Source organism: Solibacillus sp. iso_87, from assembly GCF_056173085.1.
Window position 1 is genome coordinate 2,798,224 of record NZ_CM149656.1, and the last position, 57,671, is coordinate 2,855,894.

The 57,671-nt window shown below is 38.0% G+C and carries 51 protein-coding genes (1 of these 51 running past the window's edge); 12 read left to right on the forward strand and 39 right to left on the reverse strand.

Annotation, left to right across the window (positions count from 1 at the left end; genetic code table 11):
- Positions 1-381: 381 nt before the first annotated feature.
- From dnaI to AC0VXV_RS14340, 12 genes are all read right to left on the reverse strand, one after another.
- A complete protein-coding gene (gene dnaI, locus AC0VXV_RS14285; RefSeq protein ID WP_475528883.1) occupies positions 382-1,341 on the reverse strand; it encodes a primosomal protein DnaI in 960 nt (319 codons plus the stop codon).
- Positions 1,334-4,075 (reverse strand): DnaD domain protein, encoded by a 2,742-nt coding sequence (locus AC0VXV_RS14290; protein ID WP_475528884.1) that lies wholly within the window; start codon positions 4,073-4,075, stop codon positions 1,334-1,336. Before AC0VXV_RS14290 ends, dnaI begins: the two co-directional genes overlap by 8 nt.
- A 22-nt stretch (positions 4,076-4,097) precedes the next feature.
- Complete coding sequence (gene nrdR, locus AC0VXV_RS14295; protein ID WP_079528369.1) at positions 4,098-4,565, reverse strand: transcriptional regulator NrdR; 468 nt, start codon at positions 4,563-4,565, stop codon at positions 4,098-4,100.
- Positions 4,566-4,814: 249 nt separating this feature from the next.
- The gene (locus AC0VXV_RS14300; RefSeq protein WP_475528886.1) at positions 4,815-5,834 is read right to left on the reverse strand and encodes a glyceraldehyde-3-phosphate dehydrogenase; all 1,020 of its coding nucleotides are present in this window, start codon (positions 5,832-5,834) and stop codon (positions 4,815-4,817) included.
- A 183-nt stretch (positions 5,835-6,017) separates the two neighbouring features.
- Complete coding sequence (gene coaE / locus AC0VXV_RS14305; RefSeq protein WP_475528887.1) at positions 6,018-6,614, reverse strand: dephospho-CoA kinase; 597 nt, start codon at positions 6,612-6,614, stop codon at positions 6,018-6,020.
- A gap of 12 nt (positions 6,615-6,626) precedes the next feature.
- Positions 6,627-7,499: a bifunctional DNA-formamidopyrimidine glycosylase/DNA-(apurinic or apyrimidinic site) lyase gene (gene mutM, locus AC0VXV_RS14310; RefSeq protein ID WP_475528889.1), complete on the reverse strand. Its 873-nt coding sequence runs from the start codon at positions 7,497-7,499 to the stop codon at positions 6,627-6,629.
- 12 nt (positions 7,500-7,511) lie between these two features.
- Positions 7,512-10,142, reverse strand: coding sequence for a DNA polymerase I (gene polA / locus AC0VXV_RS14315; protein ID WP_475528890.1), 2,631 nt, complete (start codon positions 10,140-10,142; stop codon positions 7,512-7,514).
- A gap of 282 nt (positions 10,143-10,424) precedes the next feature.
- The gene (locus AC0VXV_RS14320) at positions 10,425-10,862 is read right to left on the reverse strand and encodes a DNA polymerase I (protein WP_475528892.1); all 438 of its coding nucleotides are present in this window, start codon (positions 10,860-10,862) and stop codon (positions 10,425-10,427) included.
- 167 nt (positions 10,863-11,029) lie between these two features.
- Positions 11,030-12,103: a protease modulator HflC gene (gene hflC, locus AC0VXV_RS14325; protein ID WP_475528894.1), complete on the reverse strand. Its 1,074-nt coding sequence runs from the start codon at positions 12,101-12,103 to the stop codon at positions 11,030-11,032.
- Positions 12,100-13,071: an FtsH protease activity modulator HflK gene (gene hflK, locus AC0VXV_RS14330; RefSeq protein WP_079528392.1), complete on the reverse strand. Its 972-nt coding sequence runs from the start codon at positions 13,069-13,071 to the stop codon at positions 12,100-12,102. Before hflK ends, hflC begins: the two co-directional genes overlap by 4 nt.
- A gap of 267 nt (positions 13,072-13,338) precedes the next feature.
- Positions 13,339-14,877 carry a two-component system histidine kinase PnpS gene (gene pnpS, locus AC0VXV_RS14335; RefSeq protein WP_475528895.1) on the reverse strand — a complete coding sequence of 513 codons (1,539 nt, stop codon included), beginning with the start codon at positions 14,875-14,877 and terminating at the stop codon, positions 13,339-13,341.
- The gene (locus AC0VXV_RS14340) at positions 14,877-15,587 is read right to left on the reverse strand and encodes a response regulator transcription factor (protein ID WP_475528896.1); all 711 of its coding nucleotides are present in this window, start codon (positions 15,585-15,587) and stop codon (positions 14,877-14,879) included. Before AC0VXV_RS14340 ends, pnpS begins: the two co-directional genes overlap by 1 nt.
- A 365-nt stretch (positions 15,588-15,952) precedes the next feature.
- Here AC0VXV_RS14340 and AC0VXV_RS14345 point away from each other — a divergent pair, with 365 nt between their 5' ends.
- Genes AC0VXV_RS14345 through AC0VXV_RS14355 form a run of 3 tightly spaced genes read left to right on the forward strand, consistent with a single transcriptional unit; the run spans position 15,953 to position 18,458 of the window.
- Positions 15,953-16,726, forward strand: coding sequence for an ATP-binding cassette domain-containing protein (locus tag AC0VXV_RS14345; RefSeq protein WP_475528897.1), 774 nt, complete (start codon positions 15,953-15,955; stop codon positions 16,724-16,726).
- Positions 16,727-16,739: 13 nt separating this feature from the next.
- Complete coding sequence (locus tag AC0VXV_RS14350; protein ID WP_475528898.1) at positions 16,740-17,678, forward strand: sulfonate ABC transporter substrate-binding protein; 939 nt, start codon at positions 16,740-16,742, stop codon at positions 17,676-17,678.
- A 12-nt stretch (positions 17,679-17,690) separates the two neighbouring features.
- Complete coding sequence (locus AC0VXV_RS14355) at positions 17,691-18,458, forward strand: ABC transporter permease subunit (RefSeq protein ID WP_475528899.1); 768 nt, start codon at positions 17,691-17,693, stop codon at positions 18,456-18,458.
- Between the two features lie 50 nt (positions 18,459-18,508).
- Here AC0VXV_RS14355 and mdh read toward each other — a convergent pair whose 3' ends face one another.
- The 3 genes from mdh to citZ form a co-directional block, all read right to left on the reverse strand.
- Positions 18,509-19,447, reverse strand: a complete 939-nt coding sequence (gene mdh, locus AC0VXV_RS14360) for a malate dehydrogenase (protein WP_475528900.1) — start codon at positions 19,445-19,447, stop codon at positions 18,509-18,511.
- A gap of 212 nt (positions 19,448-19,659) precedes the next feature.
- Entirely contained in the window at positions 19,660-20,922 is a 1,263-nt protein-coding gene (gene icd / locus AC0VXV_RS14365) for an NADP-dependent isocitrate dehydrogenase (RefSeq protein ID WP_475528901.1), read from the reverse strand.
- Between the two features lie 79 nt (positions 20,923-21,001).
- Positions 21,002-22,117, reverse strand: a complete 1,116-nt coding sequence (gene citZ, locus AC0VXV_RS14370; RefSeq protein WP_008407756.1) for a citrate synthase — start codon at positions 22,115-22,117, stop codon at positions 21,002-21,004.
- Positions 22,118-22,379: 262 nt separating this feature from the next.
- On the opposite strand from citZ, the gene AC0VXV_RS14375 reads away from it, so the two are divergent.
- A complete protein-coding gene (locus tag AC0VXV_RS14375; protein WP_475528902.1) occupies positions 22,380-23,348 on the forward strand; it encodes an AI-2E family transporter in 969 nt (322 codons plus the stop codon).
- On the opposite strand, the gene AC0VXV_RS14380 is transcribed toward AC0VXV_RS14375, so the two are convergent.
- The 8 genes from AC0VXV_RS14380 to AC0VXV_RS14415 form a co-directional block, all read right to left on the reverse strand.
- The gene (locus AC0VXV_RS14380; RefSeq protein ID WP_475528903.1) at positions 23,332-23,721 is read right to left on the reverse strand and encodes an FxsA family protein; all 390 of its coding nucleotides are present in this window, start codon (positions 23,719-23,721) and stop codon (positions 23,332-23,334) included. The two genes, AC0VXV_RS14375 and AC0VXV_RS14380, sit on opposite strands and share 17 nt — an antisense overlap.
- A gap of 169 nt (positions 23,722-23,890) precedes the next feature.
- The gene (gene pyk / locus AC0VXV_RS14385; RefSeq protein ID WP_475528904.1) at positions 23,891-25,651 is read right to left on the reverse strand and encodes a pyruvate kinase; all 1,761 of its coding nucleotides are present in this window, start codon (positions 25,649-25,651) and stop codon (positions 23,891-23,893) included.
- Positions 25,652-25,679: 28 nt separating this feature from the next.
- Entirely contained in the window at positions 25,680-26,639 is a 960-nt protein-coding gene (gene pfkA / locus AC0VXV_RS14390; protein ID WP_413078500.1) for a 6-phosphofructokinase, read from the reverse strand.
- A 155-nt stretch (positions 26,640-26,794) separates the two neighbouring features.
- Positions 26,795-27,751 carry an acetyl-CoA carboxylase carboxyl transferase subunit alpha gene (accA, locus tag AC0VXV_RS14395; protein WP_475528905.1) on the reverse strand — a complete coding sequence of 319 codons (957 nt, stop codon included), beginning with the start codon at positions 27,749-27,751 and terminating at the stop codon, positions 26,795-26,797.
- Positions 27,744-28,616: an acetyl-CoA carboxylase, carboxyltransferase subunit beta gene (accD, locus tag AC0VXV_RS14400; protein ID WP_079528425.1), complete on the reverse strand. Its 873-nt coding sequence runs from the start codon at positions 28,614-28,616 to the stop codon at positions 27,744-27,746. Before accD ends, accA begins: the two co-directional genes overlap by 8 nt.
- A 26-nt stretch (positions 28,617-28,642) precedes the next feature.
- The gene (locus AC0VXV_RS14405; protein ID WP_475528906.1) at positions 28,643-29,278 is read right to left on the reverse strand and encodes a FadR/GntR family transcriptional regulator; all 636 of its coding nucleotides are present in this window, start codon (positions 29,276-29,278) and stop codon (positions 28,643-28,645) included.
- A 239-nt stretch (positions 29,279-29,517) separates the two neighbouring features.
- Complete coding sequence (dnaE, locus tag AC0VXV_RS14410; protein WP_475528907.1) at positions 29,518-32,592, reverse strand: DNA polymerase III subunit alpha; 3,075 nt, start codon at positions 32,590-32,592, stop codon at positions 29,518-29,520.
- Between the two features lie 19 nt (positions 32,593-32,611).
- On the reverse strand, positions 32,612-33,556 hold the full coding sequence (locus tag AC0VXV_RS14415) for a DHH family phosphoesterase (RefSeq protein WP_475528908.1): 945 nt from the start codon (positions 33,554-33,556) through the stop codon (positions 32,612-32,614).
- A gap of 92 nt (positions 33,557-33,648) precedes the next feature.
- Between AC0VXV_RS14415 and AC0VXV_RS14420 the strand changes: the two genes are divergently transcribed.
- Positions 33,649-33,960: a YtpI family protein gene (locus tag AC0VXV_RS14420; protein ID WP_475528909.1), complete on the forward strand. Its 312-nt coding sequence runs from the start codon at positions 33,649-33,651 to the stop codon at positions 33,958-33,960.
- A 47-nt stretch (positions 33,961-34,007) separates the two neighbouring features.
- On the opposite strand, the gene AC0VXV_RS14425 is transcribed toward AC0VXV_RS14420, so the two are convergent.
- Both AC0VXV_RS14425 and AC0VXV_RS14430 read right to left on the reverse strand, forming a co-directional pair.
- Complete coding sequence (locus AC0VXV_RS14425; RefSeq protein ID WP_475528910.1) at positions 34,008-35,315, reverse strand: DRTGG domain-containing protein; 1,308 nt, start codon at positions 35,313-35,315, stop codon at positions 34,008-34,010.
- Positions 35,316-35,533: 218 nt separating this feature from the next.
- Positions 35,534-36,214 carry a metal-dependent hydrolase gene (locus AC0VXV_RS14430; protein WP_079528445.1) on the reverse strand — a complete coding sequence of 227 codons (681 nt, stop codon included), beginning with the start codon at positions 36,212-36,214 and terminating at the stop codon, positions 35,534-35,536.
- A gap of 117 nt (positions 36,215-36,331) precedes the next feature.
- Between AC0VXV_RS14430 and AC0VXV_RS14435 the strand changes: the two genes are divergently transcribed.
- A complete protein-coding gene (locus tag AC0VXV_RS14435; RefSeq protein ID WP_475528913.1) occupies positions 36,332-37,420 on the forward strand; it encodes a M24 family metallopeptidase in 1,089 nt (362 codons plus the stop codon).
- Positions 37,421-37,625: 205 nt separating this feature from the next.
- On the forward strand, positions 37,626-38,261 hold the full coding sequence (locus AC0VXV_RS14440; protein ID WP_475528914.1) for a 5,10-methylene tetrahydromethanopterin reductase: 636 nt from the start codon (positions 37,626-37,628) through the stop codon (positions 38,259-38,261).
- A gap of 66 nt (positions 38,262-38,327) precedes the next feature.
- Here the strand turns inward: AC0VXV_RS14440 and ald are convergent, their stop codons facing one another.
- Entirely contained in the window at positions 38,328-39,461 is a 1,134-nt protein-coding gene (gene ald, locus AC0VXV_RS14445) for an alanine dehydrogenase (protein WP_475528916.1), read from the reverse strand.
- A 332-nt stretch (positions 39,462-39,793) separates the two neighbouring features.
- Here ald and AC0VXV_RS14450 point away from each other — a divergent pair, with 332 nt between their 5' ends.
- A complete protein-coding gene (locus AC0VXV_RS14450; protein WP_475528918.1) occupies positions 39,794-40,240 on the forward strand; it encodes a universal stress protein in 447 nt (148 codons plus the stop codon).
- A gap of 107 nt (positions 40,241-40,347) precedes the next feature.
- On the opposite strand, the gene AC0VXV_RS14455 is transcribed toward AC0VXV_RS14450, so the two are convergent.
- The 9 genes from AC0VXV_RS14455 to ezrA all read right to left on the reverse strand — a co-directional run bounded on the left by AC0VXV_RS14455 (position 40,348) and on the right by ezrA (position 50,174).
- Positions 40,348-41,289: a class I SAM-dependent methyltransferase gene (locus AC0VXV_RS14455; RefSeq protein ID WP_475528919.1), complete on the reverse strand. Its 942-nt coding sequence runs from the start codon at positions 41,287-41,289 to the stop codon at positions 40,348-40,350.
- A gap of 142 nt (positions 41,290-41,431) precedes the next feature.
- Positions 41,432-41,938 carry a thiol peroxidase gene (tpx, locus tag AC0VXV_RS14460; protein ID WP_014823107.1) on the reverse strand — a complete coding sequence of 169 codons (507 nt, stop codon included), beginning with the start codon at positions 41,936-41,938 and terminating at the stop codon, positions 41,432-41,434.
- Between the two features lie 189 nt (positions 41,939-42,127).
- Positions 42,128-42,619, reverse strand: coding sequence for an RDD family protein (locus AC0VXV_RS14465; RefSeq protein WP_475528920.1), 492 nt, complete (start codon positions 42,617-42,619; stop codon positions 42,128-42,130).
- Between the two features lie 14 nt (positions 42,620-42,633).
- The gene (gene sppA, locus AC0VXV_RS14470; protein ID WP_475528921.1) at positions 42,634-43,644 is read right to left on the reverse strand and encodes a signal peptide peptidase SppA; all 1,011 of its coding nucleotides are present in this window, start codon (positions 43,642-43,644) and stop codon (positions 42,634-42,636) included.
- A 234-nt stretch (positions 43,645-43,878) separates the two neighbouring features.
- Positions 43,879-45,441, reverse strand: coding sequence for an acyl-CoA synthetase MbcS (gene mbcS, locus AC0VXV_RS14475; protein ID WP_475528922.1), 1,563 nt, complete (start codon positions 45,439-45,441; stop codon positions 43,879-43,881).
- Positions 45,442-45,611: 170 nt separating this feature from the next.
- Positions 45,612-45,818 (reverse strand): alpha/beta-type small acid-soluble spore protein, encoded by a 207-nt coding sequence (locus AC0VXV_RS14480; protein ID WP_008407794.1) that lies wholly within the window; start codon positions 45,816-45,818, stop codon positions 45,612-45,614.
- Positions 45,819-45,927: 109 nt separating this feature from the next.
- A complete protein-coding gene (gene thiI / locus AC0VXV_RS14485; RefSeq protein WP_475528924.1) occupies positions 45,928-47,139 on the reverse strand; it encodes a tRNA uracil 4-sulfurtransferase ThiI in 1,212 nt (403 codons plus the stop codon).
- The gene (locus AC0VXV_RS14490) at positions 47,136-48,284 is read right to left on the reverse strand and encodes a cysteine desulfurase family protein (RefSeq protein WP_475528926.1); all 1,149 of its coding nucleotides are present in this window, start codon (positions 48,282-48,284) and stop codon (positions 47,136-47,138) included. The genes thiI and AC0VXV_RS14490 overlap by 4 nt, the downstream gene beginning before the upstream one ends.
- A gap of 186 nt (positions 48,285-48,470) precedes the next feature.
- On the reverse strand, positions 48,471-50,174 hold the full coding sequence (ezrA, locus tag AC0VXV_RS14495; RefSeq protein WP_475528927.1) for a septation ring formation regulator EzrA: 1,704 nt from the start codon (positions 50,172-50,174) through the stop codon (positions 48,471-48,473).
- A 141-nt stretch (positions 50,175-50,315) separates the two neighbouring features.
- Here ezrA and hisJ point away from each other — a divergent pair, with 141 nt between their 5' ends.
- Together hisJ and AC0VXV_RS14505 are read left to right on the forward strand one after the other, a co-directional pair.
- Positions 50,316-51,119 (forward strand): histidinol-phosphatase HisJ, encoded by an 804-nt coding sequence (hisJ, locus tag AC0VXV_RS14500; protein WP_475528928.1) that lies wholly within the window; start codon positions 50,316-50,318, stop codon positions 51,117-51,119.
- A gap of 12 nt (positions 51,120-51,131) precedes the next feature.
- On the forward strand, positions 51,132-51,611 hold the full coding sequence (locus tag AC0VXV_RS14505) for a GAF domain-containing protein (protein WP_475528929.1): 480 nt from the start codon (positions 51,132-51,134) through the stop codon (positions 51,609-51,611).
- Positions 51,612-51,652: 41 nt separating this feature from the next.
- On the opposite strand, the gene AC0VXV_RS14510 is transcribed toward AC0VXV_RS14505, so the two are convergent.
- Positions 51,653-53,515: a sensor domain-containing diguanylate cyclase gene (locus AC0VXV_RS14510; RefSeq protein ID WP_475528930.1), complete on the reverse strand. Its 1,863-nt coding sequence runs from the start codon at positions 53,513-53,515 to the stop codon at positions 51,653-51,655.
- 482 nt (positions 53,516-53,997) lie between these two features.
- Here AC0VXV_RS14510 and rpsD point away from each other — a divergent pair, with 482 nt between their 5' ends.
- Complete coding sequence (rpsD, locus tag AC0VXV_RS14515) at positions 53,998-54,600, forward strand: 30S ribosomal protein S4 (protein WP_008407801.1); 603 nt, start codon at positions 53,998-54,000, stop codon at positions 54,598-54,600.
- Positions 54,601-54,770: 170 nt separating this feature from the next.
- Positions 54,771-54,935 (forward strand): YjcZ family sporulation protein, encoded by a 165-nt coding sequence (locus tag AC0VXV_RS14520; protein ID WP_079528483.1) that lies wholly within the window; start codon positions 54,771-54,773, stop codon positions 54,933-54,935.
- Positions 54,936-55,191: 256 nt separating this feature from the next.
- Here the strand turns inward: AC0VXV_RS14520 and AC0VXV_RS14525 are convergent, their stop codons facing one another.
- The 3 genes from AC0VXV_RS14525 to tyrS all read right to left on the reverse strand — a co-directional run.
- On the reverse strand, positions 55,192-55,803 hold the full coding sequence (locus tag AC0VXV_RS14525) for a YIP1 family protein (protein WP_475528931.1): 612 nt from the start codon (positions 55,801-55,803) through the stop codon (positions 55,192-55,194).
- Between the two features lie 97 nt (positions 55,804-55,900).
- A complete protein-coding gene (locus AC0VXV_RS14530) occupies positions 55,901-57,073 on the reverse strand; it encodes a PstS family phosphate ABC transporter substrate-binding protein (protein WP_475528933.1) in 1,173 nt (390 codons plus the stop codon).
- Positions 57,074-57,166: 93 nt separating this feature from the next.
- A protein-coding gene (gene tyrS, locus AC0VXV_RS14535) for a tyrosine--tRNA ligase (protein ID WP_475528935.1) crosses the window boundary here: on the reverse strand, positions 57,167-57,671 show its 3' portion. It continues 767 nt past the right edge of the window; the window shows 505 of its 1,272 coding nt (coding positions 768-1,272); its start codon lies beyond the right edge, outside the window — the gene reads right to left on this strand; its stop codon occupies positions 57,167-57,169.

The following is a 57,671-nucleotide window of genomic DNA, read 5'->3' on the forward strand; positions in this document are numbered from 1 at the left end:
TAAAACTAATAAATTGATTCTGCTCCCAACTATTTAGTCTCAGCCAAAAATTTGCACTTTCAGGCAAAATAAAAAGCACCGTCCCAACAAAGGGACGATGCTGTATGCTCGTGGTGCCACCCTTCTTCCTTCTTCGTAAAACGAATCAGAAGCTCTCGGTCAGTTAACGTACTGAGAAACGATGACGGATTGGCCCCGTCACTGCTCCAAGGTAGTAAAGTATAACGCTTGTGCTAGGAAGCTTGCAGCCGTGTCTTCCCTCTCTAAAAGCCAGTTCGTTAAACTTGTTGTCCTTTTCAATGCATTTATTGTTTATTTACGTACAAAGTATACGCTCGATTTTGCAGAAATGCAATATTGAATAATAAAACTTTAAAGATTTTATTTTCTGCGGTTTGTTCCTGTAATTTCAAGCGGAGTCGTTAATGCTTGTACTCGCTGTAAAATACGACCTGATTTCATTTCATCAATTGCCCCATGTTCAGTTACGGACCATTGTTCTTCCAACTGTTTGTAATTGAAGTTTGAAGAAATAAATGTCGGCAATTTTTCCGCCATACGGTAATGCAGGATCGACCCGATAATTTCATCTCTTGTCCATGTAGAAATCGGCTCTGAGCCAACATCATCGAGCATTAATACCGGCACTTTTTTTACAAAGTCGATTTTCTGTTCAATCGAACCTTCTGTTACCGCCGACTTTAATTCACGGATGAATTCCGGCATATATACTAATAAAGTTTGAATACGTTCTTTTGACAAAGCATTTGCGATGGCGCCTAAAATATAGGTTTTTCCAACACCAAATGTGCCGTATAGATACAGCCCTTTTGCAGGAAGCTCTTTCGTTTCACGGTATTGTTTCCTGAATTCAACCATAAACTGTGTCGCAGCCATGCGGGAGTTATCATTCATATCCATTTCATTAAAGTCAGCCTTCAAGACATCTTTTGGCATATACATCGTCTTCATCATTGAAGCTAGTTCACGCTGGTCATCTTCTTTGATCATTTGTTCGCACTTGCGGTAAATAATATTAATTTGACCATTCGAAAGCATTAATTGCGGAACATGGCCTTTATAGAAATTTTGACATTGTGATGGAGAACCGGCTCCACAGCAAGTGTGCTTTTGCTCTACAAATTCAAAAAGAGTTGTCATTCCATATTGAATAACAGCCGAGTTTTCCGTCATATTATGGTCAGTCATAAACTGTTTTACACTTGGATGTGAAAGGACCCGATTTTTTAATTCATTATATTTTTGCTCAAATGATGGGATATTTATTTTATTGAGCGAATCTTTTATTGGTTCGATAGTACTCACCTGCTTTTTAATCACTATTTAATTGCTCTAATAACTTTTTGCGCTGCTCTTCAAAATCAATATTGTTTTGAGTATTGTTGGAATTAGCTTGCTGTACAGGTTCCTGATCTTTTTCTTTAAACCAATCCGGAACAACACCAACTTTTCTTGCACCGCGCTGTTTGTTTTTCTTATCTTGCATTTCAGTATATATCTTCGCTTGATTAATCGTCTGAATCTTATTGTTTCGCCATGTATTTGCGACACTGTTAATATATTTTTCAGGCAATGCACCTTCTGTTTTTTCCATTACATACTCTAGCATGTAATTGACGACAGCCGGGACCATCTTGTAATGCAGGATCAATTTTTCCGCTGTTGCGACAACATACGCAAACGGCTCATGACCATCGTTTAACTCTTTTGTAAATACATAAGGCGTCGCTTTTTCATAGCGGATCAATTCTGGTGTAAACACATAACCTGGAGGATAATATTTCAGTAAATCCTGCTCGGTAATTTTTACGTCTACTTTATTTTCTTTATAATTCGATTCAATGTAAGCAAGTGCATCTTTAGCCAACAAGATGTTTTTCAGCTGCATATTTAATGCAAGTGTCTGAATTTGGTTACGTCCAAAACGGCTCGTTTTATTCGTTAATATAAATTCAAGAATGGCGTTGACAACGCCGACTTTAATGCCGTGTTTTAATACGAGATCATCCACTTGCTTCACTAACATTTCAACCGGTTCTTTACCGTTAAGTAAATTTTTCATGAAATCATATGGCAATGTTTCATCGAAAGCCGGAATCCATTTTGACATATCCTTAACAGTAACCTTAAATGCACGCGGTGTATCCATCGTAATTTTAGAAGCCTTCAATTGAGTTCCGTCGCTTTCTTCTACAATACGAAGAGCTTCTAAAGCGTTTGCCGGAGGGTTTAACATCCAGTTTCCGGCGATAGACTGCACAAAGTTTTTCGTTAGTTTCCCATTGCTCTCATTATAGGCATATTCCATCAGCACATTGACCGCACCTACCGATAGCCCTTGCTGCAATACGAGTTCCTCGGCTAAATCGACAATAAATTTCACCGGCTTTTTCCCTTTATACAGTGATTTCAGGAAATAATAAGGCACCGTTTTATCATAGTGAATGGACTGGTCATCTACCGTTAAATAATCTTCTGTCACTTTAATAAGATTGCGTTCATTTCGCTTTTCAATATAGTCCAATGCTTGGTCGGCTGTTTTAATTTGATTGTAACGGATTTCAGATGCCAATGCTTCTACAAACGATTCCGGCAAGTTGCCTTTTGTCGAATCCCACACATGACGAATGATGACGTTCGCCACTTCTATCGGGATATCATAAGAACTGTAAAGCGATTCTGCTATTTTTACATGCCCTGAAAATGGTTCTTCACCATGAGTCAAAATCAGCAAATACTGATAAGGTGTAGAATTTTTATAATCAACGAGCGCTGAATCAGGAGAATCGGTTTTCGAGTTATTATTTTCTTCAACTTTATTCAAATCATTGTTCGTAACCGTAATTTGCGATAAGTTTTTCGATTTACGATCACGGTAACTATGTTCAACCTTTGCAATTTCCATTGTATTTCCGGCAGTTTTTGCACCTTTTTTCAGCCAGTTATTCATGACTACCTTCATAAAGTTTTTATTATAATTTAATTCGTCATTCATTGAAATATAATGAATCAAAACATTCAACGTGCCGTAAGAAACCCCTTTTCTAATGAAATTATTAAATTCCATTACAACGGATTCCGGTGGCAAATAACCATTAAATTTTTGAAAAACTTCTATCGGTGAAGTTTTTTCTAAATACTCGATTAAACCTTCTTTATCATTAATATTTTGCTGTGTATTTGCAGGAGCGGTGTTGATGACTTCTACCGAACGGAAAATGTCCTGTTTTTTAATCAGTTTCGGCTTTGCGACACCTACGTTCAGCTGGTAGTATTCTTCACAGCGTTTTTCAAGCTCTTTTTTCGTAAGTCCTTCATCTGTATCCCATGCGAGTAAAACTATTCTTTGCATATCCGTCACAGAGAAATTATACATAAACGCTAATTTAGCAATGGCAATTTTAATATCCAGTGTAAATAATTTACTTGGGATTAAGTTTTGGCTCATGCCCATCATGAAGCTTTTAAAATCAAATAAGTCATACTCAAACGGGTACGACATTTTCGAACGTTCGTTTACCGAACCTGTATTTTCCTGCATTACCTGCTTTAGTTCAGTTTCTGTTATTGCAACAAATGCATCATTAAAGCTGCATGTCACATCTTTGTATCCTTGTAAGGAAATATCATGTTTCGATAATTTATTACGTAATGATTCATATTGTTCGCGACCGATTTTCCGTAAAAGCGCTACAGAAAGAATTGAATCGTCAAAGAAGTCATGGCCAGTCAATGGCGGATATAAAATATACTTCATCGATTTATATGAATCCATCATCTTTTCAAAGGACTTCACTAAACCTATTGCTTCTAATACTATTCTTGCTTCCAGTAATTGCTTCGGTTTAAAACTTAATGAATCGAGCAGGTTGCTATGAAAACAAGTAGCTTTTTCGTGTTGTTGTGTTTCAACCCATAACTTTAAATATAGTGCCGTAGCTTCAACCCCGATAATCGGCTGATAGCATAATTGTAATGCAAGCTGATGCTCACTAGTGATAGTTTGAGGGCAATGAATTTCACAATGGTCATATGGATTTAGCTGATTCATCATTACCATTTATCCCTCCTAACACTTATTTGTCATTTGACTGACGGGTCATGATTTCTTTCAATTCCTCGATAAATACAGTAATATCTTTAAATTGGCGGTAAACAGATGCGAAGCGTACATAGGCTACTTCATCAATTTTCGCAAGTCGGTCCATTACCATCTCCCCGACATCTTCCGAGCGCACTTCCGCATTGCCTAATCGGCGCAGTTCTTTTTCAATCGATAAAACAATCTCTTCTAATTGTTCTAATGCAACCGGCCGTTTTTCACATGCGCGTATTAGACCACGCAATACTTTTTCACGGCTAAACTCCTCGCGTGAACCATCCTTTTTCACAACGATTAACGGTGTTTCTTCAATTTTTTCAAATGTCGTAAAGCGAAAGGCACATGATTCACATTCACGACGTCTGCGAATTTCTTTATTATCATCAACAGGTCTTGAGTCTACAACGCGTGTCCCGTTGTATTGACAAGCTGGACATCTCATATAATAATTTCTCCTAAAAGTTAGTTTAATTCTATTATAACAAAAACAACGCGCTTGAAATAGTGCTTCACGCGCGTTGAAATTTTCCAATGGAAAGTCATTCAATTATATAGTGCATTGTTGCTTCACACAATAGAAAAAGCCTTTTGCAAAAATGATTTACTTTCTGGCAAAAGGTTCTTTCTGTGTCATTAAGGCGCGTATTTATGCCTTTTTAAAGTGATCAATCACACTTAATGAAGCAATAAATTATGCATTTACTGCTGCTAATTCATTTGCAATTTTCTTTGTTAAGTCTACTACGCGAGCAGAGTAACCCCACTCATTATCATACCAAGCGATCACTTTTACTTTACGGTCACCTAATACAATCGTAGTTAAACCGTCTACAGTAGATGAGAATGTTGTAGTATTGTAGTCAGAAGATACTAATGGCTCCATAGAGAAGTTTAAAATACCATTCATTTTGCCTTCAGCTGCCGCTTTAAAGGCCGCATTTACTTCTTCTACTGTTACGTCTTTTTCTACATCTACAACTAAATCAACTAAAGAAACGTTTGGTGTTGGCACACGTAATGCCATACCGTGGATTTTCCCATCCAATTCCGGTAAAACAAGACGTAATGCTTTTGCTGCACCCGTAGAAGTTGGGATAATCGATGATCCACAGTTACGTGCACGACGTAAATCTTTGTGTGGATTATCGATGTTGTTTTGATCGTTTGTATAAGCGTGAACTGTAGTCATTAAACCGTTTACAATACCGAACTCATCGTTTAATACTTTTGCTACAGGAGCTAAGCAGTTTGTTGTACAAGATGCATTCGAAATGACATCATGTTTTGATAAATCCAATCTATCGTCATTTACACCTAAAACAACTGTAATATCTTCGTTTTTACCAGGAGCAGTTAAAATAACTTTTTTCGCGCCAGCTTCAATATGTTTTGCCGCTTTTTCACGGTCATTGAATTTACCAGTAGCTTCGATTACGATATCTACGCCCATTTGAGCCCATGGTAATTTTAATGGATCACGTTCACTAACTAATTCAACACGTTTGCCGTTTACAATTAAAGCACCTTCGACTGCTTCAACAGTTCCCGGGAAAACACCATGATTTGTGTCATACTTAATTAAATGTGCTAACGTTTCAGATGGATAGCTTGCGTTCACTGCTACGATATTCACGTCACCACGCATCATTGCTTGTCGGAACACCATACGACCAATGCGGCCAAAACCATTAATTGCAATAGAAACTGTCATATTATTTAAATCCTCCTAAAAGTACGATTCATTCGTTTTATTTATTCGTTGATTAGTATAACACATATTCGAAAAAGTTGAACATATTTAATCCACTTAATTAAATTTGTTATTTTCAGATAATACATACCCTCAAAATAAAAACCTCAACCAACTTTTAATAAAATTAGTTGAGGTATTATTCTACTTCAGTACGTTCCACTCATACAAAATATTTTGAAGCTGAATTGCTGTATCTTCAAGCGTGTCGTTATTGTGAATAACTGCATCAGCTAACTGTTCTTTTTCTTTGACCGGAATCTGTGTCGCAATACGGGTATTTGCTTCTTCTTCCGTAAAGCCGTTTCGTTCCATTAAGCGCTGCAGCTGCACTTCTTTATTTACAGAAACTACAATAATTTTTTCAACGAAATGTTCCAGCTTGCTTTCGAATAGCAGTGGAATATCCATGAAAATATTTTTTTCGCCAAACGAGATAAATTCATCACGCTGACGCAGCATTTCTTCACGAATAGCCGGATGTATGATGCTATTTAAAGTTTTGCGCATTTCCTCATTATGAAATATAATACTTCCCACTTTTGCACGGTCCATTGAACCATCATGTGCAATGACTTCCGGTCCAAATGCTTCTGCAATTTTTTTTAATGTCGGTGTGCCAGGCTCGACTACTTGTCGTGCTACTACATCTGCATCAACGATCGGCAATCCGTAAGACTCAATCATTTTTGCAACTGTGCTCTTTCCGCTGGCAATACTACCAGTTAAACCAATAATCACAGCAATTCCCCTTTACTTTTGACATTGCGGACAATATGTTGATGTTCTGCCCGCGATTACGAGCGACTCTGTATTTGTTTCACATACAACACATTGCTTTTTTCCATACATTTTCAGTCGATGCTGCATCGTGCCTGCACCGCCATTAATACTCCGGTAGTCTGAAATTGTCGATCCGCCCGAATCAATGCTTTCCTGCAATACATCACATATTACGTGAAAGAGCTTCGTCTTTTGCTCACGACTTAACTCATTCGTTATCTTTCCCGGATGAATAAGCATTTTGAACAATGCTTCGGTTGCATAAATATTACCGCAACCGGAAATCACCTGACCATCCATGATGACTTCTTTAATCGGTTTTTTAGCAAATTTCGGTTTTTCACTTTGTATAAGGAAAAAATCACAGGCGATTTCATCAAAAGGCTCCGGTGCCATTTTTAACAATGGCGGATGATCGGCAATTTCTTTAATAAAGCGTAATTCACCAAAACGGCGGATGTCAGCATAGACAAGCAATTCTCCGCTTGCCAACGTGAATATCGCATGAATATGCTTCCGGAATTTTTCTTCCGTAATCTCCAGAACATCATTAACTACAAACCATGCTCCACTCATCCCTAAATGATTCACTAAAATAAAACGTTCATCATTTTTATTTAGATGAAAGAATATATATTTCGATCTGCGCTCCAATTTATCGATTGTCATATCGCGTACTAACAGTTCAAATTGAGAAGGCTTTGCTTTTTTTACAATCGCCTGTTTACCTGCTTCATGCGATGTATAAACGACATCCGATAAAGAGACAGATTCAATCGTTTTCCCTTCTACGATAGGCCGTAAATCACGTACGACCCCTTCTACTTCTGGTAATTCCGGCATAAATGGTACTCCTTATTTCGCATCGTACCATGTAGGACCATATGAAAACTCAACCTTTAACGGCACGCTTAACTTAATTGCATTTTCCATAACTTCAGGTACGATACGTTCTAAAATTTCAACTTCTTCTTTTGGTGCTTCAAAAATTAGCTCATCGTGTACTTGTAATAATAGCTTCGTCTGTAAGCCTTCTTGTTCAAGGCGTTCATTCATGTCAATCATTGCTTTTTTAATTATGTCCGCGGCACTTCCTTGAATCGGTGTGTTCATCGCAGTACGCTCCGCAAAACTTCTTAAATTGAAGTTCGAGCTTGTGATGTCCGGCAAGTAACGACGGCGATTTAAAATCGTTGTAACGAAGCCTGCTTTCTTGGCCTCTTCAATACTTGCATCCATATAGTTTTTTACACCCGGGAAGCTTTGCAAGTAGTTTTCGATAAAAATTCCCGCTTCTTTACGTGTAATATCAAGGCTTTGTGATAATCCATAATCACTAATGCCGTATACAATACCAAAGTTAACAGCTTTTGCTGTGCGACGCATTAAGCTTGTCACATCATCCGGGTTTTCAAGATTAAACACATCCATTGCCGTACGTGTATGGATGTCCATTCCTTGCTGGAATGCCTCCACAAGTGCATCATCACCGCACATATGTGCCAATACGCGCAGCTCGATTTGAGAATAGTCTGCTGCAAACAAAATCCAGTCTTTTTTCGATGGAACAAATGCTTTTCGAATTTTGCGCCCTTCTTCCAAACGAATCGGGATGTTTTGTAAATTCGGGTTTGTTGAGCTTAAACGTCCCGTTGATGTTAATGCCTGCTGGAAACGCGTATGCACTTTCGAATCCGCTTCATGTACCTCTTTAATCAACCCTTCAATATAAGTTGACTTCAGTTTCGCGAGTGTTCGGTATTCCAGAATATGCTTTACAATATCATGCTCGGACTGCAGCTTTTCCAGCACATCGGCTGCTGTTGAATATCCTGTTTTCGTCTTTTTAATGACAGGTAAGCCAAGTTTATCAAATAATATGACACCAAGCTGTTTCGGTGAATTAATATTGAATTTCTCGCCTGCGAGTTCATAAATTGTCGTTTCGATTACTTCGAGCTTTGTCTTCAGTTCATCACCCATTTGACGCAATGTATCGATATTGACTGTAATCCCTTCGCTCTCCATTTTCCCTAAAATATGTGCAAGCGGCAGCTCCAGCTCTTTATATAATTCAAACTGTTCATTTTCTTTCAGCGTTTGCTCTAAAACTGGCTGCAGCTTCCAAACCGCTACAGCTTTTCGGCTTACATGTTCTGCAACATGGTCTGCACCGGGAACAATCCACTTGGCCCCTTTTCCGTAAATTGCTTCATTGGATTGTACATCCTGATAACCGAATTCTTTTGCAAGTGTTGCAACATCATCACCTGAAATCGACGGCTTTACAATGTACGAAGCTAACAATAAATCGAACTCCACACCTTTTAGCTCAATCCCCAGACGATGGAGCATTGCTTGTGTCGCTTTACTGTCGGCAACATACTTTTTCTTTGTTTCGTTTTGCAGCCATGCTTTTAACTCCGCATTTTCAACAACATTATTGATCGCTGTATAAAAAGTACGTTCCCCGTCCGTCAATGCTAACCCGAGGGCATTACAGCTATGGTAATGTTCATTTTCCAACTCCAGGTGAATAGCCATCGTATCTTTGAGCATTTCAGCTGTAATATGCTCCACATTTTCAAATACTAAATCAGCTTGTTCAGTTTCTACTGCTTCAAAATCGCTTTTTTCGATTAAAGATCTAAACCCAAGCTCCTGCCATACAGCAAGAAGTGCTTCCTCATCAGGACCTTTATAAGCTAAATCATCAAGTGTAATTGTAAGCGGTGCATCTATATGAATTGTGGCAAGCTTTTTTGACAAGTGTGCCATTTCTTCATTATCTACCAGCTTTTCTTTCATTTTCGATGCTTTCAATGAATTCATCGCTTCATATAGTTTTTCAATTGTACCGTGTTCCTTCAATAGTTTAATCGCAGTTTTTTCACCAACGCCCGGAACTCCAGGAATATTATCCGATTGATCGCCCATAAGCCCTTTCATATCGATAATTTGTTCCGGTGTCAGTCCATACTTTTCTTCAATATGGGCCGGTGTATATTTTTCAATATCGGTAATCCCTTTTCGAGTAATATATACAGTAACATCCTCTGTTGCAAGCTGCGTTAAATCCTTATCTCCTGAAACAACGATAACTTCTATCCCTTGTCCAGCAGCCTGTTTCGCTAACGTTCCGATAATGTCATCCGCTTCGTACATTTCCAGCTCATAGCGTTTAATCTTATATGCATCGATCAGCTTACGAATATAAGAGAATTGTTCGGAAAGCTCTGGCGGAGTTTTTTGACGGCCCCCTTTATATTCACCGAAAGATTCATGACGAAAAGTCGTTTTTCCGGCATCAAACGCAACAAGCATTTGTGTCGGATTTTCCTCACCGATAATTTTTTGCAGCATCGTCGTAAATCCGAAAGTCGCATTTGTATGAATCCCACTGTCATTCGTCAGCAGAGGCAATGCAAAAAAGGCACGATATGCTAATGAGTTTCCATCTAATAAAAGTAATTTTTGTTTTGTCATGCAAGTTCCTCCATTTATATGATCAATTCTGCCCTTGTGTAATTGCGTCCAGATCCGGGTATGCGCTTGCGCAAAGGATTCATAAAACGAATCTGTGACATCCACCTTAGGCACCAACTTCATTTAGCAGATGTTAAAACATTCGCTAAACGAAGTTCGGTACGATTATATGTTCTCTTTCTACTTTAGCGATTGTTCACATGAATTGCCAATATTTAATGTGGCGTTCGCGAGATTTTTTAAGTAAACAAAAAGACCCCTGTTTCTAGGAGTCTGGAATCTTTATTTTAACTTTTTAAATTTAAAATTTTTCACAACTTCTCGTTTTTCTTCATAGAATATTTCTTCAAAAATAACCGTTAATAAAAAGGCATTTAAAAATGGAATGATAACATACATCGGCATGCCGCCTAAATCGTATGGCATTAACCCGCGCGCAAATACTTCTACGAATCCAATTTGTGTGAAATAAAAGATCATACCAATACCAACTTGCCAGATCGGACGCTTATCCTCACGTTTTTCAAACCATAGTACTTTCTTGAACGAATCCCGTACATCTTCTGCGATAAACAAACTTAATACTAAAATAGCAATAAACAAAATTGATATATGAAAAATTTCCACCTTCACGACATTAATATTGGATTGATAAAAAAGCGCCGTTACAGATGTTGCCATAATAAATGCGATTAAACTATTCTGTATTACTTTACTCAAACTTTGCCACTCCCCCTATATAAACTAACTATACTATAGTATAACAGTAATATAATAGTTTCCAATAATATAATTTGAAAATTTAATGAAGTTAAATAATGTAATTTTTTCCACACAAAGAAAAAGCCATTTAGAACGGTTGCATTCCAAATGGCTTTAACATTTTTTTAATCCAATTGACCGGATAACAGTTTAGCATATGGTGAATCTGAAGGGATAATGATCATCGTCTCATTGCCGATTGTTTTCTTGTATGATTCTAACGTTCTGAATAAACTGTAGAATTCCGGATCTTTTGAATAAGCAGCATTATAAATTTGTGCAGCCTGTGCTTCACCTTCTGCACGGATGACAGAGGCTTCTTTATTTGCTTTCGCGAGTGTTACCTGTACTTCCTGATCTGTTTTTGCCTCTTTACTGCGCTTTTCCGCATCCCCTTCAGACAGATACTTTTGCGCAATCGATTGACGTTCCGAAACCATTCTTGTATAAACAGACTGCTCGTTTTCCTCTGGTAAATCTGTACGGCGAATACGTACATCAATTACTTCAATACCAAAATTGGCTGAATCGATTAACTCATTGACACGTTGTGTAACACGGTCGTTAATATTCCCGCGTTTTGAATCTTTTTCATTAATAATATCGCCGTATTCAGTCTGACCGAACTCTGTACGAAGTGCCGAATAAATGAATTCCTCCATACGACTTTCCGCATTCAGCAACTGCCCGGCATTTGAAATTAACGCCTTTGGATCCGTCACACGCCAAACAGTATAGTTATCAATAATAATTCGCTTTTTATCTTTCGTACTGATCTCTTCTTCCGTCATATCATGTGTCATTAAATTGCTTGGAAGAGTTGTCACACTTTGAATGAACGGAATTTTCATATGGAGTCCCGGTTCGCTCTCATACTTCACTACTTCCCCGAACTGGCGAACTACTTTATATTCGTTTTCTTTTACAATATACAGATTCGCAAATACGATGATTAATGCGGCAAATACAACAGTTAATACAATCGCAGAAGATACCCATTGCTTTACATTTACCGGCTTTTTATCTTTCTTTAATGGCGAAGGAGTTTTTTTTGCTTTTGTATCACCATTATTTACTTGTTGATCAGGATCGGTTGCTTTCGGTACTTCCTTCACTTCTTTCGATCCTTTTTTGTTGCCGAACAGTTTTTTCACAAACTCATCTAAATCGCCTTCAAAATTATTTTTGTTGTTACTCATTCACTTTTGCTCCCTTCTTTTTTCTCTTCTGTAGAAGGAGGTGTCGTTTGCATTGGCTGAATCGGCAAGTACTTCATCGTACCGCTGCCATCATCATTCATAATATAAATTTGGGCATTCGGTAAAACTGCCTCCAATGTTTCAAGTACTAATCGTTCACGTGTAATATCCTTATTCAGGCGGTATTCATCATAAAGCTGGTTAAATAGCGCAACTTCACCTGTCGCTTGCTCAATACGTGAAGCCTTTTCTCCTTCCGCTTTTGAAAGAATTGCCGCTGCTTCACCAACCGCTTCACTTACCCGCTGGTTTTCATATTTTTCCGCTTCGTTAATCTTTGTATTTTTTGTCTCCCGTGCATCAGTAACATCTGTGAATGCTGCACGTACTTCCTCATTCGGAACTTCTACGTCTTGCAGTTTTACTCCTAAAACCCCAATACCGATATCGTACTTTTCGATTAACGATACAAGCAATTCACGTGTCTCTGCTTCAATATCCGCTTTACCATCCGTTAATGCCTCATCGATTGTTGAGCTGCCAATGATTGAACGAATCGCACTGGAAGTCGCATTATGTAAAATCGTTCGCGGCTCCTGTGAACTAAATAAATATTTTTTTGGCTCAACAATGCGCCATTGGACAACAAGATCTGTTAAAACAATATTTTCATCACCTGTAATCATTTTTGTTTCTTTATCGAATGCTTCTACCGTACCGTCCGGATTTTGCTTGTAGCCGAACTGTAAACTGTACGTTTCTTTTGATAAAATCTCTACAGACTGTATTGGCCATGGTAATTTAAAATGAAGTCCTGAATCTTGTATTGTTTCATCCGCTTGACCAAATGTAATGACTACTGCCTGTTCCGACTCATCTACTGTATACCAGGATGTCGTCACAACAATAATAGCTACGACAGCCATAAGAATAAGTGCTACCCACATTAATGTTCTTTTTACACTCATCGTATAAAGCCTCCTTACTTTTCAATTTCCTCTTATTCTACGGGTAATGAATTGTAAAAGTTTCATATTTTTTCAAAATGAGCTATCCAACAATGTAAACGAAAAAAAACCGCACAAAAAGCTTCCAACTTTTTACGCAGTTTCTTCATTATTATATTTAGTTTTCTTGCTAAGCGTTACCTTCTTTTAGAAACGGGGGTTTCTATTAGAACTATAACACCGCAATATAAAGTTCAATTTAATGTTTTGTAAATTTACTGTTAAATTTTAATCTTTCAGAGGCAGGAACACTTTAATACTCGTCCCTTTTCCGACTTCACTATCTACTATGATTTTACCGTTATGTGCTTCAATCAAATGCTTTACAATGGACAAACCAAGACCTGTCCCACCAGAATTTCGGCTTCGTGCCCGGTCTACCCTGTAAAAGCGTTCAAAAATACGTGAAATCTCAGATTTTTCAATACCAATTCCTTCGTCTTTCACTTCAAATATTCCGTATTGATCATTGGCACTTATACGTAGTGTAACTGTAGTTTCTTCTTTAGAATAAGCGATCGCATTGTTAATTAAATTCGTAAAAATTTGCATTAGACGATTTACATCACCTAAAATTACCGCATCCTGCTCTATCTCTACATTAAACTGCATATTTTTATTTTCCAATTGTGAGCTTGTCAAATCAACAACCCGTACTAAAATATCCTGCAGCTTTGTTGGCACTACATCGAGTGTAAAACCATGCCGCTCAATTTTGGATAGCTCAAGCAAATCATTGACGAGAACCTGAATTCGATTGCTCTCATCATAAATGATTGTCAAAAAGGACAGCAGCATCTGCTCGTCTTTAAATGCCCCGTCTAGAAGTGTCTCTGAAAATCCTTTAATCGAAGTAATCGGTGTTCTTAGCTCATGCGAAACATTCGCTACGAAATCTTTTCGAATCTGCTCCAATCGCACAAGTTCACTCACATCATGCATAACAATTACGACACCAAGCCAGCGTCCATGTTCACCAACAACAGGCGCCCCATAAACTTGCTCATAATATTCTTCATTTGCGATTTCCATTTCAAGCTGCTGACGATATGGTAATTCCGTTAAAAACACATGATCGATAAACTTTTCAAGCTCTTTTGGCAATCCGAGCATCATGAAATTCTTACCAATGAGCTTCTCTTTCGGCAGCTCGAACAATGTCTGGAATTTCCTATTCACAATCGAAATATTGCCTTCACGGTCGATCATCATTAATGCACTGCCCATATTTTCAATCAATGTTTTTAAACGTTCTTCTTCAATTGCTCTTGTTTTCGTAATATCCTGTAAATTGCGTGCCAAAATGTTAACGGAATTTCTTAACTCAACAATTGTATTCGGTCCATTCGCAAAAGCACGCGCACGATAATTCCCTTTCGAGAGCTCTCTCGCAGTTTTTGTAATATTAACAATCGGCGTAATAAAATTGCTTACAACCCGGTATGCCATAAAACTCATAATAATTAAACCGCCTAATAATAATGCGGCAATAATTAAATATATTTTTTGCTTTGTACTTTGTAATCCTTCTGCATGTCGATCAATTGCATAAGTATCTAGAATGGCTTCTTTCTGTGATTCAGTAAGTTCAATCTGCTCCTGCTCGATCACTTGCTCCAATTGCTGCTCGGAATCCTTTGTCACTTCATGAACAAATTCATCGGCGAAAAATGGAAAAAGCTGCCCTATGAACAGTCCTAGAACAGCTAAACTTGATCCAATTACTAAAATAAACGAATAAAATAAACGATTTTTCATTGCGTTCATTATTTTTTTGGCTCCTCAAATTTATAACCTAAACCACGGATTGTTTTAATAAACAGTGGTTTACGACTATTTTCTTCAATTTTATCCCGCAGATGACTAATATGTACGTCTACGATGCGAGTATCTCCGGCAAAATCATAGTTCCATACAGCACTAAGCAGCTGATCACGCGTTAATACGCGGTTTTTATTTTCAAGTAAGTAAACAAGCAATTCAAATTCTTTCGGTGTGAATTCCAAAGACTCTTCATCGATAAATGCTTCAAATCTTTCCGGGAAAACTTTTAAATTACCGAATGAGTAAACAACTTCACTCGATTCAACTGCTTCTTCCACAACCGGTCCAGAGAAACGTCGCAGCACAGCCTTCACTCGGGCAATTACTTCACGCGGGCTGAATGGCTTTGTCATGTAATCATCCGCACCAAGCTCTAAACCCAATACTTTATCAAATTCATCGTCTCTCGCAGTCAGCATAATAATCGGTATATTGATGCGCAAACGTCGTAATTCCTTACAAACTTCAACACCATCAAGTTTTGGCAGCATTAAATCCAATAAAATCAGATCTGGTGTTTGTTCTACTGCTGTATCTAGACCCGCCTGACCATCATGAGCCAACAGAACTTCAAAACCTGCTTGTTCCAAGTTATATTTTAATAATGTTGCAATTGGCATTTCATCTTCTACTACTAAAACCGTTTTAACCATTATAAGTTCCTCCAAAATCGATTTGAAACCCCCATCTCAAAATCAATCTTTCAGTGGTTGGCTATCAACTATTTCGTTAAATATGTACTGATTAAAGCACTATCTTCATAGTAACAACTTTTTTTGAAAAGTACAATTATTCCTTTGTTCAGCTACTTATATGCTCTTTTATAATTGAAGAAATCTTTAAATCTTATTATTTCGATAGGTAAAATAATTTTTACTATTGACTGAATATTTATTATTATGGTAACATTTAGAAAAATTGTTTGTGCACGCTTTAAGAAGAGCATGTGTAAATTTTTTTATTAACAATTCCGAGTAATTCAATATGTTAAGTATTTTAACAGAAAGTAGGTGCTTCCATGACAAATGGAATCAATATTGAGTTAGTAAATTTAACAAAAAGTTTCGGTGAAAAACATGTATTAAAGGATATTAATTTAACAATCCCCGCTGGACAATTCGTTGCAATCGTCGGGAAAAGCGGATGCGGAAAAAGTACGCTTCTTCGTATCATTGCAAATTTAGAACAAAAAACAGCAGGGGAATCTTTAAAAGACGGTATTCAACAAGAAGACTTTTCAGGCGTCCGCGTCATGTTTCAGGAAGATCGTTTACTTCCATGGCTGTCTGTTCTAGAAAATGTAGGGGTTGGCACAGAGTTGAAAAAGGATTGGCAACCGCTCGCATTAAAATCACTTGAGCACGTAGGATTAAAAGACCGCGCAAAAGAGTGGCCACATGTACTGTCAGGTGGCCAAAAACAAAGGGTTGCATTAGCTCGTGCGCTTAGTGCACAGCCAAGACTTTTGTTATTGGATGAACCGCTTGGTGCATTGGATGCACTGACACGACTGGAAATGCAAAATCTAATTGAACAATTGTGGTTAAAACAAAAATATACGTCGTTACTAGTGACACATGATGTGGCTGAAGCAATTGCATTGGCAGATCGAATTATATTAATCGAAGACGGAAACGTTGCTTTAGATTTGCCGGTAAATCTTCCTCGTCCAAGAACACGTTCAAATCCACAATTTGCGGAGCTTGAGGAAATTCTGCTTCAACATTTATTAGGACAACAAACAAAAACAGAAACACCAACTAAACAAAAAGAATTACAAGCGATTATTTAAGGAGGTATTACAAATGAAAAAATTATTATCTGTCTTTTTGCTCTTAACTTTATCAATCATTTTAGTCGGGTGCTCATCATCGAATGCCGAAAACAAAAAAGTTCGAATCGGCTACCAGAAAAACGGCACAACATTGCTATTAAAAGCGAATGGCGAACTTGAATCACGTTTAACAGAGTTAGGTTATTCAGTGGAGTGGTCTGAATTCAATACAGGAAGTTCAATTCTGGAAGCATTAAACTCCGGAGCTATCGATTTTGCCAATGCAAGTGATGCCCCATCAATGATGGCATTATCAAAAGGAATGAATTTTAAATATATCGCAGGTGAAGAATCATCTCCTCAAACAGAAGGGATTTTAGTAAAAAATGATGGCTCTATCCAATCAATCGAACAATTGAAAGGCAAAAAGATTGCGTACAATAAAGCTTCCATCTCCGAATATCTATTAGTTTCTGCTTTGGAAACAGTTAAACTGACACTGGATGATGTGAAATCTGTTATTTTAAGTCCTGCAGATGCGACTATTGCATTTCAAAACGGCGAAGTTGATGCCTGGGTTACTTGGGATCCGTATATGACGGTTTCCGAAAGTAAAGGCAATCAAATTTTAACTACAGGAGAAGGCATTGTGGAACACCGTGGCTTCTACTATGCATCTGATAAATTTATCGAGTCCAATAAAGACGCAGTAGTTGCCTATGTGGAAGAACTATCTAAAGTCGGTGAAGCCATTGATACAGATTCAAGTGATGCAGCCAAAATTCTTGAAGAGAATACAGGTATCGCCGCAGATGTTTGGGTAACAAGCTTAGCTCGACGTTCATCTGTTGCTACTTATTTGGATGAAGCTGCACAGGCAGATTTACAACGATTAAATGAAGATCTTTATGACATTGGATTAACGACTAATCTTGTAGAAAATCTCGAAAACTATATTTGGAAGCCATAAGAGGTGAGAAAAATGAAGAAGAAAAAATGGTTTCATTTAATTGAGCCGTGGATCATTCCTATTTTAATTATTGTCATATGGGAAGTATCGAATAAAACAGGTATCCTTGCCAATACAATTCTGCCCGCCCCTTCCGATGTATTAAAAGCAGGCTATGAACAAACAGTTTCCGGTGTTCTGTTTGACCACCTTCAAATTAGTACGACGCGTGCTTTACTCGGTTTCTTGATCGGCGGGAGTATCGCTTTTGTAATCGGTATTTTAAATGGAATCGTTCCTTTTGCACAGCGTTATTTGGATACAACTATTCAAATGCTGCGTAATATTCCGAATTTGGCACTCATTCCATTAGTTATTATATGGTTTGGTGTTGGTGAAGAAGGAAAGATTTTCCTAGTAGCAATCAGCGTATTTTTCCCGATCTACGTCAATACATACCATGGCATCCGCAATGTTGATCCACGGTTGATCGAAATGGGGAAAATTTATAATCTTTCGAAATACAAATTGTTTTTTAAAGTGATTATTTTAGGTGCAATGCCATCCATTTTAGTAGGTATTCGCTACTCATTAGGAATTATGTGGCTTACTTTAATTGTTGCAGAAACAGTTGCGGCAAGTTCAGGAATCGGCTATATGTCGATGAATGCCCGTGAATATATGCAACTTGATATTGTGGTATTGGCCATTATTTTGTATGCTATTTTAGGGAAAATTGCGGATTCCATTGCAAAATTATTAGAGAAAAAATTATTGAAATGGAATCCAGTGTATCAGTAAACAAAAACAAAAAAGGGCTTCGGTTTAAATAACCGAAACGCCCTTTATAGTTATTTCAGTGCTTTCATTACATCTTTAACAGCATCTGCAGATTGATCAAGCGCTGTTTTTTCATCTTCTGTCAGCTCAAGTTCAAATATTTTCTCGATACCGCCAGCACCTAATAATGTCGGAACCCCTAAGTATATCCCTTCATATCCATACTCGCCCTCTAAATAGGCAATTGCCGGCAATACACGTTTTTGATCTTTTAAAATTGCCTCTGCCATTTCCACCATTGCTGCAGCCGGTGCATAATAAGCCGAACCATTACCTAACAGATTCACGATTTCACCGCCACCTACACGGGTACGCTGCACAATTTCTTCTAAACGTTGTGCCGGTATTAAGCTTTGTAACGGAACCCCACCTACCGAAGCATAACGTATTAAAGGCACCATTGTGTCTCCGTGACCGCCTAATACAAGTGCAGATATATCTTTTACCGATACATTCAGCTCCTCGGCAATAAATGCACGGAAACGGGCAGTATCCAACACACCCGATTGACCAATAACCCTTTGTTTCGGGAAGCCTGATTCTTTAAATACTGTATAAGTCATCGCATCAACTGGGTTTGTAAGTACAATAATCGTCGCATCAGGTGAAGTACGGGCTATTTCCGTTGCAACGGCTTTCATGACACCTTGATTAATCTGTACTAAATCATCACGACTCATTCCTGGCTTACGGGCAACACCCGCAGTTATTAAAACGACATCCGAGTTTGCTGTATCCTCATAATCGGAAGAGCCTTTTACATAAGAATCAAAGCCTTGTACCGGCGCTGCTTCCCACATATCCAATGCTTTTCCTTTCGTAGGATTTTCTGCTGTTGGAAGATCAATAATTACTACGTCGCCTAATTCTTTCTGTGCTGCTAAAAATGCTGCGGTTGCACCTGTAAAACCACTACCGATAACTGAGATTTTTTTACGTTTTAATGTCACCAAGAACCACTCCTTCATCGTAATTATCTTTACACATGAAAATTATATACAAAAAAAGGGAGAAAACATAATGTTCTCTCCCTTTTTTAACAATATTGATTTAATAAAAAGTAAACTATTTCCATTACCGCAAAATTATATAAATATACTATTTATTACTAAACAATTTGTTCATAATTTCACATATATAGGCAAATGAGTAAAACTTTTAATTAGAAGTTTTCGATTAATTTTGTAGCGAATTCAGAACATTTAACTTCTGTAGCGCCATCCATTAAACGTGCGAAGTCATAAGTTACATATTTAGAAGAGATTGTTTTCTCAACTGAGTTTGTAATTAAGTCCGCAGCTTCTTGCCATCCTAAATGCTCAAGCATTAATACGCCTGATAATAATACTGAAGATGGGTTTACTTTATCTTGTCCAGCATACTTAGGTGCAGTACCGTGAGTAGCTTCGAAAATAGCGTGACCAGTTAAGTAGTTAATGTTAGCACCTGGAGCGATACCGATACCACCAACTTGAGCAGCTAATGCGTCAGAGATGTAGTCACCGTTTAAGTTCATAGTTGCTACTACGTCGAACTCGTTAGGACGAGTTAAGATTTGTTGTAAGAAGATATCAGCAATAGAATCTTTTACGATGATTTTGCCTTCTGCAACAGCTTTAGATTGTGCTTCGTTTGCAGCAGCTTCGCCTTGCTCAGCTTTGATTGCATCGTATTGGTTCCAAGTGAATACTTTATCGCCGAATTCAGCTTCAGCTACATCGTAACCCCATTGTTTGAATCCACCTTCAGTGAATTTCATGATGTTACCTTTGTGTACTAAAGTTACTGATGGACGGTTGTGTGAAATAGCGTACTCGATCGCAGAGCGTACTAAACGTTGAGTACCTTCTTTAGATACTGGTTTAATACCTAAACCAGAAGTTTCTGGGAATCGAATTTTGTTAACGCCTAATTCGTTTTGTAAGAAGTTTAATAATTTCTTTTGCTCGTCAGAACCAGCTTGGTACTCGATACCAGCGTAGATATCTTCAGTGTTTTCACGGAAGATTACCATGTCAACATCTTCTGGACGTTTAACTGGTGAAGGAACACCGTCAAAGTGACGTACTGGACGTAAGCAAACATATAAATCCAACTCTTGACGTAATGCTACGTTTAGAGAGCGGATACCGCCGCCGATTGGAGTTGTTAAAGGACCTTTAATAGCGATTAAGTATTCGTTGATTTTTTCTAAAGTTTCAGCTGGTAACCATTCGCCAGTTTGGTTGAATGCTTTTTCACCTGCTAATACTTCTAACCATTCGATTTTCTTTTCACCGTTATAAGCTTTTTCTACAGCTGCGTCAATTACGCGAGATGCTGCAGCCCAGATATCTGGACCGATACCGTCACCCTCGATGAAAGGAATAACAGGATTGTTTGGAACGTTTAATTTACCATTCTCTACTACGATTTTGTTAGTCATTGGAAATTTGCCTCCTAATAATCATAAATCTAGGACTGTGTCAAATCACAGTCCCAGATATTTTAACATACTTTTTTAATTAGCGCTCGTTAATTGGAACGTATTTTTGCATATCTGGACCAACATACTCCGCACGTGGACGGATTAGACGGTTGTTTGCATACTGCTCTAAAATGTGCGCTACCCAACCTGAAGTACGAGATACTGCGAAGATTGGTGTGAATAAGTCATGCTCGATACCTAAAGAATCATATACTGATGCTGAGAAGAAGTCTACGTTTGCAGGTAATTTCTTTTGCTCAACGATCATGTCATGGATTTTCACTGACATATCGTATAATTCTGGTTTGCCTGTTAATTTAGTAAGCTTTTCAGACATTACACGTAAGTGAGGTGCACGCGGGTCGCCTTTACGGTATACGCGGTGACCGAAGCCCATGATTTTTTCTTTGTTATCTAATTTGTTTTGAACCCAAGATTCAACTTTATCGATTGAACCGATTTCAGTTAACATTTTCATAACTTGCTCGTTAGCACCACCGTGTAATGGGCCTTTTAATGCGCCGATTGCAGAAGTTACACCAGAGTATACATCTGATAATGTCGCAACACATACACGTGCAGTAAATGTAGAAGCGTTTAATTCATGGTCAGCGTGTAAAATTAACGCTTTATCGAATGCTTCAATTTCGATTGCTGCTGGTTCTTCACCTTTCAGCATATATAAGAAGTTTGCCGCATAACCTAATTCTGGTTTTGGAGCAACTGGTTCTTTACCTTGACGTACACGTGCAAAAGTAGTTACTACTGTACCAATTTTTGCTTGTAAACGGATTGCTTTACGGTAGTTTGCTTCAGCTTCCATAACATCAGCTTCTTCGTCAAATGCACCTAACATAGATACCGCTGTACGAAGTGCTGCCATTGGGTGCACTGTGTTTAAAGGCATAGATTTGAATAAATCTGTGATTGCCGCTGGAATTTCCATATTTTTAGCTAGTTCTTCTTTTAAGTTAGCTAATTCTTCAGCGTTTGGTAAACGCGTGTTCCATAACAAGAATACTACTTCTTCAAAAGTCGCATTGTTAGTTAGGTCGTCGATGCCATACCCTACATATGTAAGTGTATCATCGATAATTGAAGAAATTTTCGATTCTGCTGCTACGATACCTTCTAAACCTTTTGTTGCTGACATAAAAAATCGCTCCTTCACTTAGTAAATTAATTTTGTAAGTGCTTTCTTTTTATTCTATTAAAAAGTCGCACACTCATATCGTTCTGCTCAATTGAACCTATAAGTAAATCGCTTACAAATTTCATTATAATCAATTTTGACGGCTTTGTGAATGAATTAGTAGGATTTTAGGAAAAAATCACATATGTGATAAAATTCATGCAAAAAAGAGAATTTATAATTTGTAATGAGTTAATCTAGGTAATAATTAGGAGTGAGATAAATGGATTATACAAATAAAACAAACCAATGGCTAGTAAAAAGTAGGAACTTTATCGTTCTTTTACTTTATTTTATCCTTTTTTATTTCATTCCGCCTATTATTTTCGGTCTATTTTTCGCTTACTTACTTTTTCCAGTATTCCTCTTTTTCAAGCAGCAATTTAGACTGCCATTCTTTCTCGTAGTCATTATACTTTCCGTATTTCTATTTTCGGTTGTCGTCTCAGTTATCATGCTCATCATTCACAGCTTTATAACCATTCTTCCTCAGCTGCAGTCAACACTCTTATCTTTGGACAGCACCTATATGAAACATCCGCTTCTTCCGTTTATTGTAGAAAAACTTCAAAGTTTAATAAGGGACTTGTTGTTCTATACAATCAATTTTATAAAAAACAGTTTTCAATCGATCTTTGAATTTTTCATTTTTATTGTAACATTCTACTTCGCGTTAATGGAAAGCTATAAAAACCGATTATGGTTTTTCGCTTATATTCCAAAAGCTTATCGCACTACATGGGCTCGTTACTTTCAAAAAGGAATGGAGCTCATTGGCCGCTTTATCGTAGTGGAAATGCAATTGTTTACACTGACGTTTATCCTGCTGTGTATAGGGTTTTACTTTTTGAAGTTTGAAGCATTTGTTATTAAAGCCTTTTTAATTGCCTTTGCAGATTGCCTGCCTTTTTTAGGAATCGGAATTTTCCTGATTCCAGTTTCTATTTATTATTTTATTGTAAACGAACCGATAATGGGTATTGCGATTTTGGTTCTGTACTTTATTGTACAAATGATAAGGCAGCTAACTGAATCAATGCTCTGGTCACATACGTTGCATTTACGTATGATCCACACATTTCTAATCAGCGCTGCCTCAGTATTATTATTCGGTTTTTACGGAATCATCCTCAGTCCAATATTATTGATGATTGCCATTAAAGTGAAACAACATGCTATTTTTGCAAAATAACGACTTGTCCTCTTTTCATTTTTTTACGTAAAAAGTAGAAGATGACCGGCTTAAACAGGTTTCGTGTAATTCCTGATACAAATAATAATCCGAGAATATCCGTAATGAAGCCCGGTAATGCCAAAAGAATGCCGCCAACAAAAATCAGAAATGTTTCGATGACCGGTACTGCAGGTGGCTGACCTTGCTGCATGCTCTTTTGAATATCCTGTATAGATTTTGTACCGCGTTTCTTGGCGATCAACAGTCCTGCAATGGATGTGAAAATGATTAATAACAATGTATAGAAAACACCGATCGCGTTTCCAATTACGATAAATACCGCAATTTCTGCAAATACGAGTGCGAGTAATCCAAATAAAATCTTTTTCATTTATGAACCCCCCTCTTCTTCTATTTTATACGAAACAGCAAAGAAAAAGTTTCAAAAAGAGGTTAGAACAAAAAACAAAAAGACAGAGACATAACCCAAAAATGCTATTTTCCTCTGAGAGAAAAATAGCATTTTTGCTGTACTAAATTAAATTTTACCGTTTTTCATCTTAAAGAACGCTCGCGTGTCCTTTATAAATGACACCTGTTTCGGCGTCCATTGTAATTTCCTGTCCGTGTTGGATAAGAGTAGTTGCTTCTTTTACACCGACAATTACAGGAATACCTAAGCTTAGGCCGACAACTGCAGCGTGGGATGTTAACCCGCCTTCTTCAGTAATAATACCTGCGCATTTTTCGATTGCTGGCATCATTTCACGGTCAGAGCCTACTGTTACAATAATTGCGCCTTCAGTGTCATATGCCAATGCTTCTGCTGCATTGTTAGCGATAATTGCATTACCAACTACTGACAGTTTACCGATACCTTGTCCACGTGCCAATAAGTCGCCAATTACATGTACTTTCATTAAGTTCGTTGTACCTGCTTCACCAACCGGAAGACCAGCAGTAATTACAACTACATCACCATGGCTTACAAACTCATGTTTTAGAGCTTCATCAACTGATAACTCTAAAATTTCATCCGTTGTTGAAACACGTTGCGTTAAAATTGGTTTAACGCCCCATACTAATGTCAATTTTTGAGCGACATTTGGCTGACTTGTAACTGCGATAATTGATACACCTGGTCGATATTTTGCAATCATTCTTGCAGTATTTCCGCTTTCAGTCGGAGCTAATACTGCTTTTACACCAAGGTTAATCGAAGTATAGGCAACTGCCTGAGAAATAGCTTCTGTCATATTTGCTTCTTTTTCACGGCTTCGTGTTGATACAATTGCTCGGTAATCTAAAGCATTTTCCGTACGAATCGCAATTTTGTTCATTGTCGCTACTGATTCTACCGGATACAGACCTGCTGCTGTTTCCCCAGAAAGCATAATTGCATCTGTACCATCCATAATTGCGTTTGCAACGTCTGATGCTTCTGCACGAGTAGGACGTGGATTGCGCTGCATTGAGTCCAGCATTTGTGTAGCTGTAATAACAGGCTTGCCGACTTGATTGCATTTTTTGATTAATGATTTTTGTACTAATGGTACTTCTTCTGCAGGAATCTCTACACCTAAGTCCCCGCGCGCCACCATTAAACCGTCTGAAACTTCGATAATTTCATCGATGTTGTCAACGCCTTCCTGGTTTTCGATTTTAGGGATAATTTGAATATGGCTGCCGTTATTTTGCTCCAGTAGCTCACGAATTTCGAGTACATCCTTTGCAGTACGAACAAATGAAGCTGCAATGAAATCGATACCTTGCTCAATACCGAATAAAATATCTGCCGCATCTTTATCTGTAATACCAGGTAATTTCACAGATACGCCCGGTACGTTAACACCTTTTTTATTCTTTAAAATACCAGCGTTTTCAACGATTGTATGGATTAACCCTTGCTCCGTATCTTTCGCAAGTACTCGCAATTCGATTAAACCGTCATCCAATAAGATAATATCGTTTTGGTCTACGTCTTCAATCAACTGATCGTATGTGATGGAGAAACGTGATTCATTTCCTAAAACCTCTGTCATCGAAATATCGATTACTTGTCCTGTTACTAAATGTAATTCACCATTTTCCATTGAGTGTGTTCTGATTTCAGGTCCTTTTGTGTCTAATAAAATTCCTACCGGTTTTTTCATGCGTTCTGCTGCATCACGAATTGCGGCAATACGGTTTGCATGTTCTTCATGATTTCCGTGTGAGAAGTTTAAACGGGCAACATTCATCCCTGCATCAATTAACTTTTCTAACATTTCTGGTGATTCACTAGCTGGTCCAATAGTACAAACAATTTTAGTTTTTCTCATAGTTTTGTCATCTCCGTTTTTATGCACTTTAAATTGAAAGCTCTTTTGATAATGTATACAAACTTAAGTCTGCTTGGTGCTTAGTTTCAAATGCTTTTCTTAAATCATAATCGATTATAGCGTGATTTTTCACGCCAACTGCTCTTCCACCTTTGTTTTCCAACAATAGCTCTACCGCTCTTGCACCAAATCTACCTGCTAAAACACGGTCCCGAGCAGATGGAGACCCTCCTCGCTGTATATGACCTAATACAGATGTACGAATTTTAATTCCTGTGCGTTCTTCCAAAAGCTGCGCAAGTTTATGGCCATTCATTACACCTTCAGCGACAATAATAATACTGTGGCGCTTTCCACGAGCTGCCCCACGCTCGAGACGTGTTACAATATCATCCAGCTCATACGATTCTTCAGGTATTAAAATCGATTCCGCACCAGCGGCCAAACCTGCCCAAAGAGCAATGTCTCCAGCGTCGCGGCCCATTACTTCAATAACAAACGTATTTTCATGACTTGTTGCCGTGTCTCGGATTTTATCAATCGATTCAACTACTGTATTAAGTGCCGTATCAAAGCCAATCGTATATTCTGTACCAGGTACGTCATTGTCAATTGTACCGGGAATACCCACACACGGGAATCCTTTATCTGATAATTGCATGGCTCCACGATAAGTACCATCTCCGCCTATAACAACTAACCCTTCGATTCCCTCTTCTTTCATGCGTTCGATTGCCCTATATTGAATATCATCCTGCTTAAATTCAGGGAAACGTGCTGAGTACAGTTTCGTCCCGCCTCGTTGAATAATATCGCCAACAGAACCAATATCTAAAAGTTCGAAGTTCCCATTATAGAGACCTTCATAACCATGATATACTCCGACAACATCAACATTATGAAAACGTGCTTTACGAACGACTGCACGAATAACAGCATTCATTCCCGGTGCGTCTCCACCACTCGTTAAAACCGCAATCTTCTTCATACGACCTTTTCCTCCTATTACGCTGTTACTATCCACATTAACAGAAAATACGCTCATATGTAACTATTCTAGAAAACAAATTGTAAAGCTTTTGAAAAAAATGAAGAATGCGCTCACACGCATTCTTCAAAGTATATTACTGTTATAAAACAACCTTATTGTTCTATATACTGTCCAATATTTTTAAATTTCATATAACGATTTTCAACTAATTGATCTGCGCTCACTTTGTTTAAATCATTTAGAACGCTTGTTAGATATTCTTTCATAAAAATAGCTTGCTGCTCAATATCTTTATGGGCACCGCCGGCAACTTCCGGTATAATCCCATCGATAACTTTAAGCTGCTTTAAATCAAGGGCTGTTATTTTCATCGCTTCAGCTGCCTCTTTAGCATAGCTTGCATCTTTCCATAAAATTGATGCAGCTCCTTCAGGAGAAATTACCGAATACGTTGAGTTTTCAAGCATCAAAATTTTATTTGCAACTCCAAGTGCAAGCGCACCGCCACTTCCACCTTCACCAATTACAATACTAATAATCGGTACCCGAATGCCTGCCATTTCAAACAAATTACGAGCAATTGCTTCACTTTGACCTCGTTCCTCAGCTGCTTTACCAGGATACGCACCTTTCGTATCGATAAAACAAATAATAGGGCGTTTGAATTTTTCTGCCTGTTTCATTAAACGTAACGCCTTGCGGTAGCCTTCCGGATGAGGCATACCAAAATTGCGGCGAATATTTTCTTTTGTCGTCTTCCCGCGCTGGTGTCCAATAATTGTAATTGGCTGACCATTGAATGATGCAATCCCGCCGACAATTGCTGCATCATCTTTAAATGTACGATCCCCATGTACTTCGATAAAATCTTCAAAAATACGTTCAATATATTCAAGTGTTGTTGGACGGTCAGCATGGCGGGCTACTTGCACACGGTGCCAAGGCTCCATATTTGCATATACGTTTTTTTCAAGTTCCTGCAAGCGTGTTTCCAGCTTCTCGATTTCTCCGCTCATATCCACGTCTGCTTCTGTGGCAATTGTTTTTAACTCTACAATTTTTTCCCGAAGTTTTACAACCGGTTCTTCAAATGCCATTAATTTAGACATGCGATACGCCTCCTTGTACATGCAGCTTAACAATTGTTGCAATTTTATCGCGCATTTCTGTCCGGTTAAAAATTGCGTCAAGCTGTCCATGATCTAATAAAAATTCTGCTGTCTGGAAATCATCCGGTAACTTTTCACGTACCGTTTGTTCTATTACACGACGTCCCGCAAATCCAATCAGACTTTGAGGCTCTGCAATATTATAATCGCCGATCGATGCAAAACTTGCTGATACACCACCTGTAGTCGGATGTGTCAAAATTGAAATATATAGTAAGCCTTCCTCGCTATGGCGTTTTAAAGCAACACTCGTTTTTGCCATTTGCATTAATGACAATACCCCTTCTTGCATACGCGCACCGCCACTTGCCGTGAAGATAATAAATGGCACTTTCAGCTCTGTCGCCTTTTCTACAGCGCGTGTAATTTTTTCACCTACAACCGATCCCATCGATCCCATACGGAAGTGCGAATCCATTACCGCAACAACGACCTGCATCCCTTTTAATGCACCTACACCTGTTAATACAGCTTCGTTTAACCCTGTCTTCTTAATATCCGCTTCCACTTTTTCCACATATGCAGGGAAGTTTAACGGATTGGTAGTTTGAAGATGATCGTCCATTGAAACAAATGAACCCTCATCTAAAAAACAGGCAATTCTTTCATTGGCATTCAAACTAAAATGATGCTGACATTTTGCGCATACTTTCAAGTTTTTTTCGAGTTCTTTTGTGACATGAATCGTTTTACATTTAGGACATTTTGTCACGATGCCTTCCGGAAAGGATTTTTCATCTTCTTTTCTAGTAATATTATCAGTATTTTTTTTACGACTAATTGTAAATAAATCACGAATTGCCATCGTAATCCCCCTTTATATTCACGTAATCATTCTTTAATAATGAACATCCATTTTTCATATGAATCAATTGCTTCATCTAAATAACCCATTTGCAATGAAGCAAGCAGTATTTTTAATTCCATTTTCTCTTCTTCTGTAATTTCATTTGCCAATAAATTATTGCTGAAAGAAAGAAGCTGGAGCCAAATTTTTAATGCAAGCCGGTTACCTGAAACGATCATACATTCACGAAGTATGTCATCTCTTTTTAACTCCTGCTCAAGCTCTACCTTTACAAAAAAGCTCTCCCAAATCGGTAGTGCCCTCAAATTGTCAGACTGGCAAATAATTCGAATCGCTTCTTTTTCGTGCATTTCTCTCGTTGCATGTACATCCGCAATCAATTTTTCGTCCTGTAAAATAAACGATCCGACAATTTCAACAAATTGATGGTGCTGCATACTCGCCAAATATGTACCACCGCCATGCCTTGTTTCGATTAAGCCCAGCAACTCCAGACTGCGTAAAGCCTCCCGAACCGAAGACCTTCCTACTTGCAGCTGCTCGCTTAACATTCTTTCTGAAGGAAGCTTTTGCCCTTCCTGAATATTTTGTTCTGCAATTAAATCGTGTAATTGCTTAACAATTTGAATAAACATCTTTTTTGCGGGCTTATCTTCCACATTTTTCACCTCACCGTGACTAACGCTTTTCGTTATTATTAACAAAAGTGGTCAGACCAGTTACTAAAGTAAGAATACAAAATGTTTTTCACATTGTAAAGAGAAAATATAAAACATATATTTTATATATAATAAAATTTGCGAATATATAACTAGATTTACGTTTTTTCGATAAATTTAGATGAACCCATATAAAAAGAGCACCTCTAAAGCTATTAAAAGGCGCTCTTTAATACTGTTTATTTTATATTAATCTGTTTAACTTTTATTTGTTGTTTATTAAATCGATGCTCGTAAAAGCCTTCGATATAAAGCAATCCCTCTTCTCGGATTTTCCCGACAACTTGCTCGTATTCTTTCGGGAACAATATTAAAGAGACTGTTCCAAACTCATCTTCCATTTGAACAAATGCCATCAGTTCACCGCGTTTTGTGCGGAGCTGGCGCATTTCCCGAACTTGACCGATCATTTTTACGAATGCATTGTCTTTAAGATGCGCCAAAGTTTGAACAGTTGCCGTAACTTCCGGAAAATGGCTCCGTAATTTTACAATCGGATGATCTGATAAATAAAAACCGAGCACATCCTTTTCGTACTGCAGTTTGATTTTTTCCGGAATTGGCGATGTTTCACTATATTTCGGTTTGCCGAATGCGAGCAATGCCCCTTCAAACAAGTCATCCCCACCCGGTCGTACGAAATCAGCCTGTTTTTGTGCACCTTCAATAGTGGCGAGTAATGTTGCACGATCTTTGCCGAATTCATCAAGTGCTCCTGCTTTAATGAGCGGTTCGATAATTTTTCTGTTGAAATTCGCTGTCGTCAGCGTCACAGCCAAATCAAATATAGAGTCAAACGGCTTTTGTCTTTCTTGGCGCGCAACTAACAGTTTTTGCATAAAAGGCTGCGGTACACCTTTAATCGCAGACAGACTAAATCGTATTTTCCCGCCTTCCACTTTAAAGTGTCGCATACTTCGATTAATTGACGGCGGTAAAATTTCGATTCCCCTTGCTTTTGCCTCCATTATAATTTGGGCAAGCTTTTCTGGATTACCCGTTGCATTTGTCAGGAGGGCAGCATAAAAATTGACCGGATAATTGGCTTTTAAGTACGCCATTTGATAGGAAATAACACTATAGGCAACGGCATGGCTTTTTGGGAAGCCATAATCTGCAAACCGGACAATCAATGCATATACTTCTTCCGCTGCCTGTTGTGTATAGCCTTTTGTTAAAGCACCTTTTACGAAAGAGGCTCGTTGCTGTTCTAGTACATCCCGCTTCTTTTTACTCACAGCACGTCGAAGCAAATCAGCCTGTCCAAAAGAAAAGCCCGCCATCACATTCGCAATGCGCATTATTTGCTCCTGATAAATAATAACGCCGTATGTCTCTTCCAAAATCGGTGTTAAATGGGGATGCGGCATGATTACCTGCTCTTTTTTATGTTTTCTTCTTGCATACATCGGGATGAATTCCATCGGGCCCGGTCGATACAATGCATTGACCGCCACAATATCTAAAAAGTGAGTCGGTTTAATTTCACGGAGTGCATTTTTCATGCCATCCGATTCTAGCTGGAAAATACCATTAGTGTCGCCATTTTGTAATAGCTCAAATGTCTTCTCATCATTGAGCGGAATTTGATTAAAATTGATTTGTGTATTATGAGTAAACTGAATCGACTTCCGTATTTGCTCTAAAATTGTTAAATTTCGGAGCCCTAAAAAATCAATTTTCAATAATCCGTTTTGCTCCACTTCCTGCATCGGCCACTGTGTTAAAAATATCCCGTCATGTCCTTCTTCAATTGGTACGACATCAACTAATGGAACAGGACTCAATACGACCCCTGCTGCGTGTGTCGACGCATTCCTTGGAAGTCCTTCCAATCGAAGAGATGTTTGAAACCACTTTTGGCGGATAGGCTCTGCTGTAACCCATGCTCTTAAGTTTTCCGACATTGCATATGCTTCCTTTAGTGTAATACCGGGCTTATTCGGTATTAGATTGGAAATCATTTCCAATGCTTCACTTTCGAAATTAAACATACGGGCAACATCACGGGCAACCGCCTTGGCAGATAGTGTACCGAACGTAATTATTTGTGCGACATATTGTTTACCGTATTTTTTTGCAACATACTGAATTACTTCATGCCGTCTCGTATCTAAAAAGTCGATATCGATATCCGGCAGTGTAATACGCTCCGGATTTAAAAAACGTTCAAACAGTAAATCGTATTGCAAAGGATCCACCTGTGTAATCTCGAGTGCGTATGCGACAATAGAAGACGCGGAAGAACCACGGCCCGGCCCTGTTAATATTTGTGCTTCACGTGCAAACTGCATAAAGTCGGCAACAATCAGGAAATAATCCGAATAGCCCATCGACTGAATAATATGGAGCTCATAGTTCATCCGTTCAATATACTGCGTTGGCAATGTGTGCATATTTAAACGTCGCTGTAAACCAGTCACTACTTGCTGCTGCAGCAAGTTTTCAGCCGTCTCTCCTTCGCCTACTGGAAACTTCGGCATATAAACATTATTTGTGTTTATTTCAATTTGGCAGCTCAGTAATAAATTTTCCATTTGTACGAGCCATTGGTGCTGGTCATGAAACTTCTGCTGCCATTGTTCTGCTGTCAGTAAATGATTTTCCTGTTTATTGGTTTCTACAGCATCACTTAGTTTTACACCGGTATGGATGGCCTGCGCCACTTCATAGGCAAAAAAGTCCTCGTTATTAAAAAACAGACTTTCATGTGTTGCAACAATTGGGAGATCATTTTTTTCAGCGAGCTGCACTGCCGAAATTTCCAGACTTGCTGGGTCGGATAAACGGGAAATCCCGATGTACACTTCATCCGGATAGGTCTTAATAATTTCTTTCAATAGTGGCTCCGCTTCCTGTTGCAACCATATAGCCTGCTGTTCAAGCACTGGAATCATAAAAGCAATGCCCTTTCCATATGCGAGAAGCCATCTTAATGGAATCGTCTGCTCCGATCGAATGGAAATGCTGCTGGAGATTTTCAACAAATTACGATAACCTTCGTTTGTTTTTGCATATAAAACAAGCGGCAATGATTGTTCTTCAGTCAATTCGAGCTGAATAGTCAAGCCTACTACCGGATGAATACCGGCCCTTTTCATTTCAAACCAAAAAGGCAAAAGTCCGTACAATTTCGTATTAACAATTGCACAGCTTTTTGCCTTTTGCTGATGTAAAAAAGGGATGAGCTCTTCGATACGAATTGTACTTTTCAATAAATCGGCACTTGTCCGTACTTGCGGATATACAGTCACCCGTCATCCCTCCATCATATTATTTATATTCACTGCAAATGACTTTCAAATCTTGAATTACTTGATCTGCCTCTTCCCAAGAATATGCTGTAGCACCAGATGCCAGTGGATGTCCGCCACCTTTATACTTTTTCGCCAGGCCGTTGATAACCGGACCTTTCGAACGGATACGAACGCGAATCGTATCATTGTCTTCAATGAACATCACCCATGCTCGGATATTCTTTACATTGCCCAATGAACTAACTAATAGGGATGTTTCGGAAGGGGTAGCATCAAATTGCTGTAAAATAGCTGCAGGCAATTTAATTGAAGCCGCACCATTTTCATCCATTTCGAAATGCTGGTATATATAACCTTGAAGATTTAATAGTTTGCGTTCCATTTCGTACATACCATCAAATACTTCATTTCGGTCGAAATTATATTGTATAAGTTGTCCTGCTGTTTCAAATGTTTTTGGGCTCGCACTCGGATATAAGAAACGCCCAGTATCGCCGACAATTCCCGCAAATAACAGACGTGCCGCTTCATCGGACATATCCCAATCCGCATACGTTTTGCCTTCTTCATAAAGCTCATAGATCATTTCACTGCATGAACTTGCTTCCGTATCCACCCATAATAAATCACCATAAGCATCATCATTCGGATGGTGGTCGATTTTAATAAGAAAATCGCCGTTTACATAGCGCTGATCATCAATACGTTCGGTATTCGCAGTATCTGTCACAATGACCAGTGCATTTTTAAACTGTACATCTTCAATTTGCTGTGGAGATGCCATGAAAGATAATGAGTCGTCATGCTCACCGACCGTGTATACCGCTTTCTCCGGATAATTTGCCCGAATTAATTCAGCCAGCCCTATTTGTGAGCCGTACGCATCTGGATCCGGTCGTACATGGCGATGCAGTACAATTGTTTCATATTTTTTAATTTTGTCAATAATTTGACGTTTCAATACATTTCCTCCTCGTCCATAATGAATACCTATATCATTTTCCACTAAAAATCGTTACAATATTTAGTAGTTTGGCTATTAGGAGGTTCAATATGGTCTATTTAAATTTTCTGTTTGTTGCCTGTATTATAGCGTCACTAGTATTTTATTTTTATTTCAAAACGAAGCAGTTCCGTTCGACACTGCCTATTCGTCGTAAATGGTATACTGCGAAAGCCGGAGTTGCGCTTGCCGCATTTCTCATCTTCTTTGGTCTGAATGCAACGATTCTGTACCCGGATATTCTCGGGTTTGCCGTTGCAGCTGTTTTCTTTATCATTGGTGCAGGTTTAGGTATTAATAACTATAAACGCATGCAGCATGAAGGCCGATACATAAAAGAAGAATACGAATTAAACAGGTAAAAGAACGGGGTCAGTTGAAAGCGATTTACTTTCAGCATGACCCTTTTTTATCGTTCTAATAACTGGAATGTCATCATCGCTTTTCCTACAAGATTTGTCGTACTGTATACTTCAAAATCCATTTTCACGAATTTACGTGACATGTCCAAAATTCTAGGACGGACAGTTAATACACTTTCCATCTGAACTGGTTTGATAAAATAAATATTCATATTTTCAACAACCGCTTCTCCGCGTTTACGACGTTTCAATGCAAAAGCACCTACTTCGGATAATAGGATTGTAAAAGCACCATATGAAATCGCTCCAAACTGGTTTGTCATCTGCGGTGTAACAGTAAATTCCACTTCAATATCCTCTTCACCCAAGACACGCATTTCATTTTTCACTAAATCATCGATCGTCTCGCCATGCTGAGGCTGACGCTGTGCTAATTGAATTGCCTTTAATACGTCCTGACGACTGATAACCCCTTTTAATAACCCTTCTTCATCAATGACAGGAAGCAAGTCGATTCCTTCCCAGATCATTCGGTGTCCAGCTGAAGCGACACTTGTTTTCATTGAAGCAGCAATCGGGTTCTTTGTCATTACTTTATCAATCGGCTCTGACTCTTCTTTACCGATCACGTCCTTACTCGTAATCATTCCGACAAGCCTGTTTTGACCTGTTACTACAGGAAAAGCTCCATGTGTCGTACGACGGTTCTGTCTATGAAAATCAGCGATCGTATCATTATTTTTTAATACAGCCGTATCTTCCATCGGGACATATACATCTTCAATCAGTAATATATCTTTTTTAATCAGCTGGTCATAGATGGCACGGTTGATCATCGTCGCCACTGTAAAAGTATCGTACGTTGTTGAAATGATTGGTAGATCTAATTCGTCTGCCAGCTCTTTATTGGATTCAGTTGTATCAAATCCGCCAGTAATTAATACGGCAGCCCCTGTTTTCAATGCGTATTCATGTGCCTGTGTACGGTTACCGACAATGAGCAGGCTCCCTGCATCTGTATAGCGCATCATATCATCAAGCTTCATCGCACCAATTACAAATTTCGTCAATGTTTTATGGAGACCTGTTTTCCCTCCCAAAACTTGACCATCAATAATATTTACAATTTCAGCAAATGTTAAGCGTTCAATGTTTTCCTTCTTTTTCTTTTCAATTCGAATCGTACCTACACGTTCGATTGAGCTTACAAGACGTCGATTTTCAGCTTCTTTAATCGCACGGTAAGCTGTCCCTTCACTCACTTGCATTTCCTTTGCAATTTGACGAACCGAAATTTTATCGCCAACTGGTAGTGATTCAATGTATTGTAAAATCTTCTCGTGTTTCGTTGACAATTACATCACCTATTTCTCATCATTCATTTATGTCTTTAGTGTACCATATTTAAACGGCGCAATTATACTATTTTCAATACATATACCCGTATAATTGCTTATAAATGTAAGAAAAAGCTCAAGAAATTAATAAGACAAACTGCCCAACAAAATAAATTGTTGGGCAGTTTGTGTTTAAGAAATGAATCATATCAAATAGATGTGCGTTCAATTGTAAATTAGAATTTCACAAATTCCCCTGGCTGCAATACTTGTACTTCTGCGCCTTCAACAAGTTTCGCAAAGTCAGCCGGATCTTGTTCAATTGGCGGGAATGTGTTGTAGTGGACCGGCACAACAATTTTCGGCTTCAATAACGAAACCGCATAAGCTGCATCTTCTGGCCCCATTGTAAAGTTGTCGCCAATCGGTAAAAAGGCAATGTCAATTGGATGACGTTTTCCGATTAACTCCATATCCCCAAATAATGCCGTATCACCAGCATGGTAAATTGTTTTACCTTCTGCCGTAAATAAAATTCCGGCTGGCATCCCCATATAGATAATTTCATTGTTTTCCGTTACGTATGACGAGCCGTGGAAAGCCTGTGTAAATTTCACTTTTCCGAATTCAAACTGGCGTGCACCACCAATATGCATATTGTGAACTTTGCAACCTTGCCAGCCTAAATAATCTGCAAGCTCATTTGGCGCAACAACGAGTGCATCATGTGTTTTTGCTAATTCCACAGTATCTCCAACATGATCATTATGTCCATGCGTCAATAAAATAACATCCGGTTTTTCATTTTCAACCTTTAAATCTGTTTGTCCATTTCCATTAATGAAAGGGTCAATCAAAATCGTAGTCCCATTTGTCACAATTTTTACGACGGAATGTCCGTGAAATGAAATCTGCATATTATATACCTCCTAAAATAACCTTCCCTGTATTATTCGATATTTATGCATAATTCTCCTTTTTTTGATATGCTTAAACCGCGAATTCTTTAATTGAATAACAAAGGAGTTTATACAATGTCGAAAATGAAACAATTACAAAATCATTTAATTGAAAATGGTTGGGATGCTGCTTTTATTACAACACCTGACAATGTCTTTTACTTTTCCGGTTTTAGAAGTGAGCCGCATGAACGCTTACTTGGAGTTATGGTATTTAAGGATGCAGAACCGTTTTTAATTTGCCCGAAAATGGAAATGCCTGATGCAGTAGCTGCAGGATGGACTTTCGACGTTGTCGGACATGAAGATACTGAAAATGCCTGGGATGTTGTTGCAAAAACTGTAGCGGCTCGCAACGTTATATTCAATACATTGGCTATTGAGAAATCTCATTTAACGGTTGAGCGTTTAGAAGCGATTCAAGAACGTTATGAGCAATTGAAATTTGCTGGTATTGATGACAAAATTAACGCGCTTCGTACTTTCAAAGATGAAGTGGAACTTGAAAAATTACGTAAAGCTGCCGAATTAGCGGACTACGCAATTCAAGTGGGCTGTGATGCAATTGCAGAAGGCGTAACAGAAATGGAAATTTTAAATGCAATCGAGTCAGCTATTAAGGCAAAAGGCTATGCGATGAGCTTTGATACGATGGTATTAGCTGGAGAAAAAGCGGCTTCTCCTCATGGAACTCCTGGAAACCGCAAAATTAAAAAAGGTGACTTCATCTTATTTGACCTAGGTGTTATTTACGAAGGGTATTGTTCGGATATTACGCGAACAGTAGCATTCGGCCAGCCAAATGACGAGCAAATTGAAATTTATAATGCTGTTCGCCGCGCAAACGAATCAGCTATTGAAGCAGTTAAACCAGGCGTCCGCGCAATGGACTTGGATAAAATTGCCCGTGATGTTATTACAGATGCAGGCTACGGCCAATACTTCACACACCGTTTAGGTCACGGTCTTGGTATTTCTGTTCACGAATTCCCATCGATTAACGGCGCCAACGAATTTGTTCTGAATGAAGGAACAGTATTTACAGTCGAGCCTGGAATTTACAAAACAGATGCTGCAGGCGTTCGTATCGAAGACGATGTAGTCGTTACAAAAGATGGTGTGGAAGTACTTACATCATTCACAAAAGAACTTGTAATTTTATAATATATTAGTTCATTTGATTGTATAGGAACTATTAAATTTGCATAAACTAAGCGAGCAGTCCCTTTTCAGAGGATTGCTCGCTTTTTAATATTAATAGGCTATTAAATACATTAGTCTCTTTACATTTTTTAACTTGTTTTCTAAAAGCAAAAATGAGGAATAGAATATTAATTACTTGAAAATAACCGAAAGGAAGTGGTGCATTATGAAAAGATGGTCATTTACAACGCTACTTATAATTGTGCTTACACTATTGCCAATAAGTCAAATTGAATGGAATACGGAAGCCGAAGCAAGTCAAACAAGTAAGGTAAATAATGAAGTCATTTCAAAAAGTGCATCACCGAATAAAGCGGTAAAGGAAAAAGCTCCTGTCTCGAATACAGGTTATATGCCAAAAGTAAATCGCAGTTATACGTATAAACCATCATTCGAAGATGCCGGCCCAAAAACATATACCGCTTCTAAAAACAAATCGATCGAAAACTCGGTAGAATTGTTGGAAGAAGACTATATCGGCTATACGTATATTGAAGATCAGCAGCAGCTTGCATTAGGTGTTGCCTATTCAGATATATTTTTCTTCTCATTAAGCTATCCGATGAAAGAAAAGACAACAATTACCGATACAGATTATTTATATGACGGTACTACGGAAACAACACCGGTTTACGTTGAAAGCACAAGTGCAACAGTTAAAACTAAAGCAGGAACATTCCGTAATGTAGTAGTTTTAAAATATCCAAACGGCTCTAAAATCTACCTGGCAAAAGATTACGGTATTATCCGTATTACTGATTTTGAAGGTAATATTACAACTGAATTAATCTCGGTTAAATAGAATGACCAAAAAATCCGCTACGTTTGGTTTTGCCAATCGTAGCGGATTTTTGCTGTAAAATATTTATTAATTTAATCCTGTCAGTGCACCTAATACATCTTCTACTTCTGCAAATTCAAGCCCTTGCGCGTCTGCTACTGCACGGTATACAACTTTACCGTCCAATGTATTAACACCGCGCTTTAATGCAAGATTGTCCAGACATGCACGTAAAAAGCCTTTATTCGCAATTTGTAAGGCATAAGGAACCGTATTGTTTGTTAACGCGATTGTCGATGTACGTGGAACCGCACCTGGCATATTTGCCACAGTATAGTGCACAACCCCATGTTTAACAAATGTAGGATTGTCATGTGTTGTTACTTTTTCAGATGTTGCGAAACAGCCGCCTTGGTCAATCGCAATATCAACAACAACAGATCCAGGTGACATCGATTGGATCATTTCTTCAGTAACTAATTTTGGTGCCTTCGCTCCTGGAATAAGCACTGAGCCTACTACTAAATCAGCAGAACGAACAGCATCTGCAATATTATAAGGATTTGAAATTAACGTTTGAACATCACGTCCGAATAAATCATCAAGCTGACGTAATCGCTCAGGATTCAAATCGATAATCGTAACATCTGCTCCCATGCCGACTGCTACTTTAGCAGCATTTGTTCCCGCAATACCACCGCCAATTACCGTTACTTTACTGCGAGGAACACCTGATACTCCACCAAGCAAGATCCCCTTACCGCCCGGCAGTTTTTCTAAATAATGTGCGCCGATTTGTGTTGCCATTTTACCTGCAACTTCACTCATCGGTGTTAATAATGGTAAAGAACCGTTTGGTAATTGCACTGTTTCATAGGCGATACCGATTACTCGATTTTCAAGTAAAGCTTTAGTCAATTCAGGTTCCGGTGCTAAATGTAAATACGTAAATAATATTAATCCTTCACGGAAATACTTGTATTCACTTTGCACAGGTTCTTTTACTTTTAAAACCATCTCTCCTGACCATGCTTCAGCTGCTGTTTGTACAATATGGGCACCAGCTTCAATATAGTCCTGATCCGTAAATGCAGAACCTAATCCTGCACCTGTTTCAATATATACTTCATGACCATTTGCGATTAATGACAATACCCCTGCTGGTGTCATCGCAACTCGATTTTCATTGTTCTTTATTTCTTTCGGTACCCCTATTTTCAACGTAATTCCTCCCTTTAACAATCACTTAGAAATATGCTTAACATAAATCAAATCCATTTTACCAATTTTACCAGCAAATTAGTAGAGGATTTTGAATGTAAATTCTATTCTGAAAAGTGAATCGCTAATCATGTCTTACAACTGTAGGAAAACTGCTCTTATTTAACTGAGAAAAATATTTTATAATAGTAAAAAATATTATTTCCAACACGAGAAATTTGTGACTATTTCATGGAATTTATTGTATTTTATCTATATTTCAGCGCAGGAATTATGTCCTTTGAAAAATTCTTTGGTATAATATAATTATAGATAATTAGGAGGTATGGAAAATGGCAAACCATTATAAAAGCATTGTAGTAGCAGTAGACGGCTCGAAAGAAGCAGAATATGCATTCCGTAAATCAATCAATGTTGCAAAACGCAATGAAGGTGCAACAATCAACCTAGTAAACGTTATCGATACACGTTCTTTCGCAGCTATAGAAGCTTATGACCGTTCAATTGCTGAGCGCGCTCAACAACATTCTGAGGAATTGTTAAACGGCTACAAACAGCAAGCTGAAGCAGAAGGCGTTGAAAACGTTAACCTGATTATTGAATATGGCTCTCCTAAAAATATTATTACAAAAGAACTTTCAAATGTTGTAGAAGCAGATTTAATTATTTGTGGTGCAACTGGTTTAAATGCTGTTGAACGATTCCTGATCGGTTCTGTATCAGAAGCAATCGTACGTTCAGCTACATGTGACGTATTAGTAATCCGTACACCAGAGTGATTTAAATAAAAAAATACAAAATGCCATCTTCTCAAATTGAGTCGATGGCATTTATTATTTATCATGAATTAACGTGGCGACAGAGGTAATACCCCTGCCCCTAGACTTTAGCGTTTCTGGTTATTGCTTTCTTTCCACATGCGTACTTTTTCGAAGAACATCGCTAAAGCATCACGGTTTGACATATTCGGTACTTTTGCCAATAAAACCTCACGCGGTGCTTTTAACTGCTCACTTTGCTTTTGTAAAATTAAAATAATTTTCTCATGCGATTTAGATGAGAACAGGTTTTCCGGCAATTGGATGACCGCCTGAATCCATGCATGTCCTTTAATATACTGGTGAAGCTGTTTCGCCTGATCTGATTCGAATAAATTTGCCGGAATCAGGAAAAATCCAAAGCCGCCTTCTTTTGTATAATTTAAAGATTGCTCGATAAACAAGTGGTGTGCGTAGCTCATTCCCTCTGCCGCGCATAATTCATAGTCAAGTGCCACTTCTTCATTCGGATAATATCCTACAGGCAAGTCGCAAACTACCGCATCAACCGGATCAACTAACAGTTTTTCCAAGGCATCTTGACGGAAAAGTGTAACAGGTTGTTCGATAAGGTCACCTGTCGCTGCTGCCAACCGAATTAATAAATCATCAACTTCCACTCCTGAAGCAACTACTTTCCCTTCCAACGCATTCATGACTGTAAAGAGTAAATTCCCAGTACCGAGTGCAGGATCAACAATAGAGATCGTCCGTTCCGTTAATTCCTGATCAAAGCATTGCTCTACAAAATGGCTTACAATAAGCCCAAGAGTATCGGGTGTCATTTGGTGGTTCGGCTGCGCACTTTTACGCATCCCTTTTAAAATTGCAATTTGGATTGCTTTTCGCATATCTTCCTTCGTTGCACCTTCTACTTGCCACTCTAATTTCCCGTCCAGTGTATCTTCCAATGTTTGCAGTAACGCTTCCAAATAATCCTGCTCTTGCTGCGCTGCGACATTTTCTGCGTTGTCATTAATATATTTGAAAATTTGTTCAAACTTTTCCATTAAACTAACTCCCTCATTCCATTCATTTGGATTTCTCGCCGAATTGCGACATATCCACTAAATGAACAACCCACTCAATAATTATTGAGTGGGTGTTAATTATACATGTAATTACTTTACAATAAAATCGTTTAAAACGAAATTATTTTGCAAGAGCTTTTACTGCTTCAATTGCAGCATCATAATTCGGGTGGTCTGTACCTTCTGGAACATACTCCACATAAGCAACTTTACCTGTTTCATCAACAACGAAAATTGAGCGTGCTAAAAGGCGTAATTCTTTCATATGTACGCCATATGCTTCACCGAATGATGCATCGCGGTGGTCTGATACTGTTACAACATTATCGATACCCGCAGCTCCACACCAACGTTTTTGAGCAAATGGTAAATCCATTGACACTGTGTAGATTACAACATTGTCACCTAAGTTAGCCGCCGCTTCGTTGAATGTACGAGTTTGCTTATCACAAACACCCGTTTCCAGTGAAGGAACAACCGAGAATAAACGAATTTTACCTTCAGAATCTTTTAAAGTTACTTCTGATAAATCATTTGCAACTACTGTAAAATCCGGTGCTTGATCACCAACTTTTACTTCATTACCGATTAGTGTTACTGGACTGTTTTTAAATGTTACTTGTGCCATATTAAACGCCTCCTTTATATTCCCTAATATTACTAAAAAAGATTTAGCAATTGCAACTAACTGAGCTTATATTCATTTAAATAAAGAAAACAAAAAGAAAAGAGCTGTTTTATAAGATGTATCTTACAAAACAGCTCTTCTCTTGCTTAGAAGGTGTCGATAGTAAATTCTTTCCCCTTCTTTTCTTTTTTAAACATCTTTTGTAAAAATATTTTCATGAACAACGACCGTATCGGCAAAATAATCGGCAATACTTTTATTGTTTGGTGAAAAGGCGACAATTAAATACGGTAAGTATAATAATGTACCATTGATAAATCGGCCTACCCCTTCACGAAATAGCACAGTTATCCAATCAAGCGCTTCCCCGTCGTCTTTTTCAACTTTTATTCCAAACGTCATTTTCCCTAATGTTTGCTTGAAAAATTTTGTCATGAGCACAAAATAAGCGTAGAAAATAATTCCCGAAAGAATTGTCATCGGTGCATACCAAACATCGCTGGCACCACTCCAATTCATCAATGCAAATACCGGCTTAATCGAGACGCCGATAATCGCACTTATGACAATTGAATCCAACAGGAATGCCCAGAAACGCATCCAGAAGCCGGCTGTTTTTTGTTTAATAGAAGGCGGCTTTACGACAGATGCTTCATCCACTACTTCGATTATGTCAGTCATCGTAATCCCTCCTATTAGTAGTCACCATATAAATACATCATACGAGGCGAATTTGTCGTTGAAATAATTTTGGACAATACTTCTGATTCAGCAGATGGTCGCAGCATAGAGCCAAGTTTTACACCTAATAAAGAACCCCAGTTCGATGTATCCATTGTATATTCAAACAACGCTGCATCTTCCAATCCAAAATCCGTGCGTAATGCATTAATCGTCGCTTCTTCATTTCCAATTTCATCAACTAGCCCAGCACGCAATGCCTGATTACCGCCTAATACACGGCCATCCGCTACTTTTTTCACTTGAGCTTCAGACATATTACGTCCAGCTTCGATAATATCAACGAAATGCTCATATGATTCATCTATCATTTCCTGCAGCATCGCAAGCTCCTCTTTTGTAGAAGGTCGTACACCGCCAAACATGTCTTTATGTTCGCCTGATTTAATTGTTTCAAACTCGACCCCGAAATTTTCGGCTAATTTCCCATAATTAATCGATTGCATAATAACACCGATTGAACCGGTAATTGTCTCGCGCTGAGCAAAAATCTTATCTGCCGGTGCTGAAATATAATAACCGCCGGAAGCAGCCATTGATCCCATTGAGACATAAATCGGAATTTGTTTTTCTTCTTTAATTTTCAATAACTTTTGGTAAATTTCTTCTGATTCAATAACACCGCCACCTGGAGTGTTTACAGATAATACAACACCTTTAACTGTATCGTCTTCCAGTACAGCATCCAATTGCTCCATAAACAGCTGGTGGTTGTAATCGACCGTTTCCCAAATACTCGGTTCCCCTACATCCTGGATTACACCATCCACCGTTAAATGGGCAATTCGACTCGTTAAATCTCCTGTTTCCACGACGTTTTCGTATGTGAGCGACTCCGTACCCATCAAATTATCGAAACTAGTAAAGAAATCGGTCTTAAAAATCGAAATAATCGTATTGATCCCAATAGAGAAAAATAATAATACAGCAGCAATAATGAGTGCCACAACTCGTTTTGTATTCATTTTCACGCCTCCTCAATATATGTACGAAACTATTTTACAAAAAGTTTCATCAAAAACAGTGATTTTGACATATTACCATTTTAACACTCAACCAAGCTAGCTTTTTTCAAATGGTGGAGAATAATTTCTATTAATTCAACTTGTTTAACTTGTAGAATAAAATGAAAAAAGGCGGCATATTTCGCCACCTTTTTTAATTACCCGGGAAATAATTGTCGAGCAATGTTATTTCCCTTACTTTACTCGCAATTCAACACGACGGATTTTCCCTGAAATTGTTTTAGGTAATTCGTCTAAAAACTCGATAATTCGTGGATATTTGTATGGTGCAGTAAGTTGTTTCACATGATTTTGCAGGTCTTCTATAATCGTTGGGCTATCTTTTAATGTAACATCTTTTAAAACGACAAATGCTTTTACAACATTTCCTCGAATTTCGTCGGGACTTGCAACAACAGCACATTCCTGTACAGCAGGATGCTTCGTTAACGCATCTTCTACTTCAAATGGTCCGATTGTATAACCTGATGAAATAATAATGTCATCGTTTCGGCCTTCAAACCAGAAGTAGCCGTCTCCATCCTTTATTGCGCGGTCGCCTGTTACATACCAATCTCCACGATATTGAATCGCTGTACGCTCAGGATCTTTATAATATCCTTTAAATAATGCAGGAGTCGACTTGTGTACTGCAATATCACCGACTTCACCGGCCGGTACAAGGTCACCATCTTCATTGATTAAATCAATGATATTTCCCGGAGTCGGTTTCCCCATCGAGCCAGGGCGCAATTCCATATTTAATAATGTCCCGATTAACAATGTATTTTCTGTTTGACCATAGCCATCACGGACAGTTAATTGGTGTTCACGTTCAAAAGTTTCGATCACTTCCCGGTTTAAAGGCTCACCAGCAGAAACAGCGCTGCGCAATGAAGATAAATTAAATGAATTTAACTGATCTAATTTCGCCATCATACGATATTCTGTCGGTGTACAGCATAGTACATTGATTTGTTGCTGCTCGATCAAATGTAAAAACTGTGTTGGATCAAACTTTCCTTTGAACACAAATCCTGTTGCACCACTGCCTAATACAGCAAGAAACGGACTCCAGATCCACTTTTGCCATCCTGGAGCTGCAGTTGCCCATACAGTATCGCCATCACGCACTCCAAGCCACTCTGCTGCCGTTGTACGTAAATGTGCATATCCCCAGCCATGTGAGTGCATTACGGCTTTTGGATTTCCTGTCGTACCTGACGTATAGGCTAAAAACGCCAAATCATTTGCTGTCGTCTCAACAGAATCGAACTCGTTTGACTGCTGCTCTGCAAGCGCCATTAATGAAGTCCATCCTTCTTTTTCATTCCCGACGATAAAGCATTCTAAATTCGCTAAATTTTCTACATGTTCAAATTCATTTACGAATTGTTCCATCACGATAATCGCCTTAGCCTCTGAATGGTTTAGACGATAGTCAATATCTTTAGCTCGCAGCAGCTCTGAACTTGGAATAATAACTAATCCTGCTTTTAATGCTCCAATATAAGAAACATATGCTTCTAAACAGCGAGGCAGCATAATTAAAATAACATCACCTTTTTTTAATCCTTGTGCATAAAAGGCGTTTGCGACCTGATTTGCTCTTTGTAGTAACTCTTCGTATGTATATTGCTCTTGGTGTCCGTTTTCTTCCTGAAATACTAATGCTGTTTTTGAGCCTTTATTTTCATGCTTTTCAAATTCATTTACAATATTATAAATTTCCGGTGCAACTAATTGATTTTCATTCATTTTTGAAACTCCCCTTTGTTTGAAAAAAATGAGCCTTACATATTAAGTATAATAATCCTTTTCATTAATATCAAAATATTCCGCTATTTTTTATTGCATAACAAAAATTATTTATTAACAAAATAAAAAGAAACGCTACTTTAAAAGTAGCGTTCCTTTTGTAAAACGGATTATTGGTTTTGGTTGCCGCGTAATTGCTGCTCAGCCATCTGTACTAGGCGTTTCGTAATTTCGCCACCTACAGAACCGTTTGCACGAGATGATGCATCTGGACCTAATTGTACACCAAATTCTTGTGCAATTTCATATTTCATTTGATCTAAAGCTTGTTGTGCACCAGGTACACGTAATTTGTTTGAGCTGTTGTTGTTTGCCATCTGTCTCTCACCTCCTTGTGACATTAGAATGCGCCGGGAGGAGAGATTAATACATAAAAAACACAGGTAAATTATAGCTCGATTAGGAAATCATTATCAGTTCCTAAAATTATAGTAAATCAGCGAATTTATCTTCTTTTATTTCCTTTTGAGGGAACTGATATACTTCGCGGTTTTTAACGGCACGATCAATTAAATCATCGAATTCAGTAAAGCTTTCAAATCGCTGAACCTTTTCTAATTTCGGTTTTGTTTTCGGACTAGATGGTGTAAATATTGTACAGCAATCCTCAAATGGCTGAATTGATGTTTCGTATGTGCCAATATCTTTTGCAATTTTGATGATATCGTTTTTGTCTGAAGAAATTAACGGACGTAAAATTGGTGTATTTGTCACATCATTAATTGCCGTTAAGCTTTCCAATGTCTGTGAAGCGACTTGCCCTAAGCTTTCACCTGTTACAATACCTAATGCGCCGATATCTTCACGTACTTTATCGGCTACTTTCATCATCATACGACGTGTTGATGTCATTGACATATTGTCTGGCACCGCGTCTTTTACTGCTACTTGCAGTTCTGTAAATGGAATGACATGCAGGCGAATATTTGCTCCGAATTTTGTTAATTCATTCGCAAGTTCTTTGACTTTTTGTAATGCGTTATCGCTCGTATACGGAGGACTGAAGAAATGGATTGCATCCAGTCGAACGCCGCGCTTCATCATTAAGTAACCGGCAACAGGGCTATCAATACCGCCTGAAAGCATTAACAGCGAACGTCCGTTTGAACCAATCGGCATTCCCCCAGCACCTTGGATTACTTGAGCCATCATATAGATCGCATCTTCACGTACTTCAATTCGAAGTGCGAAATCCGGATTTTTCACCTGTACTTTAAAGTTTGGGAAATTCGGTAAAATTGTAGCTCCCATTTCACGTTGTAATTCATGCGTGTTCAACGGGAAAGTTTTATCTGTACGATGTACTTCAACTTTAAACGTTAAATCGCCTTTATCACGATAGTCTTCTAAAATTTCAAAGGCTAAAGCTTTCATCACATCTAAATCTTTTTCACAAGATGCAACAGGGCTGATTGATTGAATACCGAAAACATGTGGTAAACGATTCATTAGCACATCAAATTTTTCTTTATTTTCAACTTCAATAAACATACGGTCACGCTCTGCACGAATTTTCAGTGGTGCAATATCGTTAAATGAATAACGTACATTATCACGTAAACGGCTGATAAAATCTTTTTTGTTTCGACCTTTTGTTGATAATTCACCATAGCGAACTAAAATCTCTTTAAAAATCATTGCGTAATATCTCCTTTTAATTCTTTCATTACGATTGTGAATTGCTTTTTGAATGAAACAATATCTTCGTCTGTATTGATTGCGCCTAAGCTTAAACGGAGTACACCGTTTTTATAGCGGCTATCGATATTTAATGCTTCTACAACATGGCTTGTTTTCGTCTGTTTTGACGAGCAGGCACTTGATGTTGAAACGATAATATCACGTTTTTGTAACGCGTTTATTAGTATTTCACCTTTTAGTCCTTTAACACTAAACGATAAAATATGCGGTGCACCGTCTTTCGGCGAGAGGACATATACTTCCTGACCAAATTGCTCAAAGAATAGATGGAGATCTGCAGACCATTTTTTAAAATTTTCAACATTCTCCGGCATGTCCTCAACAGCTAATCGGACCGCTTTTGCCAATGAAACAGCTTGCGGCACTGCAACCGTACCACTTCTTAATCCAAACTCTTGACCACCACCAACGATAAATGCCTTCAGTTGTGGTTTTTTACGGAATGCTAACAAGCCACTCCCTTTTAGACCTTGAATTTTATGACCTGAAATGGAAATAACATCAGGGCCATTGTCTCCAACAAAAATGACCGGCAGCTTTCCGAAACTTTGAATCGCATCAACATGGAACATCGCCTGGCATGTACGATGAATGATTTGAGCTGCTTCCTTAATTGGCTGCACAGCTCCGATTTCGTTGTTTACATGCATAATGCTCACAATAATTGTATCTTTGCGAAGTTTTTGCTGTAATTCCTCTAAAGAAATAACCCCATATTTATTTACTTTTAGGTAGTCAATTTCATAACCTTCTTCTTCCAAACGCTTTACCGCTTCCAAAATTGAAGGATGTTCTATTTCTGTCGTAATAATATGTTTGCCTCTAAAATTGCTAGATTTAGCAAGACCAAAAAGCGCTGCATTATTCGATTCCGTACCTCCGGAAGTAAATAAAATATTCTTTTCTTCTGTATGAAGAATATTCGCCAATTGCTCACGAGCTTTCGTTAATAAAGCATTTGACTCGACACCTGCACGGTGAATCGATGCAGGGTTGGCATAATATTGTTCATTCACTAACATAAATGTAGCCAAGACCTCTTTGTGCGGTTTTGTTGTTGCACTATTATCTAAATATATCATCTATACTCAACCTTCTTTTTAAAACTAATTTCCCGTAATCTTATTGCCATTACAGTGTCCTGCTTTTTATCATCACTTACCAAAGAGAGAGGTTGTGTTAATAGTCAAACTGACTACTAACACAACCTCATAAATGTGCTTATTTATTATAACGCTAAATCGATCAACATGTAACCGTTATGCTTATTATTTTGTAAGCAGCTGCTCTTGAACGAGCTCCTCAATCCGTTTGATTGCATTAGGATCGATGATTTCAACCGCTTTTGCTGCATCTTCCAGTGCTTTTATGTAGCGGAATTTCTTGAATGCGTCTTCAGCTTCAAGTAGATTTTCATGTACTTGTCGATTTGTTGCACGGTAGCGGTTTCCGAACTGAATAAGACGCTCAATAATTAATACATTCTCAATCATTTCCTGTGCTTTTTCATGTGTCTCTTCAATCGATTGTTTTGCATTTAGTAAATGCTGGTTCACTTGGATAATATTCAACGGTACTTCCTGTAAACTTTGAACAACTACAAAAATCTGTTCTGCCGCTTCTTCTAATCTCGCATCCATCTCTTCCGGAATCCCAGGAATATTGGCACGTCCAAGCAGACGCTCTGTATCTTGCAATAAACGCTTTAGAGCTTCCAATTCAGCTCTTGCTTTATTTTCATCAATACGGAGATTCTTTAGTTTGTTCGAGAAATTTTCCTGTTCCTCAGCAATTTGCTCAATCTCATCAGTAATTTCTTTTAGCTCTTCCTGTAAGCTTGAGTATGCGGATTTTTCTTCTTGAACACGTGTCGATAACAATTCATAGCGTCTTTGTAATACTTCCAAATGCTTTAAGCCCACTTTTGGAATTTCCGCTTCTTTTTCCTGTAAACGGTAGCTATGCTGCACATAAGCGACTTCATCATTAATGTCCTTTGTAAGACGCATAACATCGTTGATCACGCTGTACATGCCTGAACAGTTTCGTTCAACATACTTTCTTGCCATAACTTCTTTTTCTAGCAAATTATAAAAATGGTCGATTTCATCATTAATTGTTTGAATTCGTGGTGAAACAGCCGGCAAGTTAAGTCCAGCGATTTCTGCTTTTAACATTTCCAGTTCGCTCTCAAGTCCATTCAAATATTCAGTCAGTTCTAAATGGCGTAAATAATACTTTTGTTCTTCCATTTCACGCTGTCCATTACGAAGTTCATGAATTGCAGTTGGGATTTTAGTTTGAATTTCCGTCAGCAGTGTCGGCACATCATTTAATAAACTAAAAATTTCCTGCGCTTCACTGTTCAGTTGTAGGACAATTTCACGTGCCTGCAAATAGTTGCCGTCTTTCGTTAATTCATCGAACTCTTCAAATTTCGGCGTAAATTGCTCCAGCTTCTTTTCCAATGCTTCCAAAGCGGGACCAAATGAATGCTGGTGTGCCAAAATTGTCTTGCGTGCAGAACGGTAATATTCTTTAAGCTGTTCGATTTCAATACGGTTTTTTTCTTCACTGCCAATTAATTCGTCCAGCTCAGTAATGATCTGCACACGTACTTGCTCACATTTTGCCAGTTCTTGTTCGATATCGCGTTCTGTATGTGTTGCTTTGTTAAATTTAAATCGGTCGACAAATTCTTCCGCATCAAACAACAATTCGTCGATTTTCGGAATTTGCTTATCGACAACATCCAACCAACGATTTCGCCAGTTTTCAAACAGCTCTTCTGTTTGACCGTTCATATTAAGGGCTTTTACTTTTGCGAGCTCCTCAAAAATCGGGTAATGTTGTATTTGTAATTTTTCCTTATCTAATCGTCCTATTTCTGCATTATGCTTGCGTCTTACTACTAAGCCTGCCATTAATAATGCTAATAGTACGACGACAACAATGATGATATACTTTATCATTGTAAGCCCCCTAATCCCAAATAAAATCAATATTTTAGCTATATACGTATTATTTATAATAACATGTTTTTTTATATTTGTTTAACTATTTCCAGCTTTTTTTACTTTTAAATACCATATTTTTGAAGGAAGGTCATCCAATTGAAACGAGACGGTCATATACATACCCCTTTTTGTCCACATGGTTCTACAGATTCGATAGAAGAATATGTCGAAAAAGCGGTAGCAAGCGGATTTAATGAGATCACCTTTACGGAGCATGCGCCTTTACCTGAAAACTTTGTCGATCCAACACCTGACAAGGATAGCGGAATGAACCCTGCTTATTTGATGGATTATTTTAAACAACTGCAGCGCGCAAAAGAACTGTATCAATCGCAAATTAAAATCAATATCGGCTTAGAGGTCGACTACATTGTCGGCTTTGAACAGGAAACAAAACAATTTCTGAATGAAGTCGGCCCATTAATCAATGATGCGATATTATCCGTACACTTTTTGAATTTCCAAGACGAGTATGTATGTATTGACTTTTCACAAGAAGTATATTTACAATTTGCCAATAAGGTTGGCGGCATTCTTCCTATGTATAAGCTATATTACGAAACTGTGAAAAAGTCGATTATAGCGGATTTAGGCTTATACAAACCTAAACGTATAGGACATCCAACATTAATTCATAAATTTCAGCTTGCCCACAACGAACAGATCGATGATGCCGCTGACATCAATGAATTATTGAAGATGATGCAGGCTGATCATTATGAGCTTGATTTTAATAGTGCTGGTCTAAGTAAACCGTATTGTAAGGAGCCATACCCTCCATATCCATTTGTGAAACAGGCAATTGATTTACAAATTCCAATTATTTTTGGCTCGGATGCCCATACGGCAGCGGATTTACATCAGCATTATGAATTACTACAGAAAAAAATAACTTTTTAATCGGAGGTTTCTATGTTTGGAAATATTACTTATAATGGGACACTATCAGAACAGTACAATCAGCTATCAAAACAGCTGGATGCACTGTTGGAAGGGGAAAATAACTTAATCGCTAACTTAAGTAACGCTTCAGCTTTATTAAATACTTTCTTAAAAGAAATTAATTGGGTTGGATTTTATTTAATGAATGAAGGCGAATTGGTGCTTGGACCATTCCAAGGCTTGCCGGCTTGTGTACGAATTCCTGTCGGGCGCGGTGTTTGCGGTACAACGGTTGCGAAGGAGCAAACAATGGTTGTAGACGATGTTCACGCTTTCCCTGGTCATATCGCTTGTGACGCTGCATCAAAATCGGAAATCGTTATTCCTTTAATAAAAAATGGTGTTGTTCTAGGTGTTTTAGATATCGATAGCCCGATTGAAGCACGTTTTACTTCTGAAGATAAAGATGGTTTGGAAAAATTTGTGGATGTACTGTTAAAACATATTTAATCGCTAAAAAGAGAGTACCCGAAAGTTTCCGGGTACTCCCTTTAATATTGTAGTTCCATAGGTTTTTCATATACACATAGACGATTTTTTCCGTTTCGCTTTGCATGGTAAAGTGCAATGTCGGCTTGCAAAAACATATTTTTAAAATCCGGGCGGCTGCTCTTATGCCACGTAATCATTCCCGCAGAAACCGTAACAGAAGGATTTGTTACATTTGGTACCATTTGTACAATTGCATCTGAGATTTCAATTGCTTCTCTGTCTGAAATATTCGGAATATAGATGGCGAGTTCTTCACCGCCCCAGCGTGAGCAAATGCCTCGTTTCCCTATTTCATTTTGCAGTCGTCTAGCAATTTGTACAATAACATCATCGCCGACTTGATGCCCGTATGTGTCATTAACCTTTTTAAAGTTATCAATATCAATTAACAGAAACATCCCTGAATCGTCCTTTTGAATAGCCTTTTCCACGTATGAATCGGAGAAACTTCTTGCGTAAAGCTTTGTTAAATGATCTCGATCCACCATCTCTTGAAGTTGTTCACGTAATACCGAATTGGAAATCGCTAATGACGAATGGTGAATAAGCGATTGCATTAACTTGAAGCTATCAAAGGAGAAAAAATACGACTCTTTATGCAATACAATGCTAAACCCGATAATATCTTCTTCTACAATCATTGGAATAGCCATTATCGACTTATACTCAATGTCTCCTGAAATAAGACGGCTAAAATCAGCAATAAACAAAGGGTCTTGTGTCGACTGGAAATGTTTTTCCACATGCTGAATATATACGTTACATGCTAGATGATTGAAAAGCTCTGTACACACTTCAGTCATGATATACTTTTCATCTTCTTTAAACAGGAAGCCAATTTCCATAGGCTGAAAAGATTTCAGCATTTGCTTTTGTAAAAATAAAAGCATTTCACTGATCGTCAATTTCATATTTAAACGATGGGAAGTTTCATTGATCAACTGTAAATCCGTGATGAGACGATGTGATTGATGATAGAGTTTCGCGTTTTCCAAAGCATTTCCTGAAGCTTGGGCAAGCATCCGGATGAATTCTTTTTCTGGACTTGTAAAGGAGTAATTGACGGGTGCTTTCACCTGTAAAATTCCGTAGATTGCTTGTCTCCCTTTTATAGGCACATTTAATAATCGACGTTTTTGTTCAACGGCTATATCCTCTTTCAATTCTCCCGATACGAAAGATTCGATTGTTGCAGGGCGTTCCGACAAATAGTCGAAAGGCTTTATTTTCACTCTTGTTTGACGGTCTTGGTCATTTGACAATATCAGTTCAACTTCCAGACCCGGAAAATTTTCTTCTATTGTTATAAGGACATTTTCCAAAATTACATCTATATCCATCGTCGAATGGAAAAGGTCTGTCATCCCGTATAATTTACGGTACTTTTGCTCATTCGAATAAACTTCAAATTTTTTAGTTAAAAATGAATAGGAAGCGGATATCGCCCCTACAATTTCTTCTGTCAGCACTGCTTGTATAGGTGCATTTTCAGGATTATATTTAAATATAATAATAGCTTCTATTTTTTTGTTTATTATAAGTGGCATAACGTCCGTATGATTTTTAAAATACGGCTGTTCTCTAAAAAACCCGGGTAACTTCACAACTTTATTACCATTAAAATAGGGTTGTATTAAATCTAATGTTACATCAACATTCAGTAACTCTAAGTTGTCGATCGGTTTCAATTTATTTTCGCTTACATGAAATAAAAAACAATGCTCCATATTAAAGTGTTTGATTAGGTTTTCTTTTAATAGAAAAAAGTAATCATAAAATTTACTTCGTTGTAAATTCGTATTCATACAAAGGCTTAAGATATCCGATTTAAATTGATCAATCTTTTGTTGATTTTCCACCATTAAATCACCTTTTCTTTTACTATTGCGATGTCGGTTCTTTTTACTTAACCTCAAGTATACACATTTCATGTCTTATTGACTATTCAATTTTGTTATATTTTTCTAATAAACACCTCAATTTGAATTGTTTTTTGAACATTCGAGCATTTTCCCATTCTTATCTACTACCCACTTTTATGATTAAATACCCATAAAATGAAAATATATTTTTATTTTCTTTCTCTCATATTATATTCAAAAAGTAACACACCTTTGTTGACGGATAGATAAAAAAAAGATACAATAGCCTTTGTGTAAAATGAATGCAGTAGTTGTATAACTTAAATGTAGTATTTTATTCCTTCTGTGTAACAGAATGGTGTATTGTGTAACCCTTTCGGCTGCATGGGCGAAGATACATGAAAATAGAATACCGTTTAATGTCGGGTACAACTGGTTTTTTCTTTTACAACAAAAACCAATTTTAAGGAGGAGACACAATTATGTCTCGTTATACAGGTCCATCTTGGAAACTATCTCGTCGTCTTGGTATTTCATTAAGCGGCACAGGTAAAGAAATTGCAAAACGCCCTTACGCACCAGGTCAACACGGCCCGAACTCTCGTGGTAAAAAATCAGAGTACGGTCTACAATTAACTGAAAAGCAAAAATTACGTCATATGTATGGTATGACTGAACGTCAATTCAAAAACACTTACCTACGTGCTGGTAAATTACAAGGTGTACACGGTGAAAACTTCATGATCTTACTTGAAACTCGCCTTGACAACTTAGTTTACCGTTTAGGTTTAGCTCGCACTCGTCGTGCAGCTCGTCAATTAGTTAACCACGGTCACATCTTAGTTGATGGTAACCGCGTTGACATCCCATCTTACTCAGTAAAACCAGGTCAAACGATCTCTTTACGTGAGAAATCAGCTAACCTTTCAGTTGTTGCTGAATCAATCGAAGTAAACAGCTTCGTACCAGAATATTTATCATTCGATGCAGACTCTAAAGTAGGTACTTTCGTACGTTTACCAGAGCGCTCTGAATTATCTTCTGAAATCAACGAACAATTCATCGTAGAGTTCTACTCTCGTTAATCTTTCGAGCTTCAGATATATTCGATCAAACCATCAAGCCCTGTTCATCAGGTTCTTGGTGGTTTTTTTAATTAAATTAATTTGGGCAAAACTTTTTTTAAAAATTTGTTCAATCGCCCCGATCAACTCTTCTTCGTTGAATAGGATAACGAGGAAAGGGGGTGAATTAAATGGGTTACGGATATGAAGGATATCAAAATCAAGGAAACTACGGTGGTTACGGCGGTTACGGCTGTGGTGGCGGTGGTAACAGCGGCGGTAATAGCTCAACTTTCGTTCTGATCGTTGTTCTATTCATTCTTTTAATTATTGTCGGCGCTACTTTTGCTTACTAATAGCATCGATTCACAAAAAATTTTTAGCTAGCCAGGAATAATTCCAACTACTTATTACTGCTTTTCACGCCATTAGGGTCACTTCCCCCAGTGACCCTTTTAATTTTTAATTCATTGACAGTGTACTTAGCTTTTTCCTGAACACTCAGACAATACAGCCCGCTAACAATATAAAAGATGCTGTACGCTTATATAGCGACAGCATCTTTTAATTTAAACGTATAATTAGAATACGTCACAATTTTAACAATATATTTTAAAATACAAAGAAACTTGCTCCTAGTACAGCAATTACTATAAACGAAGCAAAAAATGCTTTCCACTTAGAAATGCGGTGAACTTCTGAGATCCCAATAACTGTGATGACATATGTCCAAATACTGCTAATAATAATTAGTGTTCCACAAACAAATTGCAGAATCAAATCACCTAGTGACGTTTCCATATAGGAAATCGTGAAAAATGACTGTGGTGCGAATTGCATCCAGAACAGTAGAACCGGCAATATCCAAATATAAGGAATCATTGTCACACTGATCATACGGAACATTTCTTTAAACTTCCCTATACCACCGAACGCTTTTGCTGATAGTGTCAATACGCCTGCCGATAAAACTGTAGAAAGAAAATACAGTATTAAACTAAATAGAAATGTTGAATAAACGATATCCCCTATTGTATATTGCCCTGTAAATTCACTACCGATAAAGCTGACTAAATTGCTAGCAAACACTCCGATAATACCAACGAAAATGAAATAAGATAACTTTTTAGTTGTTAACACATAACGAATAGTATCTCGGGGTTTAACAGCAATGCTTAATATGGCATGTCGATCATCGACAGTACCTGTTAATTGCTCACTCAAAATAACATCCCCCTAAAAATATGTATACATTCTATTATACTGATATTTTTAGGGTGATACAAAGTTATTGCTCCTTTAGTAGCATACCAATCTTTTACTATTCGGCAGATTTAAGAGATACATAGCCAGCCTTTTCCACTAATGTCTGCCCTTCTTCCGACAGCACCCAATCAATCAGTTTCTTAACATTTCCTGTTGGCTCGCCTGCTGTCACAATATAAAATTCGGAAGCGATCGGATACGTATTGTTGCGGATCGTTTCTCTTGTCGGTTCAACTCCATCGATTTCCAAGAGTTTGATTTCTTTATTTTTAACCATCTCATTTGAATAGTAACGGAAAGTATAACCGATTGCATTTTTATAATTTTTATATTGGGACACTTCATTGATAATTCCACCCATACCTGTCGCTATATCTTCCGTTGGTGCTTCCATTAAAGGGGTATCCCCCATTAGACGTTGCAGTGCTGTTTGCGATCCACTGTCCTGAGGTCTTTGGAACGCCCGGATTGCATCATCTTTTCCGCCCACTTCTGACCAGTTTGTAATTTCACCAGCATAAATCCCTTTAATTTGATCGAGTGATAAACGATTGACGTTATTTTTACTGTTGACGAAAAAGACAAACGCTTCTTTTCCGATCGGCGTCAAATGAAGTTTAATACCCTGTTGTTCGGCTTGATTAATTTGGGAATCGGAAGGACCAGCTGCAAAAATCATGTCCGTATTTCCGAAAATCAGATTCGTATAGGCTTCATGAGTCTGGTTGACCACCACTTCGCTCTTGTATGGATTGTATTCTTTTTCCGGATATATATGCTCAGTAATGGCGGCATACAATGGATACAAAGCCGTTGCACCGTCGATTTTAGGTAAAGGTTCCTCTAGCTTTAAAGTCGGCTTCTTATCCAACTGAACTAATTTATTTTTATCTGTAAACGGCTCATATTGATAAATATCCACTTCTGCGTCTACAGTAGGCACCCGATCATCGAACCATTTATAAACAGGTTGGACCGAACAGGCGACTAAAACGATTCCTGCAATTGTCCAAAAGATTTTTACACGTTTACTGTTTTTATAAAACACATCAAAAATCACAAGCACAAAACCAATATATAATATGACCGCAGCTGAAATCACCAACGGTATATAATGAATGTTACCGCTAAACGCTACAATAAATAACAATATGAAAGTAAAAAAGCAAACAGTCAGTAATACAAAAATCGAAATAATAATTTTCCCTAAATAAGATTTATTTTCCATACTTTCACCCCTAACCTATACGTTCTTTATGAAAATAGAAATTCCTTTTAAAAAAACGTCTTGGAAAACTGCTTTCCAAGACGTTTAAATTAATTAAGCAAATTTCACCATATGGTATTTTTTCTTACCGCGACGGATAATTGCAAAAGCATCATCCAAACGGTCTTTCGAATCGATTACATATTCAAGATCCGTAATTTTTTCACCGTTCACACTAATTGCACCGTTCGTAACATCTTCACGTGCTTGACGCTTTGAAGAAGAAATCCCTGCTTCTACGATTAATTCCACGATATTTTTATCCTCTTTTGCCACTTCTACAGAAGGTACACCAGAGAAGGCTACTTTCATTTCTTCTACTGATAATGCTTTTAAATCACCAGAGAATAATGCTTTTGTAATACGCTCTGCTGCTTCCAGACCTTCTTCACCGTGGATCAGACGTGTCATTTCTTCAGCCAGCGCTTTTTGTGCTTTACGTAGATGCGGCTCTTCTTCAACACTTACTGCAAGACCTTCAATCTCTTCGCGTGTCAGGAATGTGAAGATTTTCAGGTATTTCACGACATCGGCATCCGCTGTATTGATCCAGAACTGG

Coding starts and splice junctions, on each gene's coding strand:
- AC0VXV_RS14290 (WP_475528884.1), bottom strand. CDS start 4,075: ATGATGAATCAGCTAAATCCATATGACCATTGTGAAATTCATTGCCCT.
- nrdR (WP_079528369.1), bottom strand. CDS start 4,565: ATGAGATGTCCAGCTTGTCAATACAACGGGACACGCGTTGTAGACTCA.
- AC0VXV_RS14300 (WP_475528886.1), bottom strand. CDS start 5,834: ATGACAGTTTCTATTGCAATTAATGGTTTTGGCCGCATTGGTCGTATG.
- mutM (WP_475528889.1), bottom strand. CDS start 7,499: ATGCCGGAATTACCAGAAGTAGAAGGGGTCGTACGTGATTTACGGCCT.
- polA (WP_475528890.1), bottom strand. CDS start 10,142: ATGACAAAACAAAAATTACTTTTATTAGATGGAAACTCATTAGCATAT.
- hflC (WP_475528894.1), bottom strand. CDS start 12,103: ATGAGTAACAACAAAAATAATTTTGAAGGCGATTTAGATGAGTTTGTG.
- hflK (WP_079528392.1), bottom strand. CDS start 13,071: ATGAGTGTAAAAAGAACATTAATGTGGGTAGCACTTATTCTTATGGCT.
- pnpS (WP_475528895.1), bottom strand. CDS start 14,877: ATGAACGCAATGAAAAATCGTTTATTTTATTCGTTTATTTTAGTAATT.
- AC0VXV_RS14340 (WP_475528896.1), bottom strand. CDS start 15,587: ATGGTTAAAACGGTTTTAGTAGTAGAAGATGAAATGCCAATTGCAACA.
- AC0VXV_RS14345 (WP_475528897.1), top strand. CDS start 15,953: ATGACAAATGGAATCAATATTGAGTTAGTAAATTTAACAAAAAGTTTC.
- AC0VXV_RS14350 (WP_475528898.1), top strand. CDS start 16,740: ATGAAAAAATTATTATCTGTCTTTTTGCTCTTAACTTTATCAATCATT.
- AC0VXV_RS14355 (WP_475528899.1), top strand. CDS start 17,691: ATGAAGAAGAAAAAATGGTTTCATTTAATTGAGCCGTGGATCATTCCT.
- icd (WP_475528901.1), bottom strand. CDS start 20,922: ATGACTAACAAAATCGTAGTAGAGAATGGTAAATTAAACGTTCCAAAC.
- citZ (WP_008407756.1), bottom strand. CDS start 22,117: ATGTCAGCAACAAAAGGTTTAGAAGGTATCGTAGCAGCAGAATCGAAA.
- AC0VXV_RS14375 (WP_475528902.1), top strand. CDS start 22,380: ATGGATTATACAAATAAAACAAACCAATGGCTAGTAAAAAGTAGGAAC.
- AC0VXV_RS14380 (WP_475528903.1), bottom strand. CDS start 23,721: ATGAAAAAGATTTTATTTGGATTACTCGCACTCGTATTTGCAGAAATT.
- pyk (WP_475528904.1), bottom strand. CDS start 25,651: ATGAGAAAAACTAAAATTGTTTGTACTATTGGACCAGCTAGTGAATCA.
- pfkA (WP_413078500.1), bottom strand. CDS start 26,639: ATGAAGAAGATTGCGGTTTTAACGAGTGGTGGAGACGCACCGGGAATG.
- accA (WP_475528905.1), bottom strand. CDS start 27,751: ATGTCTAAATTAATGGCATTTGAAGAACCGGTTGTAAAACTTCGGGAA.
- accD (WP_079528425.1), bottom strand. CDS start 28,616: ATGGCAATTCGTGATTTATTTACAATTAGTCGTAAAAAAAATACTGAT.
- AC0VXV_RS14420 (WP_475528909.1), top strand. CDS start 33,649: ATGGTCTATTTAAATTTTCTGTTTGTTGCCTGTATTATAGCGTCACTA.
- AC0VXV_RS14430 (WP_079528445.1), bottom strand. CDS start 36,214: ATGCAGATTTCATTTCACGGACATTCCGTCGTAAAAATTGTGACAAAT.
- AC0VXV_RS14435 (WP_475528913.1), top strand. CDS start 36,332: ATGTCGAAAATGAAACAATTACAAAATCATTTAATTGAAAATGGTTGG.
- AC0VXV_RS14440 (WP_475528914.1), top strand. CDS start 37,626: ATGAAAAGATGGTCATTTACAACGCTACTTATAATTGTGCTTACACTA.
- AC0VXV_RS14450 (WP_475528918.1), top strand. CDS start 39,794: ATGGCAAACCATTATAAAAGCATTGTAGTAGCAGTAGACGGCTCGAAA.
- AC0VXV_RS14455 (WP_475528919.1), bottom strand. CDS start 41,289: ATGGAAAAGTTTGAACAAATTTTCAAATATATTAATGACAACGCAGAA.
- tpx (WP_014823107.1), bottom strand. CDS start 41,938: ATGGCACAAGTAACATTTAAAAACAGTCCAGTAACACTAATCGGTAAT.
- AC0VXV_RS14465 (WP_475528920.1), bottom strand. CDS start 42,619: ATGACTGACATAATCGAAGTAGTGGATGAAGCATCTGTCGTAAAGCCG.
- sppA (WP_475528921.1), bottom strand. CDS start 43,644: ATGAATACAAAACGAGTTGTGGCACTCATTATTGCTGCTGTATTATTA.
- mbcS (WP_475528922.1), bottom strand. CDS start 45,441: ATGAATGAAAATCAATTAGTTGCACCGGAAATTTATAATATTGTAAAT.
- AC0VXV_RS14480 (WP_008407794.1), bottom strand. CDS start 45,818: ATGGCAAACAACAACAGCTCAAACAAATTACGTGTACCTGGTGCACAA.
- thiI (WP_475528924.1), bottom strand. CDS start 47,139: ATGATTTTTAAAGAGATTTTAGTTCGCTATGGTGAATTATCAACAAAA.
- AC0VXV_RS14490 (WP_475528926.1), bottom strand. CDS start 48,284: ATGATATATTTAGATAATAGTGCAACAACAAAACCGCACAAAGAGGTC.
- ezrA (WP_475528927.1), bottom strand. CDS start 50,174: ATGATAAAGTATATCATCATTGTTGTCGTCGTACTATTAGCATTATTA.
- AC0VXV_RS14505 (WP_475528929.1), top strand. CDS start 51,132: ATGTTTGGAAATATTACTTATAATGGGACACTATCAGAACAGTACAAT.
- AC0VXV_RS14510 (WP_475528930.1), bottom strand. CDS start 53,515: ATGGTGGAAAATCAACAAAAGATTGATCAATTTAAATCGGATATCTTA.
- rpsD (WP_008407801.1), top strand. CDS start 53,998: ATGTCTCGTTATACAGGTCCATCTTGGAAACTATCTCGTCGTCTTGGT.
- AC0VXV_RS14520 (WP_079528483.1), top strand. CDS start 54,771: ATGGGTTACGGATATGAAGGATATCAAAATCAAGGAAACTACGGTGGT.
- AC0VXV_RS14530 (WP_475528933.1), bottom strand. CDS start 57,073: ATGGAAAATAAATCTTATTTAGGGAAAATTATTATTTCGATTTTTGTA.